This window comes from Saccharothrix xinjiangensis (genome assembly GCF_039527585.1).
GTDB classification, from domain to species: domain Bacteria; phylum Actinomycetota; class Actinomycetes; order Mycobacteriales; family Pseudonocardiaceae; genus Actinosynnema; species Actinosynnema xinjiangensis.
The window spans coordinates 173,014-227,989 of the sequence record NZ_BAAAKE010000013.1 but is presented as its reverse complement, the minus strand read 5'-3'; the positions used below and the strand labels follow the sequence as shown (position 1 = coordinate 227,989).

The window sequence follows — 54,976 nt, the reverse complement described above, 5'->3', positions numbered from 1 at the left end:
GTCCTGTTCGCCATGCTCCGCACCAAGACCCACTACCGACACCCCGACACCGCTCCCACGCCGGCTGCGGCTTGACAACCACATAGGGACACCCCCCACCACCACGGGCTCCCGCCGTTCGAAATTTCGTCAAATACTTCGAAACTTTTCGCTGGTCATGGAACGCCCGCAAGGACAGTCCGACACCACCGTGAAGATCGACAAAAGAGGGAGCTCAAGGGCTTCCAACTGCGGTTTTGTCATTTTCGAGCCGATCCCGTGCCGCAGGAGCACGCGGTCCTCGGCGGGCGAGGAGGAAGACCGCGTCGAGGGCAAGTCGCGAACTTCGGGCGCTTCCACGCTTGCCAGGCAGATCTGTTTCGGTTGATACTGCTGAAAGTTTCAGGCCGGACGCGGTCGGGCACCGCCCCCGACAGCTCCCCCTGCGCCGCGCTCCACGGCCGCCGACGCCGGCGGCCCGGACCACCAGGTCCGACCCCTGCCCGAATCAACAAGCGCTCCCCAGAAGGTGCCAAACATGAAGCTGACAGCGAAGTCAGTGTCACGAGCCGCGCTCGTGTCGACGCTCGTGGCCGCCTCCGCCGGCGCCGTGGTGCTGGCCGCGTCGCCCGCCAGCGGCGCCGCGGCCACGCTCGCCGCCGCGGCGCAGCAGAGCGGTCGTTATTTCGGTACGGCGGTGGCCGCGAACAAGTTGAGTGATTCGACCTATGTCGGGATCGTGAACCGCGAGTTCGACATGATCACGGCCGAGAACGAGATGAAGATCGACGCGACCGAGCCGCAGCAGGGCCGGTTCAGCTACACCAACGCCGATCGGATCGTCAACCATGCGATCCAGCAGGGCAAGAGGGTCCGGGGTCACACGCTGGCGTGGCACTCGCAGCAGCCGGAGTGGATGCGGGTCCTGGAAGGCACCGCGGTGCGCCAGGCGATGCTCAACCACGTCACCCAGGTCGCCACCTACTACCGCGGCAAGATCCACTCCTGGGACGTCGTCAACGAGGCCTTCGCCGACGGCTCCGGCGGCGGACGGCGCGACTCCAACCTCCAGCGCTCCGGCAACGACTGGATCGAGGCCGCGTTCCGGGCCGCTCGTGCGGCGGATCCGGGTGCGAAGCTGTGCTACAACGACTACAACACCGACGACTGGACCCACGCCAAGACCCAGGGCGTCTACCGCATGGTCCAGGACTTCAAGACCCGCGGCGTGCCCATCGACTGCGTCGGCCTCCAGTCGCACTTCAACTCGCAGAGCCCGGTGCCGTCGAACTACCAGACCACGTTGCAGAACTTCGCCAACCTCGGCGTCGACGTCCAGATCACCGAACTCGACATCGAAGGCTCCGGCAGCACCCAGGCCGACAACTTCCGCCGGGTCACCCAGGCCTGCCTGGCCGTGGCCCGCTGCACCGGCATCACGGTCTGGGGCGTGCGCGACACCGACTCCTGGCGCGCCTCGGGCACCCCGCTGCTCTTCGACGGCTCCGGCAACAAGAAGGCCGCCTACAACGCCACGCTGGACGCCCTGAACAGCGTCTCGCCGACGTCCGGCACCACGACGACCACGACCACGACCACGACGACCACCACCACGACGACGACTTCGGGTGGTGGGACGCCGGGCGGCTGCACCGCGTCGGCCTCCATCAACTCCTGGAACGGCGGCTTCGTCGCCACCATCCGCGTCACCGCCGGCTCCTCGGCGATCAGCGGCTGGACCGTGACCACCCCGCTGCCCTCCGGCGCCACCGTCACCAACTCCTGGAACGCCAACCGCACCGGCACCACCGGCACCGTCCAGTGGCGCAACGTCAGCTTCAACGGCAACGTCGGCGCCGGCCAGTCGACCGAGTTCGGCTTCCAGGGCACCGGCTCCGCCGCGGGCCTGGCGCCCACCTGCGCCGCCGGCTGACCCGGGGGCCCGGTGCGGGGTCGACCACCCCGTGATCCCCCGCGCCGGGCTCCTCACCAGCTCCACCACCACGAAGGCGACCCGTCACCGGGTCGCCTTCGTGCTGCGCGGGTCGTCGGGCCTCAGGCGTGGTCGCGCCGGTGGCCGCCGACGCCCTCGTCGTCCGCGCCGGACCAGAACGCCGGGTCGTACGGCGTGTCGGGCACGACCACCACCGAATGCGGGTTCACCTCGGGGGGCCGCACCGACCGGGCGAACTCGGCCAGGTCGATCTCCAGCCGCTCCACGCTGTTGACGACGCGGCGCGCGGCGGGGTCGTCCGCGCCGTCCGAGCGGAGGGAACCGACCCTCGTGCGCAGGCGCACGACGAGCCGCCGCAGCTCAGCCAACTCGTTCTCGGGCATTCATCTCCCCCTCGACGCGCATTCCACGTGATCCGGCCCGGTCAACGCTAAGAACCGGTCGGCGGGCCGACAACCCCTAGGGTCCGGTGACCCGGGGCGTCGCGAATAGGGGTTGTCGCGCGAGCGGCGCCCGACCGGGGTGGTCGGGCGCCGCTCGGGTCGCCGGTCAGCCGGGGTCCGTCACGGGACCGGGTACTCGGCGACGTACACCGGGGCGCCGGTCCTGGTCGTGTCGGCCGGGTCGCCGATGCCGTTGACCACGTGGTCGACGGTGCCCGCGCCCAGGTTGACGGTCATGATGTGGCGCAGCTTGACGCCCGGGGTCCTCGGCACCTCGAAGCCGTTCTCGGTGTGGATCTCCGGGTTGTTCTGGTTGAAGACGTAGACGCCGCCGCCGTGCAGGGTGTGCCTGCGCACGCGGTCGCCCACCTTGTAGCCCGCCCAGCCCTCGGTGGAGCCCTTCATCCAGTCCGCCTGCGTCGGCGGGTCGTAGGGCAGCTCGTTCTGGTACAGCACGGTGGTGCCGTCCTCGCCGTTCCACACGGTGTTGTGCCGCTGGAAGTGCTCGACGAACAGGCCCGTCGCGGTCACGCGGTCGCCGTTGATCACGACGCCCGTGCGGCCGGTGTTGGTGTGCCACCGCTGGGTGTCGGTGAAGCCCTCGACGCCGTGGTCGGCCCGCCACACCCAGGTGTGGTCGATGAGCACGTCGTCGCTGTTGACCTCCAGCGCGGTGTCGGTCTTGCCGACGTGCGGCCCGCCGACCCGGAAGTACACGTCGGACAGCGTGGTCGGGTTGTGCGGCGAGGACCGGTCGAGGCCGTGCTGCTTGCCGACCCGCAGCAGGACCGGCGAGAGCTTCGTCCCGGCGTCGATGGTGACGCCGGCGACGACGACGCCCGGCACGCCGGCGACGTCCAGCGGCACCGCGCCGTTCACCGCGGTGAGCGTGGCGTGCCCGATGCCGAGGACGACGGTGTCGGGGCGCCGGACCTCGATGCTGCGGGCGATGTCGTACACGCCCGGGGTCAGCAGCAGGTGCTTGCCGAGCAGCAGCGCGGTGTTGATCCTGCTGACGGAGTCGCCGGGCTTGGCCACGTAGAAGTCGCGCAGCGGGATCGTGCGGCCGGGCGTCAGGCCGTTCGCCCACGACACGCCGCTGGTGTTCCTGCGGGCGGCGGGGACGCGGACGTTGTAGTCGCCCTTGGCGTCCACGAACAGGTACGGCTTCTCGCGGCTCAGCGGGGTGGTGTCGAGCGTGGTGTAGGGCGGGTTCGGGAAGTCGGCGTCGTCGGGCGCGCCCACGACACCGGAGAACACCTGGTTCCACACGCCGTTGGACCAGCCGGCGACCTCGCTGTTGCGGGTCAGCCACTGCTGCTGCGAGCCGTTGGTGACGACCGGCAGCCGGGAGTCGGCGATGAACCCGCCGCTGGCGTACTGCGGGCCCGCCGTGCAGTAGTCCATCAGCGACAGCGAGCCGCCCGTGACGTTGAGCCTGCGCATCGACACGGCCTGGGAGACCGCCCAGAAGTTCGACGTGGAGCGGCAGCCGTCCTGGCCGGCGGCGTCGACGTTGATGGTCAGGTTGCCCAGGGTGCGCCAGAAGTTGACCAGGGCGAGGCAGTTGGCCGTGCCGCCCTCGGTCAGGCAGCGGTTGTAGACCTCGACCTTGCCGTTGATGACGACGTCGGTGGGCGACGCGCCCAGGCCGGCGATCTCGGTGTAGTAGCCGACCTTGATCTGGAGCGGCTGCTCGGCGGTGCCGTAGTGGCCGGGCTTGAACAGGTAGGCGTACCGCTCGGCGCCCATCTCGTTGTCGACCTGGGCGGTGTGCGTCTCGTCGAGCGCGGCCTGGATCTCGGCGACGGGCATGCCCGGGTCGAAGACCTTGACGTTCACGCCGAGGTCCTGGGTGCCGCGCCGCGGCTGGTCCGCGCTCGCGGCCGGGGCGGTCACTGCGGTGGCGGCGGCCGTCGCCAGGATGAGTCCTAGGGCGAACGACCTGCTAAAACGCGTGTGAGCGCTCTCACGTCTTGGGTGGCGCTGGATCGACATCGACCTGCCTCTGAGGGAGTGGGGACGCGGGCAGCCCACCGCGAGAGCGCTCTCTCAGCGGTTCGTCGAGGTCAGGCGGCGGGCGGCGTGGTTGGCTATTTCTACTCCGTCGAACGCTTCGACGCCATGCCCTCCCGTCCCGGTTCTTCTCGGGAGTTCGAGCACGCCCGCGGGCGTGCCCGCCGGGTGGCGCCGGCCCGGGTGGCGCCGACTCAGATGACGCCGGCCCGGATGGCGTGGGCGATCGCGTGCGACCGGTTGCGCAGGCCCGTCCGGTTCGTCATCTCGTAGACGGTGTTCTTGATCGTGCGCTCCGCGTACCCCAGCTCCGCCGCGATCCGCGCGGTGGTGAACCCCTCGGCGAGCAGCCGCAGCACGTCGACCTCCCGGGGCAGCAGGCGGACGGCCGCCGGTTCGACCGGCGCGGCGGCCTCGCGGCGCGCGCGGTGGAACCCGTCGAGCAGCGCGTGGGCGGTGACCACGGGCCTGGTCGCCGCGCGCAGCACGGCACGGGCCGCCCGCCCGCCGGCGAACGCCGACCTCGGCAGCACCTCGACCACGCCGGCGCGGGTCAGGTGACGCGCGTCGGGCAGGGACAGGCGGTTCGCCAGCAGCACCGCCGGCAGGCCCGCCAGGCGTTCCGCACCCACGTGCGCCACCGCGCCCGCGGGCGCCAGCAGCAGCACGTCGGCCCTGGCCCGCCCGCCCGCGGGGGCCGCGGAGAGGCCGGGCACGGCGTCGAGGGAGTCGATCAACGCGGCCAGCGAGAGCGGGTCGCCCGCCCGAACCGCCACGCGCACGCCCCGGAGGGCCGCGAGGTCGCCGGGGATGATCAGGGGTCCGCCGCTCATGGGCCGAACCTAGGGATCCCGGGGTGCGGGAGTCATTGCCGTGCGCTGGAAACCCGGTGGTGCAGCCTGCTGGATGGCCGAGCGGCGGGCGGGGTGGCGGCGGGCGGAGTTGGTGCGGCGCAACGGAACCGGGGCGGGGGACGACCAGGCGGGGCGGCAGGTCGGGCAGGGCGGCGGGCCAGGCAGGCGGGGCGGCAGGCAGGCCAGGCGGGGCGGTGCGGTGCGGTGCGGCAGGCCAGGCGGTGCGGGAGGCCAAGCGCAGGCGGTTACCGACCAGGACTGCGGCCAGGCGGTCAGCTGCCGATCGGGATCGCGGCGCGCAGCGTGGTCGGGCCGCCGACCGGGCTGTTCACCTCGGTGGCGCCGTCGAACGCGGCGACGCGGTGCCGGATGCCCAGCAGGCCCGTGCCGAGCGCGTCGTCGGCGCCGCCGCGGCCGTCGTCGGCGACCTCGACCCGGAGCACGCCGGCGTCGAGGCCCAGCCGCACGGTGATCCGCGTGGCCCCGCTGTGCTTGACCGCGTTGGTGAGCGCTTCCGCCACCACGAAGTAGGCCGCCGCCTCCACCGCGGCGGGCAGGCGCGGCACCGGTGACTCGTCGTAGGAGCACGGGATCGCGCAGTGCGCGACCAGGGACGCCACCGCGCCGGTCAGGCCGCGGTCGACCAGCACCGGCGGGTGGATGCCGCGCACCACGTCGCGCAGCTCGGCGAGCGCGTCGGAGGCCGCGTTCTGCGCGGTGAGCAGCATCGGCAGGGCCGCCGCGGGGTCGCGGCGCAGCACGCGTTCCGCCATGCCCAGGTGCATCACGACCGCGACCAGGCGGTTCTGCGTGCCGTCGTGCAGGCTGCGCTCGATGCGGCGCAGCTCGTTGCCGTGCGCTTCGAGCGCGTCCGCCCGCGTCGCCGTGACCTCGGCCAGGCGCTCCACGAGGGACTGCTCGGGCGGTGCGAGCCGCGCCGCCTCCAGCCTCGCCCACCAGGCCGCCGCGGGCGCCACGAGGAACCAGCCCAGCCCCCCGTAACCGAGGGCGGTGGCCAGCGCCAGGACCGCGTCGCCCCAGGACGCCACCGGCACGTCCAGGGTGGTCGTGATGCCGGGCGCGAGCGGCCAGACCGCCGCGATCACCGCGTTCTGCACGGCGCCGACGGGCGAGCCGACCGCGAGCGCGCCCAGCACCAGGCCCCCGGGCGCCTGGTGGAGCAGCCACAGGACGTCGCGGCGCGAGGTGGGGTCGGTCAGCGCGGTGGCGAGGTCCCACGCGGCCGGCTCCGGCGGCGCGGGGACCGGCGCGCCGAGGAAGCGGCCGACGCGGCGGCGCTCGAACGCCGCCAGGTCGCGGGCCAGCCGGGCGACCCGGGGCAGCAGCGGGAGCGTGACGACCAGCGCGACGGACAGGACCAGTCCGATGAGGACGGCCCACGACACCACCCCGACGACCGTGCCGACGGCGAGGAACCTCAGTCCCGGCCACCGGGAGCGCAACGCGAGAACCATCATCCCTGCCGCTTCCCGGGGGTTGTCGGAGCGCCACCGATGATGGCACAGGGGCGCCGCGCCGGGTCGTGCCCGTCGCCGCGCCGGGGGCTCCCGGCGCGCGCGGGCGGTCCGGCCGGCGCCCGTGGTGGGATGTGCCCATGCGAATAGTCATCGCCGAGGACGACGCCCTCCTGCGGGCGGGCCTCGAACTGCTGCTGCGCGCCGAGTCGCTCGACGTGGTGGCCGCCACCGCCGACGCGGAGGAGTTCCTGGCGGCGGTCGAGGAGCACCGGCCCGACGTGGCCATCGTGGACGTGCGGATGCCCCCGTCGCACACCGACGAGGGGATCCGGGCGGCCGTCGAGGCCCGGCGCGAGCAGCCGGGCCTGGCCGTGCTCGTGCTGTCCGCCTACGTCGAGCAGGCCTTCGCCACCGAGCTGCTCGCCCACGGCGCGGCCCGCCTCGGCTACCTGCTCAAGGAGCGGGTGGGGCGGGTGGAGGAGTTCCTGGACGCGCTGCACCGGGTCGCGGCCGGCGGCACCGCCATCGACCCGGACGTCGTCGCCCAGCTCTTCGCCCGCACCCGGCCCGACACCCGGCTGGAGCGGCTCACGCCGCGCGAGCGCGACGTGCTGGCGCTGATGGCCGAGGGGCTGGGCAACACCGCCATCGCCACGCGGCTCGTGGTCACCGAGGGCGCGGTGCACAAGCACATCCGCAGCATCTTCGCGAAGCTCGACATGACGCCGTCCGACGAGGTCGACCGGCGCGTCGCCGCGGTGCTGCACTACCTGGAGAACTCCTGACACGGGTCAGATCAGCCCGGCGCGCAGGGCGAACGCGACGGCGTGCACGCGGGTGGTCAGCCCGTGGCGGGCCATGAACGCCTGGAGCGCGTACTTGACCGTGCGCTCCGAGCAGCCCAGCGCCCCGGCGACCTCCCCGGTGTCGAGCCCCTCGGAGATCAGCCGCAGGACCCGGCGCTCGCGGTCGGCCACCCCGGTCGGCTCGTCCGGCCCGGGTTCCCGCCGGCGCAGGCGCTCCAGCAGCAGGCCCTGCAACCGCGGCGGCAGGTCGGCCACGCCGTCGCGCTCGGCCAGCGCGGCGGCCGCGACCCGGTCGCCGGTGGCCTCGCGCAGCGGGACGACCGCCACCACGCCGGCGTCGACCGCCCGCTCCAGCCCGCCGTCGCGGAACTCGTCGGCGACCACCACGCAGCGCGGCTCGGCTCCGCGCGCGGAGCCGACGCCCGCGCCGCGCAGCAGCCCGACCGACCGCTCGTCGAAGACCTCCTCCTCCACGAGCAGCAGCACGTCGGCCTCCACCGCGCGGCACGAGACCGCGATGTCGCGCCGGCGGCCGAGCACCGCGGCCGCGCCCGCCGGCAGCAGGGCGTCGGCGGCCCGCACCGCCACGGTGACCGCCGCGCCGGCCGGTTCGCCGACCGCGCGGCCGGACCGGGCCGGCGGTCGGCGGCAGGTCGCCGCGGGCGTCACCCGCGCACCCCGATGACGTCGACGGGGCGCGCCCGCAGGGCCAGGCGGGTGGGGATGCCGACGGCGGCGAAGCCCAGGAGTGCCGTGACGCCGACGATCGCCAGGTACGCCAGGGGCGGCACGGAGGGCAGCGGCGAACCGGTCAGGCCGATGCTCACCCCGATCAGGGCCGGTGTCGCGGCGGCCGTGCCGACCACCACCGCGATGCCGACCACGAGCAGCGCCTCGACGCGCGTCATCCGCACCACCTGCCGCCTGCCGGTGCCGACCAGGCGCAGCAGCGCGAACTCCCGCGACCGCTCGACCGTGGCCATGACGAGGGTGTTGACCACGGAGATGGCCAGGTAGCCCAGGACCACCAGCAGCGCGATCAGGCTGGTCCACGACTGCGCGTCGCGCCCGGCCTGCCCGGCGGCCTCGACCGCGGCGCGGTCCTGGACCGCGAGCCCGGGGAAGCGCTCGGCCAGCGCCGCCAGACCGGGACCGGCCGAGCCGTCGGTCAGCACCAGCACCGAGTGGTCGAGCCGGGTGGTGGTGTGCGCGGCGAGGACGTCGCGGGGCAGCGTCACGTCGCCGAACCCCAGGCCGCGGTCGTACAGCGCGACGACGGTCGGCCGCACCGCCGTGCCGTCGCCCAGCCGCAGGTCGACCCGGTCGCCGACGCCGACGCCGATCGTCGCGGCGGCCGCCGCGCCGGGCGCGGCCGCGTCGCCGCGCAGGGCGGTCAGGTCGCCCTCGCGCGGCCGCAGGTCGAGCGTGTCGCCGAAACCGCCGGCGGGCAGGCCCTGCGCCGCGTACGCGGTCACCTGCGGGTCGCCGAGCACGACCGCGGCGGCGAAGACCTGGCTGCGCACCACCGGGGTGGCCTGCCGCACGCCCGGCACGGCGCGGATCGCCTCGGTCACCTCCGGCGCGAGACCCGCCGGGCCGGAGACCACGAAGTCGGCGACCACCCCGTCGTCGGCCTGCGCGGCCGCCGCCGCGCTCACCGTGGTCTGGGTGAAGAGCTGCACCGACGCGGTGGCCACGGCGAGCACCATGGGGGTGACCACGGTAGCGAGCCGCCGCGCGTTGGCGGCGACGCCCTCCACCGCCAGGTGGCCGCCGACCGGGGACAGCGCCCGCAGCGGGCGGGCCAGCGACCGGGCCACCCGGCCGACCAGCAGCGGGCCGAGCAGCGCCGCGCCGATCACCAGCAGCAGCGCCGACGAGGCCGCGGCCGCCGCGCCCAGCTGCCCCGGCATGAACAGCGGTGTCGTCGCCACGCCCAGCCCCAGCGCCAGCGACGCCTGGCCGGAGACGACGCGGGCGCGGCCGAGGCCCGCCGGTTCGACCGACGCCTCGCGCAGCGCGTCCACGGGTGGGGCCGAGGCGGCGCGGCGGGCCGCGAACCACCCGGCGACCCGGGCCGTCGCGACCACGAGCAGGACCGCGGCCAGCGGCGGCAGCGGGCTCAGCTCCAGGGCGAAGTCGGCCGGCAGCAGGCCCGCGCCGGCGAACGCGTCGCGCATCAGGTGCGCCGCGGCGAAGCCGGGACCCGCGCCGAGCACCGCGGCCGCGCCCGCCGTGATCAGGACCTCCGCGCCGACGAGGCGGTGCACCTGGCCCGGTGTCGCGGCCACCGCCCGCAGCAGCGCCAGCTCCCGGGCGCGCTGCCGGATCGACAGGCCGAGCGTGCCCGCCACCACGAGCACCGCGACCAGCAGCGTGGTGCCCGCGAACGCCAGCGTCAGCACCACCAGCTCCGAGCGGACCCGGCCGACGTCGGTGAACTCCGCGTCACCGCGGGCCGCGCCCGTGCGGACCTCCGCGCCCAGGCCGGTCAGCGCGGCGCGCACCCGGTCGGCGAGGTCGTCCGGGTCGACGCCGGGCGCGGCCAGCACGCCGACGACGTCCACCTGGTCGGGTCGCCCGGACCGCGCGCGGGCCTGCTCGTCGGTGAGGAACAGGGCGGGCCGCCGCCCGGTGTCCACGCCGGTCGCCGCGGCGACACCGGTCACCACGTGCGGTTCGGGCGCGCCGCCGAACGCCAGCGGCGGCCGGTCGCCGACGCGGGCCCCGACCCGGTCGGCGAGCGCGGCGTCGAGCACCACCTCGCCCGGTCCGCGCGGCTCGACGCCGTCCCGGAGCGCCAGCGGGGTCAGCGACGCCGAGCTCCAGCCGAGCGCCACCGCGCCCGGCTCGCCCGGGACGACCACCGGGGCCGAGCTCTCCCCGACCGCGCGGGCCACCCCCGGGACCGCCGCGACCCGGGCCACCGCGTCGGCGGGCAGCGGGGCGCGCTCGCTCAGCGGCACGTCGAGGTCCTGGGCCGCGGGCAGCGACGACGGCCCCGAGACGACGACCGCCGCGCCCGCGTACCGCTGCGGGGCGACCCCGGCGCGCAACCCGGACTCGAACAGCACACCCAGCGCCGTCAGCAGCGCCGAGGCGCACAGGACCGCGACGAACACGCCCGCGAAGCCACCGAGCCGGTGGCGGATCGAGGCCAGTGCCAGCTTCCGCACCGTCACCACTCCCCCAGCTGCGTCATGCGCTCGGCGATCGCCTCCGGCGACGGGCCCGCCAGCGAGCCCGCGAGCCTGCCGTCCCGGAGGAACACCACCTGGTCGGCGTACGAGGCGGCCAGCGGGTCGTGGGTCACCATCAGCACGGTCTGCCCGGTGCCGTCGACGACGTCCCGCAGCAGCTCCAGCACCTGCCGGCCGGTGCGGCTGTCCAGCGCGCCGGTCGGCTCGTCGGCGAGGACCACGTCCGGCCGGGTGATCAGCGCGCGGGCGATCGCGACGCGCTGCTGCTGGCCGCCGGACAGCTGGGCGGGCCGGTGGCCGAGCCGGTCGGCCAGGCCGACGCGCTCCACCACGTGCCGCCGCCAGGCCGGGTCGGGCGCGCCCGCGCCGAGCAGCAGCGGCAGCTCGACGTTCTGCTCGACGGTCAGCGACGGGACCAGGTTGTAGGCCTGGAACACGAAGCCGATCCGCTCGCGGCGCACGGCCGTCAGCCGCTTCTCGTCGAGCGCGGACAGGTCGGTGCCGCCCAGCAGCACCGTTCCCGAGGTCGGCCGGTCCAGGCCGGCGGCGCAGTGCAGGAAGGTGCTCTTGCCGGACCCGGACGGGCCCATCACGGCGGTGAAACCGCCGCGCGGCAGGTCGACCGACACGCCGTCCAGGGCGGTCACCGCGCGGTCGCCGGACCCGTACACCTTCGACACGGAGGACATCCTGACGGCCGGCCGGCCGGTGGTGGCGCGCTCCGGCGCCTTCGTTTCGATCACGGGTACGACGCTAGGCAGGACGGGTCGTCGGGACGATCCACCGCGCTGCCGGGTTCGCGGTACAGCCTGCTGCACCCCCCGTCAGGGGACGGTGGCCAGCCACCCGTGGTCCGTGGGCTGGAACCTGCCGTCCACGAGGTTGACGATGCCCCAGCGGGCCTGCCCGCCCCGGTACTGCGTGGACCAGACCCCCGGGCCGTACGGCGTTTCGAGCGCGGCGTACCCGCACGCCCTCGCCGTGACCCCGTCCAGGGAGGGCGTCGGGTCGTCGCGCCACTCGTCGTGGACGAGGCTCACCCAGTCGAGGGTCGGTTCGAACTGCCCGGTGACCGGGCTGTAGTAGCCCGGACGGGCCCGGCCGCCGGACCGCTGCGTGCACTGGGCCAGGGGTCCGTACGCGGTGGACAGGTAGGGCATCGGGCAGTGGATCGCGGGCTCGCCCGGCAGGGTGATCGTCCGGCTCGCGGTCGCGACGGGCGTCGTCGTCCTCCCGGTGGACGGGGCGGGCCGCGGGGGTGGAGCGGGCTGCGGGGTCGGCTGGCCCGTCGGTCGCGGCGCGCGGTCGACCTGCTCCCGGGGCGCGGGGACCGGTGGGGCGGGGAGCGCCGCGGTCGCGGTCACGACGACCGGCGGCGGCTCGTCGGCGGCGGGTGCGCCGGTGGCGGACCACGACGTGGGCGGGGCCGGCGGGTCCTGCGCCGCGCTGGACGGTGCCGGCGAGCCCTGGTCGGGATCGCCCTGGGCCTCGCCCCGGCCCGGGGGTTCGAGCAGGTAGGCCGCCGCGACGACCACCACGGCGAAGAACGCGACCACGACCCCCGTGTGCACGCGCCGGCGGTCGCGCGCGCCGTTCTGCGCGGGTGTGCCGTTCGGCGTGGGCACGCCGTTCGGCGCGGGTGCTCCCGGGTGGGGCACGAGCCCCGACACCGGCCCGGACAGGACCCCTGACACGACGCCGGACAGCACCCCCGACACCATGCCGGGCGCGACGCCGGGCGAGGCGTCCGAGGGCGCCGAGGCGATGCGGCGGCGGGCGGCCAGCCAGCGCGCGGTCTCGCCGTCGTCGCACCCGCACGCCCGGACGAACGCCTCGACCAGGTCTTCGCGGGGCAGCGCGTCGCGGGACAGGGCGACGGTCAGGGTGCTGCGCGGCAGCGCGTGGCCGGCGGCGTTGGCGCGCTTCTCCAGCTGCCGGTAGCCGCGCCCGGTCCACCGCTTCAGGCGTCGCAGCGCCTCGACGAACTCGGCCGGGGTGCGCGCCGGGGCCGGATCGGGCCTGCCCGCGTCGGCTAAGTCGTCGGGGTCCTCGGGTGAGCCGGGGTCGTCAGCCATCGTCGGCCCTCCTGGCAACGGCGCGGGCGCCCAGCGTACCCAGCGGAGGACCTTCGCCGAGGGCGTTTCGCGCACCCGGTCCGAGCCCGTTCGGATCCGGTTCGAACCCGGTCCGACCCGGCCCGGGACCGTCCCGGACCGCCTGGCCGGCTTACCGCGCCGCCGCCGCCGGGCTTGGCTGGCCGCCGTCCCGATCGCCGCGATCCGCTGGAGGAAGACGTGCCCGAGGGCCGCGAACAGATGATCTTCCGGGTGCTGGGCTCGGTGGCCGCCGTCGGCCGCGACGGCGCCGAGCTGCCGCTGCGCGCCGCCAAGGTGCGGACCCTGCTCGGCGTCCTGCTCGCGCACGCCGACGCGCGGGTGCCGGCGGACGTGCTGCGCGCGGCGCTGTGGCCGGACCGGCCGCCCCGCTCGGCGACCGCCAACCTCCAGACCTACGTGTCGGAGTTGCGCCGGGTCCTGCCGCCGGTGGCGCGGCGGCCCAGGCTCGTGCTGGACCGGTCCGGGTACCGGCTGGCCGTGCGGCCGGGCGAGCTGGACCACCACTCGTTCGAGGCGCTGGCCGGCGAGGGCCGCCGGGAGCTGGCCGCGGGCAGGCCGGCGCGGGCCGTCGAGGCGCTGCGCCGGGCGTGCGGGCTGTGGCGCGGCGAGCCGTTCGAGGACGTGCCGCACGTCGCGGACGAGGCGCTGGCGCACCGGTTGCGCGAGCAGCACTGGGTGGTGCGGGAGAGCCTGGTCGAGACGCGGCTGGCGCTGGGCGACCGCGCCGGCCTGGTCGCCGAGCTGGACGCCATGATCGCGGCCGCGCCGCTGCGGGAGGGCCTGTGGCTGCTCCAGATGCGGGTCCTGTCGGACGGCGGCCGCCGGGCCGAGGCGCTGGCCCGCTACCGGCGGCTGCACCGCCTGCTCGACACCGAGCTGGGCATCGGGCCCGGCGTCGAGCTGCGGCGGCTGCACCAGCGGATCCTCACCGGTCAGACCTGGTGAACGCCGGGACCGGCCGTGCGTTCCCCGGGGGAACGCACGGCCGGGAGGTGAACTCAGACCGTGTACTCGTAGAGGTACACGTTCGCGCCGGAGCCCGGCTCCGTCCAGCCGAAGCTCTGCCGCTCGCCCTTCGGGCACGCGGGCTCGCTGTACTTCCAGTTCTGGCTGTTGTGGAACTGCGCCTTGACCCGTGCGCACTGGCCGTCGGACGCGGTGTCCTCCACCCAGCCCGACACGGTGACGTTCCCGCCGACGCAGCTGAGCTGCCAGTAGGCCTTCGCGCCGGAGGTTTCGTGGGTGCGCGCGTAGCCGCAGGACGCCATGGGCGCCACCACGCCGTCGGCCACCACGCCGTCCACGACCACGCTCTCCACCGCCGCGCTGCCCGCCGGCGGGGCGCCGGCGGCCTGGGCGGGGCCGGCGACCGCGCCACCGGTCACCGCCAGGGCGGCGAGCGTGCCGCCCACGACCGCGCGACGACGCGTGCTCTGCGCTTGGATGTTCACGGTTCTCTCCTGTCTCTCACCCGACACGGGTCTTCTCCGCCGCCTTGAGCAGGTGCCTGCCCACGGCGGACGTGCGCGCGGACGCCCAGGACTCGCGGGTGACCGCGAGGAAGAGGACGTCCCAGTAGCGGTCGGCCAGGAACACGAATTCGGTGAGCCTGGCCTCGGGGACGAGGAACCCGCGTTCGACCGCCGAGGCGAACTGCGGGAGGTTGAACTCGGGGGTCTCCAGGTACAGCTTGCGGAACGGCCAGCCGCCGAACAGGTAGTCGAAGAACAGCGCCAGCCCGGCCAGGAACGAGGTGTCCATCGACCCGTCGAGGGCGAGGCGGGCGCCGGCCACCCGGCAGTGCCCGTTGCGCTGGTCCGCCTGGTAGGCGGACAGGACCCCGATCGGCTCCGCGTCGCCGACCCGCTCGACCACGAACATCACCAGCAGCCCGGCCCACAGCTGGTCGACGAAGTCGTGCGGGCTCGGGTGGCCGCCGCGCAGCCGCCAGCGGAAGGCCAGCAGCTCGTCCGTCTCGGCCGCCCGCAACCAGTCCAGGTCTGCCAGGCCGAGCGCGCGGAGGCGGACGTGACCGTTGCTCAACGCCGGTGTGCCGGCGGATTCCCTCGTGCCGTTGTCGGCCATCGCGCTCTCCTCCTCGGTTCTGGGCAAAACCTAAGGAGGGGCCCCACAGCCGCACCACACCGTCACCACAGCGGCGGCTTTCCCTTGAACGGCAACAAGAATTCGACGGGCGCCGGCCCGGTCCGTCCACTGTGGGGTGACAGCGGGCTCACATCCCGTGAAAATGCCTGGTCCAGGTCGATACGCTGGTCCGGCGGCACCGTCCGCAGGATCAGCAGGGAGGCCCCCGTTGCCCGCGCAGTCGCCCTACGAACCGCTCCCGCCGCACGTGGACCTGCCCGGCGTCGACCGGGAGGTGCTGGACCTGTGGCGGGAGCGGGACGTCTTCGCCCGCAGCGTCGAGCGGACGACCGGCGGCCCGGAGTGGGTGTTCTACGAGGGTCCCCCGACCGCGAACGGGAGGCCGGGAGCGCACCACGTCGAGGCCCGCGTGTTCAAGGACGTCTTCCCGCGGTTCAAGACGATGAAGGGCTTCCACGTGCCCCGCCGGGCCGGGTGGGACTGCCACGGCCTCCCGGTGGAGATCGCGGTGGAGAAGGAACTCGGGCTGTCGGGCAAGCAGGACATCGAGCGGGTGGGCGTCGAGGCGTTCAACGCCCGGTGCCGCGAGTCGGTCCGGCGCCACGTCGGCGAGTTCGAGGCCATGACCGAGCGGCTCGGCTACTGGGTCGACCTGTCGGACCCGTACTGGACGATGTCGCCCGAGTACGTCGACAGCGTGTGGTGGGCGCTGAAGCGGATCAGCGACGAGGGGCTGCTCGTCCAGGACCACCGGGTCGCGCCGTACTGCCCCCGCTGCGGCACGGGCCTGTCCGACCACGAGGTGGCCCAGGGGTACGAGGCGGTCGTCGACCCCTCGGCGCACGTCCGGCTGCCGGTCGTCGGCGAGGTGGCCGGGCTGGCGGGGGTCGACCTGCTGGTCTGGACGACGACGCCGTGGACGCTGGTGTCCAACACCGCGGTCGCCGCGCACCCGGAGGTCGCCTACGTCGTGGCCCGCACGCCGCGCGGCACGTTCGTGGTGGCGGAACCGCTGGTCGCCGCCGTGCTCGGCGAGGGGGCCGAGGTCCTGGCCGCGCTGTCGGGCGCGGACCTGGCGGGCACCCGCTACCGGCCGCCGTTCGACCTGGTCGACGTCCCCGACGCGCACCTCGTCATCACCGCGGACCACGTGACGACCGACGACGGCACGGGCCTGGTGCACCTGGCGCCCGCGTTCGGCGCGGAGGACCTCGCCGCGTGCCGCGCCCACGGCCTGCCCGTGGTCAACCCGATCGGGCCGGACGGGCGCTTCCTGGACGACGTCGGCCTGGTCGGGGGCGTGTTCTTCAAGGACGCGGACGCGGTGCTGACCGCCGACCTGGCGGCGCGCGGCCTGCTGTTCCGGTCGCAGGGGCACGAGCACCAGTACCCGCACTGCTGGCGCTGCCACACGCCGCTCATGCACTACGCGCAGCTGTCCTGGTACGTCCGGACCACGGCCAGGCGCGCCGAGCTGCGCCGCGAGAACGAGCGCACCCACTGGCAGCCCGAGCACGTCAAGCACGGCCGCTTCGGCGGCTGGCTGGACGACAACGTCGACTGGGCGCTGTCGCGCAACCGCTACTGGGGCACGCCGCTGCCGGTGTGGCGGTGCCCCGACGGGCACACCACGTGCGTCGGCTCCCGCGCGGAGCTGGGCGGGCTGGCCGGGCGGGACCTGTCCGGGCTCGACCCGCACCGCCCCCACGTGGACGAGGTGACCTTCCCCTGCCCGGACTGCGGCGCGCGGGCGACCAGGGCGCCCGAGGTCGTCGACGCGTGGTTCGACTCCGGCTCGATGCCCTTCGCCGGGCTCGGCTACCCCTACGTCGAGGGCAGCGTCGAGCGGTTCGGGAAGGGCTACCCGGCCCAGTTCATCTGCGAGGCGATCGACCAGACGCGGGGCTGGTTCTACACCCTGATGGCCATCGGCACCCTGGTGTTCGACCGCTCGGCGTACGAGAACGTGGTGTGCCTCGGGCACATCGTGGCCGAGGACGGCCGGAAGATGAGCAAGCACCTGGGCAACGTCATCGAGCCCGTGCCGCTGATGGACCGGCACGGCGCGGACGCCCTGCGGTGGTTCATGCTGTGCTCCGGCTCGCCGTGGTCGCCGCGGCGCGTGGGCGACGCGCCCCTGGAGGAGATCGTCCGCAAGGTCCTGCTGACCTACTGGAACACCGCCTCCTTCTTCACCCTCTACGCCGGTGTCGGCGGGTGGACCCCCGGCACGCCCGCGGCCGCCGACCCGCCGGTGGTCGACCGGTGGGTCCTCGCCGAGCTGGACCACCTGGTCGCGGGCGTGGACGACGCGCTGGAGTCCTTCGACACCGCCGGCGCGGGACGCCTGCTCGCCCGGTTCGTCGACGACCTGTCGAACTGGTACGTGCGCCGCTGCCGCGCGCGGTTCCGGAAGGGCGACCCCGGCGCGCTGTCCACCCTGCACCGGTGCCTGCACGTCCTGACCAGGCTGCTCGCGCCCTTCGTCCCCTTCATCACGGAGCACGTGTGGCAGCGGGCGATCCGGCCCGGCGACGCGGGCGCGCCGGAGTCGGTGCACCTGGCGACCTGGCCGGAGCGGGACGCGTCGCGGGCCGACGACCGGCTCCGCGCCGACATGGCGCTCACCCGCCGGCTGGTGGAGGCCGGGAGGGCGGCGCGCAAGGCGGCCGGGGTCCGCAACCGGCAGCCGTTGCGGCGGGCCTTGATCGGGGTGCCCGGGAGCGGGGGTGGGTTCGGTGGCGGGGCCGGTGGCGGGCCGCTGCCGGCCGAGCTGGTCGCCGAGATCGCCGACGAGCTGAACGTCCGGGAGGTGACGCCGCTGGCGCGGGCGGGCGAGGTGGTCGAGGTGACCGTCAAACCCGACTTCCGCGCGCTCGGCAAGCGGTTCGGGCCGCGCACCCAGCGGGTCGCCCGCGCGATCGCCGCCGACGACGCCGCGCCGGCCTCCGCGCTGAGGGCCGGGGGCCGGGCCACCGTCCGGGTGGACGACGAGGACGTCACCGTCCTCCCGGGCGACGTGCTCCTCGACGAGGTGCCCCGCAGCGGCTGGGCGGTGGCCGGCAGGCAGGACGTGACGGTGGCCCTGGACACCACGATCACGCCGGAACTGCGCCGGGCCGGCCTGGTGCGGGAGGTCGTCCGGCTCGTGCAGGCGGCGCGCAAGGAGGCGGGGCTGGAGGTGGCGGACCGCATCCTGCTGTCCTGGGCGGCGGAGGGCGAGACCGCCGAGGCGCTGCGCGAGCACGAGCGCGACCTCGCCGAGGCGGTGCTCGCGGTCGCGGTCACCGGGTGCGCGCTCGACGGGGCGCCCGACGAGCCCGTCGCGGGGTGGGCTGGGGTGCGGGAGGACGAGGACCTCGGCGTGCGGCTGTGGCTGGCCAAGGCGGACGCCGGCGGGCCGTGACGGGGCGGGTGCCGGGCGGGCCAAGCCGGGCGGGCGGGGCCGGTCGGGCGGGGCCGGGTGGCCGGGCAGGGCCCGCAGCACGTGCTCGTCGGCGTCGAACGTCGTCAGGACGACCACCTCGGGCCGTCGTGGTGGTGGCCGCCGGGCGGGTCGAACCGGGTTAGGACAGTTCCTTGCCGAACAGCAGCTTCCAGGGCATCAGCGCGGATTCGAGCTGCACCGCGAAACTCATCTTGGAGCTGCCGACGACGCGCTCCTCGAACCTGATCGGGACCTCGACGATGCGCATGCCGTGCTTCACCGTGCGGTGGTTCATCTCGACCTGGAACGCGTACCCGTTGCTCCGCACCGAAGCGAAATCGATCTTCCGCAGGGTGGCCGCGTGCCACGCCTTGAAACCGGCGGTGGCGTCCTTGACGCGCAACCGCAGGATCGCGTTGACGTAGAAGTTCGCCCACGCGGACAACAGCTTGCGGTGCCACGGCCACTCGCCGGCGACCGAGCCGCCCGCCACGTAGCGGGAGCCGATCACGACCGCCGCGTCGGAGTCGGACAGCGCCCGCACCATCGCGGGCAGGGCGCTCGCCGGGTGCGAGAGGTCGGCGTCCATCTGGACGACCACGTCGGCGCCGCCGTCCAGGGCCTTCCCGATGCCCGCGACGTAGGCGCGGCCCAGGCCGTCCTTCTCCGTGCGGTGCAGCACCTCGACCGGGACCGGCCCGTCGGCCGCGAGCCCGTCCGCGACCTCGCCCGTGCCGTCGGGGGAGTTGTCGTCGACGACCAGGACGCGCAGATCGGGCAGCCCGAGACCGGCGAGCGAGTCGACCAGCTTCGGCAGGTTCTCCCGCTCGTTGTACGTCGGCACCACGACCGTGATCCTGGGCGAGCTCACTTCCACCGTCATTCCCCAACCGTGTCCGCGCATTCGACGACCGTGCGATCTGGCCCTTCGCCGGCGGTCGATCGTATCGGCACTGGGGGGTCGCGCGGTCGCCGCCTGTCCGACGGGGGAAGCGGCGACCGCGGTGACGTGGTGGGGAACACCGTCCAGGAGGTCGGGTGGCGGGCGGACCGGTCGGCGCCGCGGCCCCGCGACGCCCGCCCTCGCCGTTCAGCGCTCGCCGAGCTGCCACTCCGGCCGCACGTAGTGGCAGGTGTAGCCGTTCGGGTAGCGCTCCAGGTAGTCCTGGTGCTCCGGCTCCGCCTCCCAGAAGTCACCGGCCTGGGTGACCTCGGTGACGACCGCGCCCGGCCACCTGCCGGACGCGTTCACGTCGGCGATGGTGGCCTCGGCCACCCGCTTCTGCTCGTCGCTCTCGTAGAAGATCGCCGAGCGGTAGCTGGAGCCGACGTCGTTGCCCTGGCGGTCGCGCGTCGTCGGGTCGTGGACCTGGAAGAAGAACTCCAGGACCTGCCGGTAGCTCAGCAGCGCCGGGTCGAAGACGACCTCGATGGCCTCGGCGTGGCCGCCGTGGTCGCGGTAGGTCGCGTTGGGCACGTCGCCGCCCGTGTAGCCCACGCGGGTGGAGACGACGCCCGGGTGGCGCCGGAACAGGTCCTGCATGCCCCAGAAGCACCCGCCCGCGAGAACAGCCTTCTCGGTCACCGTCGCCATGTGGTCGCTCCGCTCCTGAAGAGTCCGATGGGTGTCCACCAGTCCGAACGCGCCCGCGACCCCGGGTCATCCCGCTGCGGCTGTGATCCACGTCCGGTCGGGTGGTTTCCCGCGATCGAGGCAACAAGATCACCTGTTGGGGGCGTATTCACGGCGAGGTGCACCGTGCCACTCACGGTAAGAGGACCACCCGGTGAGAGCAAGGCTGATCGGGCCGGTCGTGGCGGCGCCGGTGCTCGCGGCGATCCCGGCGCACGCGGCCGGGCCGGGTCCCCGAGGGCTTCGGGGACCCGTACTACCCGGGAGCGGGCGGCGGCGGGCACGACGTGGGGCACTACGACCTGCGCCTGGCCCACGACCCCGCCACCGACGTCCTGACCGGGACGGCGACGCTCCGGCCGACCACGACCGGGCGCCTGTCCTCGGTCGGCTTCGACTCCGCCCTGCCCGCGCGGTCGGCCGAGGTGGACGGGCGGCCACCGCGACGGCGGCCGAGCCGGCGGCGTTCCGGCAGGTCCACCGCCGCTCCGGGACCCGCCTCACCACTCGGCGGTGAACCGGCCCAGGAGCTGGAGCGTGTCCGCCGCGCCCTGGTCCGCGCCCGTGGTCATCACCACCAGCGACTGGTCGGGCGAGTGGGAGAGCAGCAGGCCCTGCTGGGTGACGGTCAGCTCGCCGACCAGCGGGTGGCGCAGCCGGTGGGTGTCGCCACCGCAGGGCCCGACCCGGTGGTTGCCCCACAGGGCGGCGAACTCGGGGCACTTCACGGACAGCTCGCCGACCAGGGCGGCCAGCAGGGCGTCCTCCGGGTGCCTGCCCGCGGCGAGGCGCAGGTTCGCCACCACCCCGCGCGCCTTGCGCTCCCGGTCCGCGTACAGCTCGCGGGTGTGCGGGTCGAGGAACACCATCCGGACCAGGTTCGGCCGGTCGGCGGGGCGGTCGGGGGCCGTCGGGTCGACGTGGCCCGCCAGCAGGGCGTGCCCGAGGGGGTTCCACGCCAGCACGTCGGAACGCCGGCCCGCGACCAGCGCCGGCACGCCCGCCAGCGAGCGCAGCAGGTCGCGCGTCAGCGGGTGGACGCGCTCCACCGGCGGGCGGCGGGCGCGGGGTCGTCGACCGGAGAGGTGGCGCAGGTGCGCGCGCTCGTGCTCGTCCAGTCGCAGGGCCCCGGCGAGCGCGTCCAGCACGGCGCCCGAAGCGTTGGCCGTCTGCCCCTGCTCCAGCCGCGTGTAGTACGAGACGCTGACGCCCGCCAGGTGCGCCAGCTCCTCGCGGCGCAGCCCCGCCACGCGCCGCCGGCCCGGCAGCGCGGCCAGGCCGACGTCCTCGGGTCGCAGGCGCGACCGCCGCGCCCGCAGGAACTCCCCCAGCTGCCCGGAAACCGTCACGGGCCCACTATGCCCCGACCCGCCCGCCGCGAGCCTGCCACTGCCGGTGGTACGCAGGACCGGGGCTGGTCGGGCCGGGCCGGGCGCGACCACGCTGGGTCGTGAACCCCCACCGGACACACCCTGGAGCGGCCGTGCAGGACATCGTGCTGGGCGACGTGACGATCACCCGGGTCGTCGAGTACCACGGGCACGTCGGGCTGTCGCCCGGCGCCTTCTTCCCCGACGCCTCGCCGGAGACCTGGCGGGAGCACGAGCCCTGGCTCGCGCCGGACTTCGTCGACCCCGCCGCGGACGAGTACGTCGCCGCGGTCCAGACCTGGCTGCTGCGCAGCGGCGGCCGGACGATCCTGGTGGACACCGGCGTCGGCAACCACAAGGACCGGCCGGGCTCACCGGTGTGGCACCACCTGGACACGGACTTCCTCGGCGAGCTGGCGAAGGCGGGCGTCCGGCCCGAGGACGTCGACCTCGTGGTCAACACGCACCTGCACGTCGACCACGTCGGCTGGAACACCCGGCTCGACGGCGACGACTGGGCGCCGACCTTCCCCAACGCCACCTACCTGGTGTCGCGCGCCGACTTCGACTTCTGGAACCCGGCCAACGGCCACCGGCCGCGCCTGGGCGACGGCAACCGGAACGTGTTCGAGGACAGCGTGGCGCCGGTGCGCGAGGCGGGTCAGGTGCTGCTGTGGGAGGACCGCCACGTCATCGACCGCGACCTGCGCCTGGAACTCGCGCCGGGCCACACGCCGGGCTCGGCGGTGCTGGCGCTGGAGTCGGGGACCGACCGGGCGCTGTTCGTCGGCGACCTGCTGCACACCCCGTTCCAGATCGTCGAGCCCGACACCAACACCTGCTTCTGCGAGGACCCCGCCGAGGCCGCGGCCACCCGCCACCGGCTGCTCGGGCGCGCCGGCGACACGGGAGCCCTCGTGGTGCCCGCCCACCTCGCCGGTCACGGCGGCGCGGAGGTCGTGCGGGACGGCGGGAAGTTCGCCATCAAGGCGTGGGCCCCGTTCGCCCGGCTCTGACGATCAGGAGGAACCCGTGCCCGATCCCATCGTGACCACCGGCGGGGGCGCGGTCCGCGGCCGCGCGGACCGCGGCGCCCGGCGCTTCCTCGGCGTCCCGTACGCCGCGCCGCCGCGGGGCGCGGGCCGGTTCGCCCCGCCCGCGCCGCACCGGCCCTGGACGGGCGTGCGCGACGCCGGCCGGCCGGGGCCGACCGCGCCGCAACCCCGCCGGGACGCGTTCGGCGCGCTCGACATGTCGCCGTTCTTCGGCCCCGGCTGGGAACGCGGCGAGGACTACCTCGCGGTCGACGTCTGGGCGCCGGAGCACGCCGAGGGCTGCCCCGTGCTGGTGTTCGCGCACGGCGGCGGTTTCGTGGCGGGCTCGATCGCGGCGCCGCTGTACGACGGCGCCGCGTTCGCCCGCGACGGCGTGGTGCTGGTGGCGGTCGGCCACCGGCTCGGCGTCGCCGGGTTCCTCGACCTGCCCGGCGCGCCGCGCAACCGGGGGCTGCTCGACGTCGTGGCCGCGCTGCGCTGGGTGCGGCGCGAGATCGGGGCCTTCGGCGGCGACCCCGGCAACGTCACCCTGTTCGGGCAGTCCGCCGGCGCGACGATCGTCGCGGGCGTCCTCGCCACGCCCGGGGCGGGCGGGCTGTTCCGGCGGGCGATCACGCAGAGCGGCAACGGGTTGGGCGCGTTCTCCCCCGAGCAGGCCGCCGTGGTGACCCGCGCGGCGGCGGCCCGGCTCGGCGTCGAACCGACCGCCGCCGGTTTCGCCGCCGTCCCCGACGACCGGCTCGTCGGGGTCGTGCCCGCGCTCGCCGGGCTGGACCTGCGCGCCCCCGGCGCGTTCGACCCGCTCCTCGGGCTCAGCCCGTTCGGCCTCGTGCTGGACGAGCAGCCCGCGGAGAGCCGGATCGCGGACGTCGACCTGCTCGTCGGCACGAACGCCGAGGAGGGCAACCTCTACCTGGCGCCGCAAGGGGAACTGGCCACCTCGACCGCCGAAGACGTGCGCGCGACGGCGGCGCGGGCGCACCGCGACCCGGACGCGCTCGTGGCGGCGTACCGGGCGCGGCGGCCGCACGCCTCCCCCGGCGAGCTGCGGTCGGCGATCCTCGGTGACGCGCTGTTCGGCGTCGGCAGCCGCAGGCTGGCCGAGGCGCACGGCCGCGCGCACGTCTACGAGTTCGCCTGGCGCTCGTCCGCTGTGGACGGTCGGCTGGGCGCGGCGCACGCGGTGGAGCTGCCCTTCGTGTTCGACCGCCTCGACCTGCCGGCGCTGCGCGGGCCGCGGGGCCTGCTCGGGCCCGACGAGCCGCCCGCGTCGCTCGCGGCGGAGGTGCGCGCGGCGTGGGTGTCCTTCGCCCGCACCGGCGACCCCGGCTGGCCCCGGTTCGGGCGGGACGGGGTGGTCCGCCGGTTCGACGCGGTCTCCACGACCACCCGGGCGCGCGACCTGCCCGGGTGGTGAGGCGCCGGTCAGGCGGGGACGAGGTCCTCGACGGCCCGGCGCAGGGCCTCGCGGACCACCGCGGGGTCGTCCAGCTCGCCGCCGTGCAGGGCGCCGTCGCGCAGCAGCACCAGCACGCGGGCGGCGTGGTCCGGGTCGGGGTGCCCGAGGTCGGCGACCAGGTCGCGCAGGACGCCCAGGAACCAGGTCCGGTGGTCGTCGATCGCCACGCGCACCGGGTGGTCCGGGTCCGGGTACTCGGCGGCGGCGTTGAGGAACTGGCAGCCCCGGAAGTCCTCCGCGCGCGTCGCGTCGCCGACCACGGCCATGGTGGCGTGCAGGGCCTCGCGCGGCGGTTCGCCCTCGCGGGCGCGGGCCACGGCCTCGCGGATGGCCTCGCCGGTCGCCCTCAGGTAGGCGACGACGAGGTCGTCCTTGCCGGGGAAGTGCCGGTAGAACGTCGCCCTGGTCACCGAGGCCTCGCTGACCAGGCGGTCCACCCCCACGGCGTGGATGCCCTCGGCGTAGAACAGGCGTGACGCCGTGCGCAGCAGCCGTTCCCTGGGGTGCGGCTCTCGGGTGGTCTCCACGCCCGCATCCTAGAGAAAGACCAGTCGTTCTGCTTTGTGGGACCCGTCACCTTGCGTTCGACGGGAGAACGAATAGTCTCTCTACCAGAAAGACCGATCGTTCTCCCAGGAACTCCCAGTGAGGCGGACCCCATGAGCAAGAACCCGACCGTCGTCCTCGTCCACGGCGCCTTCGCCGACTCGTCCAGCTGGAACGACGTGGTGACCCGCCTCCACGACCGCGGCCACGCGACCATCGCGGTGGCCAACCCGCTGCGCGGCCTGGAGGGCGACGCGGCCTACGTCGCCTCCGTCGCCGCGTCCGTGGACGGCCCGGTCGTCCTGGTCGGCCACTCCTACGGCGGCGTGCTGATCAGCCGGGCCGCGCGGGAGCTGTCGAACGTGAGCGCGCTGGTCTACGTCGCCGCGTTCCAGCCCGACACCGGCGAGAGCGCGCTGGAGCTGGCGACCCGCTTCCCCGGCGCGAAGCTGGGGCCGGGCACCACGTCGGTGCTCGTGCACGACGGCGAGCCCGAGCTGCGGATCAGGCCCGAGGACTTCCGCGAGGTCTTCGCCGGCGACCTGCCCGCCGACACCACCGCCACCATGGCGGTCACCCAGCGACCGGTCGCCGAGAAGGCCCTCACCACCGGCCTGCCCGGTGAGCCGGCGTGGCGCGGGCTGCCGTCCTGGGCGCTGGTGGCCGCGCAGGACAACGCGATCCCGGCGCGGGCGCAGGAGTTCATGGCCGAGCGCGCCGGGTCGCGGACCGTCCGCGTCGACGCCTCCCACGCCGTCGCGGTCTCCCGCCCCGACGCGGTGGCGGACCTGGTCCTCCAGGCCGTCGAGGCCGTCACGACCGGCGCCTGACCGGCGCCACGCCGCGGGGCGCCGACACCGGCGCCCTGCGGCGCCCGGCTGCCCGACCCGCCCGGCTGCCCGACCCGCCCGCCGACCCACTCGCTCCGCCCCAATCCCGTCCGGTCCCCCGACCCCGCTTCGCCGCCCGACCACCCCGCCACCCAGCCCCGCCCGGTCACCCGACGCCCGCCCCGCCCCTGCCCGGTCCCCGACCCCGCACCGCCGCCTGACCGCCTCCCGCCGCGGGACGGCAACCCCGGCCCCCGCAATCCCAGCCCCCGCCGTTTTCTGGACTTGCCGGTCCATTTTTCCGTCGGCACGGTGGAGCGGTCGGCACATCCCCCACCGAAGGCGGAACGCAGTGGACCTCCAGTTGACCGGTAAGCGCGCCCTCGTCACCGGTTCCAGCTCGGGCCTGGGCGAGGCCGTCGCCCACGCCCTCGCCGCCGAAGGGGCCGAGGTCGTCGTGCACGGCCGGGACGAGGCCCGGACCACCGCGGTCGCCGAGGCGGTCCGCGCGGCGGGCGGCGAGGCGGACGTGGCGATCGGCGACCTGGGCACGGACGGCGGGGCCGACGCCGTGGCCGAGGCGGCGGGGCGGGTCGACGTCCTGGTGAACAACGTGGGCGTGTTCGACATGTCCCTGGACTGGTGGAGCGCGACGCCCCAGCACTGGCTCGACATCTACAACACGAACGTGGTGTCCAGCGTGCGCACCGTGCAGCGGTTCGTGCCCGCCATGCGCGAGCGCCGCTGGGGCCGCGTCATCCAGGTCGGCAGCATCACCGGCACCGTGCCCATCGCGCCCCAGCCCCACTACGGCGCCACCGCCGCCGCCCGCGACAACCTCGCCCGCACGCTGGCCCGCGAACTGCGCGAGACCGGCGTGACGTCGAACGCGATCGCGCCCGGCGGCATCCTCACCGCCACCGGGCGGCAGCGGATCGCCGAGTACGCGGCCGAGCACGGCCTCACCGGGCCGTGGGAGGAGGTCGAGTCCCGGTACGTGCGCGCCGCCGCGCCCAACGACACCGGCCGCCTCGCCCGACCCGCCGAGATCGCCGCGGCCGTGGCCTACCTGGCCAGCCCCGTGGCCGACTTCCTGACCGGTGTCACGCTCCGGTTCGACGGCCACTGGCGCGCGTGACCGCCGCCGCGCGCAGCTGCGCGAGGTGGAAGTCCAGCGCCGCGCCCAGGTGCTCGTCCGACCCGGTGGACAGCAGGATCGAGACCCCGCCCTGCACCGCCGCGAGCAGGGCGGGCGCGGCGCGGTCGACGTCGAAGGCGGGGTCGAGGAGCCCGTTGTCCTGGAGCGCCACCATCCCCGCCGCCAGCCGGGCCTGCCACCGCGACATCAGCCCGCGCGCGATCGCCCGCGCGCCCGGGGTGCCGCGGCCCACCTGGAGGAACAGCGTCCCGAGCGGGCAGGTGTCGCCCATCTCCCGGTAGCGCCGCAGCACGGTGTCCCGCCAGGCCTCCCACGACTCCCACGTCGACAGGTCGTCCAGGTGCGGCCGCTGGTCGTCCAGCACCCGGTCCGCCTCGTGCTCGGCGACGGCCAGCAGCAACTGGTCCTTGCCGTCCGGGAAGTAGTGGAACAGCTGGCCCTTGCTGGTGCCCGTGGCGGCCAGGACGTCGTCGAGGGTGGTCTCGACGACGTTGCGCTCGCGCAGCAACCGGGCCGCGCCCTCGACGATCCGAGCCCGCGTGGCCAACCCCTTGGGCGTCAACGCCCTCGTCACCGGTCGCACCCGGCGACGGTACCCCTGGGCAGCGCCGGGCGGCGCGTCAGCGGCGGCGCTTCTTCAGGTACGCGGCCAGCTCGTCGTAAGCGCCGTTCTCGTTGCCGTACAAGGCGTAGTTGCGGGCGGTCCCCAGCCACTCGCCGATGCTGGGCGACACGGATCTCACCGCGTCCTGGAGGTGCCGCTGGGTGATGGGGTGGACCCGGCCGGACGCCATCGACTCCTCCATGGCCGTCTCCGTGGCCTGCTCGCAGACCAGCGCGAGGTCCGCGCCGGACATGCCGTCCGCGGCCTTGGCGATCCGGGCGAGGTCCAGCCGCTCGGTCGGCCTGCCGCGCAGGTGCAGCCGCAGGATCGCCTCGCGGGCCTCGACGTCCGGCGGCAGCACCAGCACGGTCCGGTCGAACCGGCCCGGCCGCAGCAGCGCCGGGTCCACGTCCCACGGGTGGTTGCTGGCGGCCAGCACGAACACGCCCTCGTTGTCCGTGCTCGCGCCGTCCAGCTCGGCCAGCATCTGGTTGACCACGCCGCGCAGGGCCGACCCGCCGCCGCGCAGCTGCGACCGCTTCTGGCCCAGCGCGTCGATCTCGTCGAAGAACAGCAGGCACGGGCGGTTGCGGCGGGCGGTGTCGAAGATGTCGCGCAGGTTGCGCTCGCTGCTGCCGAGCCACATGTCCAGCACGTCGCTCAGGCCGATCTCGTAGAAGCTCGCGCCCAGCTCGCCCGCCAGCGCGCGGGCGATGAGCGTCTTGCCGCAGCCGGGCGGCCCCCACAGCAGCAGCCCGCCGCGCAGGGACTTGCCGAACGCCAGGCGCAGCTCCGGGTTGCGCAGCGGGGTGAGGAACGACATGTCCAGGCGCTTCTTCACGTCGGCCAGGCCGCCGATGTCCGCCAGCGTGACGCCCGCCTTGCCCATCGTGCCGATGCCGGGTTCGGCGACGGGCTCGCTGTCGTCCCACCGCCGCAGGATCTCGTCGGCGGTGTCCGGCACGGCCGACGCGACCGGACCGGATCCCGGCGCCGGTGCGGGCGAGGGCGAGGGAGGTGGCGGGTCGAGCGCGTCCGCGAGCCGCCCGTAGGAGGCGGCCCTGGTCTCGTCGCCGACCGCCCGCGCGGCGCCGGCCGCCGCGCGCAGCGCCGCCACGTCGTCCGGCACGGCGGCCAGCACGGTCGTGGCGTGCGCGAGCGCCTCGGCCGGGTGGCCCGCGTCCAGCAGCAGCCGCGCCACGTGGGCCCGCACCGGGTGGTTGCCGGGGTCCGCGGCCAGCGCCCCGAGCAGCGCCTCGATCACCGGATCATGCGTCACGTTCGGTCGCCCTGAAGTCCCGCAACCCGCTCTACGGCGCGCTGCTGCGGTTCAACTCCTGGCTCGGCTCGGTGCCGACGGGCGTGCGCGTGGCGGTGCTGCTGGTGCCGTTCCTGCTGACCCGCTTCCTGCGGCCGTTCGACGACCAGGCGTGGGCGCGGGTGCTGATCATCGCGGTCGTGGGGCTCGTCGTGCTGAGCTGGACCCTGGAACCGCTGATGAACTGCGTCCTGCTGCTCAGCCGCGACCGCCACCTGGTGAGCCGCCCCGCGCGCCGCGCCACGTTCCTCTTCCTCGGCTTCGCCGTCGCGGCGGCCACCGTCGCGGTCCTCGCGAGGACCGGCGACCTGCCCGGCCTGCTGCTCCTGGCCTTCGGCCTCGGGCTGTGGGCGATGGCCTCCGGCTCGACCCACAACGTCCACGGGGGCCGGCGCAAGGTGCTGCTCGTCGGCACGGCGGCGGCGGCCTCCCTGGGTGCGCTGGCGGTGGCGGCGACCCTGGCCGGGGCGCCCGGCGCGTCGTCGGCCGTGACCCTCGTGCTGATCAGCGGCGTCGTGGCCACCTGGATCTCCGTGTTCTCCTGACCAGGGTCCCGCACCGCTGAACCCCGCCCGTGAGGCCGGGAACCCGACCACGAACGGACCTCAGGCGGATCCCCGTCGCGTGCCCGTCGACCTGTCGGCCGCGCGACGGGACCGGGCCAGGGCCAGTCCGCCGAGGACCGCGCCCACCAAGCCCACCACCGCGGCCACCACCCCTCCGCCCACCCCGTTGCCGGTGCCGGGACCACCCTCCGCGGTGACCACGACCACCACGCCGAGGAACCCGCCGACCACCCCCGCCACGAGCGCCACGACAGCCCGGCCCCGCCCGGAACCGGGACGGGCCGCCGCGAGCCCGCCGACGACCGCGCCGACCAACCCCGACAACCCGGCCACGAGGGACACGGCCCTCCCCGCGCCCATGCCGCGCGACTGGGCCGCGAGGTGCCCGAGCCCCTCGAACGAAGCGGTCACGGCCAAGAAGTCACTGATCACCACGGCGTTCCTCCTGCGGTTGAGCGGAAACCGAGCATGGCCGCCGACCCCGCCGCCCGTCGTCGTGCGGGCGCGGGCGATCCGCGCTGCCGCCCGTGCCGCAGCCGACTACCGCGGGCGCGGCAGGACGCCCGGGACTACCGCGTGCGCGGTAGCCGGCCGGTCATGCCCGAGGAGGACTCGCCCGCCCGGACGCCCGACTAGGGTTCACCCATGAGCCGGGGGCGGATCGCGGTCGCGGACTGGGCGATCGCCGCCGGGGTGGCAGCCACCCAGCTGATCGCCGGGTCGTCCGGGCAGCACGCCGCGACGGGGCCGAACCCGCTGGGGCACGTCCTGCTGGTGGTGGGCGGCCTGGCGCTGGCCGGGCGACGCCGGGCGCCGGTGACCGTGCTGGCCGTGACCGGGTCGTCCGCGCTGGGCCACCAGGCCCTCGGCTTCGACGTGCCCGTCGTCGCCTACTTGTTCGCGGTGTACGCCGCCGTGCGGGCCGGTCACCGGGTCGTCGCGGTGGCGGGTTCGGTGGTCATGCTCGCCGCCGTGCCGCTCGCGATTCTGGTGTCGCCCCACGGCTGGCTCCTCGGCGAGGCGTTCACGCGGTCCAGGGACGTCCTCCAACTGGCGTGGCTGGTCGCCGCCGGCGCGGCGGGCGAGGCGCTGCGGCAGGCCGAGCGCCGGGCGGACGAGGCCGAGCGCACCCGCGAGGAGACCGCGCGCCGCCGCGCCGACGAGGAGCGGCTGCACATCGCGCGGGAGCTGCACGACTCGCTCACCCACCAGATCTCCGTCATCAAGGTGCAGGCCGAAGTCGCCGTCCACCTGGCGCACAAGCGCGGCGAGCAGGTGCCGGAGGCCCTGCTCGCGATCCGGGAGGCCGGCCGCGAGGCGGCGCGGGAGCTGCGGGCGACCCTGGAGGTGCTGCGCGACGACACCCCGCCGCACGGGCTCGACCAGGTGCCGGAACTGGTGCGGCGGGCGCGGGCGATCGGCCTGGACGCGGAGCTGACGGTCGAGGGCGCCCGGGGCGGCGTGCCCGCCGCGGTGGACCGGACCGCCTACCGGGTCGTCCAGGAGTCGCTGACCAACATCGCCAGGCACGCCAATGCCACCACCGCGTCGGTCCGCATCGACCACCGCCCCGACGCCCTGGTCATCAGGGCCGACGACGACGGCAGGGCCACGCCGGACGTGGTGCCCGTGCCCGGGGTGGGGCTGCTCGGGATGCGCGAGCGGGTCACCGCCCTCGGCGGCAGGCTGCGCGCGGCGCCGCGCGGTGGTGGCGGCTTCACCGTCCACGCCGAACTTCCCGTGGACCGGGCGCCGTGATCCGCGTCCTGCTGGTCGACGACCAACCGCTCATCCGCAGCGGGTTCCGCGCGCTGCTCGACGTCGAGGACGACATCGAGGTGGTGGCCGAGGCCGCCGACGGCGCCGAGGCCGTGGCGCTGGCCAGGTCGCACCTGCCCGACATCGCGGTCGTCGACATCCGGATGCCCGTCGTCGACGGCGTCGAGGCGACCCGGCGCATCGCCGCGGACCCCGCCCTGGCCGCGGTGCGCGTCGTCATCCTCACCAACTACGGCTTCGACGAGCACGTCTTCGACGCCCTGCGCGCCGGTGCGACCGGCTTCCTCGTCAAGGACGTCGAGCCGGAGGACTTCCTGCACGCCGTGCGCGTCGCCGCGCGCGGTGACGCCCTGCTCGCGCCGTCGATCACCCGCAGGCTCATCGACCGGTTCGTCGCCCAACCGCTCGGCACCGGCGTCGGCCGGGGGTTGGAGGAGCTGACCAACCGGGAGCGCGAGGCCGTCGCCCTGGTCGCGCGCGGCCTGTCCAACGACGAGGTCGCCGACCGCATGGCGATCAGCCCGCTGACCGCGAAGACCCACGTCAACCGGGCCATGGTCAAGCTCCGCGCCCGCGACCGCGCGCAACTGGTGGTGTTCGCGTACGAGGCGGGCCTGGTCACCCCGCGCGGCTTCTGAGGTCCTGGGGGGCCGAGGTGGGTCGAGGGGCCGGTCTCGCCGCGGCGGCGTCGCACGGCCGGCCGTGCGACGGCACGGCCACGCCGACGTCGCACCGTCGCCGGCCGCCGAAGGGCGCCGGGTGGTCGTGCCGCTCCTCCGGGGCGGCGGCACGATCGCCTGACGGTGCCTGCCACGCCCGCGGCCGCCACCGGCCCCCACAGCGAGACCGCCACCGGCTGCGCCCAACCCCGGGCGCCGTCAGCCGAACACCACCTCGACGACCAGCCCGCCGCCCTCCCTCGGCGCCGCCGTGACCCGCGCCCCGTGCGCCGTCGCGATCGCGCGCACGATCGAGAGCCCCAACCCCAGCCCGTGACCGGTCCTGGCGCGCCCGAGCCGCTGGAACGGCTGGAAGATCCGCCCGACCTCGTCCGCCGGCACGACCGGGCCGGTGTTGGCCACGGTCAGCGCGCCGGAGCCGCACCGCACCTCGACCCAGCCGCCGGGCGCGTTGTGCCGGATCGCGTTGTCCACCAGGTTCACCACCAGCCGCTCGGCGAGCGCGCGGTGCCCGGACACCGGGCACGGCCCGATCGCCGTGCGCAGCGCGACGTCCGGCGTCCGGCGCGCCTCGACCACACCGGTCACCACCTCGCCCAGGTCGAACGGGTGGCGGACGTCGATGCCGGCGTGGCCGCGGACCAGGGTGAGCATGGCCTCGATCAGCCGTTCCTGCTGCTCCCCCGCCGCGAGGACCCGTTCGTGCGCCGCGCGCAGGGACGCCACCGTGGCGTCCGGGTCGTCGAGCGCCACCTGCCCGATCGCGCGCTGGCGGGCGAGCGGGGTGCGCAGCTCGTGGGAGGCGTTGGCGACGAACCGGCGCTGGGCCTCGAACGACGCCTCCAGCCGGCCGAGGAGCTCGTCGAACGTGTCGCCCAGCTCCTTCAGCTCGTCGTCCGGCCCGGCCAGGGCCAGGCGCCGGTGCAGGTTGGTCGCCGAGATCTCCCGCGCGGTCGCGGTGATCGTGCTCAGCCTGCGCAGGACGCGGCCCGCCACCCACCAGCTCAGGGCGAGCACGAGCACCACCAGCATGGCCAGCGCGGTCCCGGACTGGACCACCAGCTGGCGCAGCACGTCCCGCCGCTGCTCGGCCAGCGCCGCCTCCGCCCTGGCCACCACCTGCTCCGCGCCCACGTCGAACGGGAGCGCCGGGCCGCCGGGCAGGCCGCGGTCACCCGGCGCGCGGAGCAGCGTCACGTCGCCCTCCGGCGCCACCGAGTGCCGGACCAGGACGTACGTGACCGCCAGCGCCCCCGCGCCGCAGAGCAGGAACAGCGCGCCGTACAGCAGGGTCAGCCGCAGCCGCACGGTCCGCCGCGGCAGGCGGCGCCGGGGCCGGGCGAACCGGGAAAGCCGGGAAGACCGGGCGAGCCGGGCGAGCGGGCCCCTCACACCCGGTACCCGCTCCTGGCCACGGTCTCGACGACCGGCGGATCGCCCAGCTTGGCCCGCAGCCTGCTGACCGTGACCTTCACCGCGTTGGTGAACGGGTCGGCCGCCTCGTCCCACACCCGTTCCAGCAGCTCCTCCGCCGACACGACCCGGCCCTCCGCCGCCAGCAGCAGCTCCAGCACGCCGAACTCCTTCGGCGAGAGCTCCAACGGCCGGTCGCCCCGGGTCGCCCTCCGCCGGGCGGTGTCGACGACCAGGTCGCCGCGGCGCAGCACCGGGGGCGCGGCCGGGTGGGCCCGCCGCGCCAGCGCGCCGACCCGCGCCACGAGCGCCCGGAAGTCGAACGGCTTGGCCAGGTAGTCGTCCGCGCCGAGGCCGAGCCCGTCGACCAGGTCCTCCGTGGTGGCCGCCGCGGTCAGCATCAGCACCCGGCCCCGGCACCCGGCCGCGATCAGCTCCGCGCACACGTCGTCGCCGTGCGTGCCGGGCAGGTCCCGGTCCAGCACCACCACGTCGTAGTCGGTGCTCAGCGCGCGTTCCAGCCCGCTGGTCCCGTCCAGCGCCACGTCGACGGCCATGCGCGCCCGGCGCAGCCCGGTCGCCACCGCCCGCGCCATCTCCTCGTCGTCCTCCACCACCAGCACCCGCACCCGCGCAGTATCGCCGGCCACCGGTTTCGCAGGGGTTTCGCCGCGCGGCGAAACCGCCGTGAAACCGGTGGCCCCGTAGAACTCGCCCTCGTCCGATACCCACCACCCCAAGGAGATCCTCGTGGCACGCAGATGGCGTCCGCTCACCATCGCCGCGGTGCTCGCCGTGACGGCCTCGCTCGTCGGCGCGGCGGACGGCACCGCCGACCCCGTCCCGGCCGGCGCGGGCAGGCCACCGGCCTGCGTCAAGCCCACCCCCGTGCCGGGGCAGCCGCCGCCGACGCCGACGCCGCCCACCGCCACCACGGTCGGGCAGGCCTACCACTGCATCTTCGACAACTACTACAGCGGGCCGGTGCTCGACAGCCGCACGCTGCTCGTGCCGGCGTTCGCCGCGATGACCCAGGAGCTGCAACGCCGGGGCCTCGACCGGCCCGACGCCACCCTGCCGGCGCTCACCGGCCGCAGGGACGCCGACTGGGCCGCGTTCGGCGGGGTCTACCGGCGGATCGCGAACGCGCTGCCGGACGACGGCGCGCGCGCCGCCCTCGCCACCGCCGCCATCAGGGCCATGGTGGACGAACTCGACGACAACCACGCGCGGTGGCTCAGCGGGTTCACCCCGAACCCCTACGGCTTCGACCTGTCCGTCACCTCCGGTCCCGGCGACGTCGACCCGGTGGCGACCGAGCCCGCCCACGTCACCGGCGTCGCGGCGGGCAGCCCGGCCGCGGTCGCCGGCCTCGCGCCCGGCGACGAGGTCCTGGAGGTCGACGGCGTGCCGCTGTTCGTCAACGGCGTCCTCACCAGGGGCGCGCTGTCGCCGACCGGCACCGCGCCGGGCTCCGTGCTCCGGCTCACCGTGCGCCGCCCGGCGACCGGCGGGACGTCCACCCTCACCCTGACCGCCGCCCCGTACCAGCCGCGACCCCGGGACGTGGAATCCCGGTTGGTGGACGGGGACGTCGCCTACGTCAGCCTGCCCAACTTCGCGCCGGAACTGGCCGACCGCGCCCTGGCCGCCATCGCCGACCTGCGCGCGCGGGCGGACCTGCGCGGGGTGGTCCTGGACCTGCGGGGCAACGGCGGCGGCAGCCCCGACGCCGTCCGCAAGCTCCTCGGCGCCCTCGCCCACGGCAGGACGACCAGCTACTGGTGCGACGTCAGGGACCGCTGCACCCCCAACCGCACCGACGACTCGGTCGACCTGCTGGACCTGCCGTTCGTCGCCCTCACCGACCGCCGCTGCGCGTCCGCGTGCGACTCGTTCGCCGGCACCGTCAAGGACCTCCGCCTCGGCACGCTGGTGGGCACCCGCACCGCCGGCGCCGTGTCCGGCCCCGGCCTGCCCCACCTGCTGGACAACGGGAGCATCCTCGCCCTGCCGAAGCACCACGAGGTCGCCGCGAACGGGGAGATCGTGAACACCATCGGCGTGGCGCCGGACCACCACGCCCCGACGACCGCGGCGGACCTGTCGGCGGGGCGCGACCCGGGGCTGGACAGGGCCGTGTCGCTGCTGTGACCGGCGGGCGCGCGGGGTAGGCGGACCGCGGGCGGCGGGAGCCGGGCGATTCGGGCCGGTCCGGTTCAGGCCGGCCCGGTTCGGCCCGGCCCGGCCCGGTCCGGGGTGCGGCCGGAGCGCTCCGGGCCGGTCGTCACCCCGGCCCGTCGAGCGCGAGCCACGCCTCCCGGCGCTCCCGCTGCCGAACCGGGTCCGCGACCGGCGCGGCCGCCAGCAGCCGCCGCGTGTACGGGTGCAGCGGCGCGGTCAGCACCTCGTCGGCGGGCCCGGTCTCGACGACCCGGCCGCCGTGCAGCACGGCCACCCGGTCGGCCAGCCGCTCGACCACCGCGAGGTCGTGGCTGATGAACAGGCAGGCGAAGCGCAGCTCGGCCTGGAGCGCGCGGAACAGGTCGAGCACGCGGGCCTGGACGGACACGTCGAGCGCGCTGGTCGGCTCGTCCGCGATCAGCAGGTCCGGGTCCAGGGCGATGGCGCGGGCGATGCCGACCCGCTGCCGCTGCCCGCCGGACAGCTCGTGCGGGTACCGGTCGCGCAGCGACGGCGACAGCCGCACCGCGTCCAGCAGCCCGTCGACGCGGCGGTCCAGCTCGGCGCCGCGCAGCGGGGTGTGCAGCAGGAACGGCGAGGCGATGCTGCGGGCGACGGTGGCCCGGGGGTTCAGCGACGACGCCGGGTCCTGGAACACCACGCCGACGCGGCCCCGCGCCCGCTTCGCCGCCCGGCCGCGCAGCCGGGACAGCTCCTGGCCGGCCAGCTCGACCACCCCGGCGGCGGGCGTGACGAGCCCGGTGACCGCGCCCGCGATGCTGCTCTTGCCGGACCCGGACTCCCCGACCAGGCCGAGGACCTCGCCCCGCCCGACGTGCAGCCCGACCCCGTCGACCGCCCGGAACCGGCCGTAGGCGACGGTGAGCCCGGACAGCGCGAGCACCGGGTCGTCGCCGGGCCGGTCGGGCGCGGACAGCGAGGGCGAGGTCACGGCCACGTGCGCGCCGCGCGCCACGACGCCCGGCGACACCTCCACGGCGGCGGGCGGTTCGGCGGGCGGCGGTCCGCTCAGCGAGATCACGGAGTCCAGCAGGGACCGCGTGTACTCGTGGCGCGGCGCGGCGAACACCTCCGCCACCGGACCCTGCTCGACCACCCGGCCGTCGCGCATCACCACGACCCGGTCGGCCAGGTCCGCGACCACGCCCATGTCGTGCGTGATCAGCAGGATCGCCGCGTCGAGCCGGCCGCGCAGGTCGCGCAGCAGCTCCAGGACCTCCGCCTGGACGGTCACGTCGAGCGCGGTCGTGGGCTCGTCGGCGATCAGCAGCGCCGGGTCGTTGGCCACGGCCATGGCGATCACCACCCGCTGGAGCTGCCCGCCGGACAGCTCGTGCGGGTACTTCCGCCGCGCCCCCGGGGGCAGCCCGACCAGCGCCAGCAGCTCGTCCACGCGCCGCCGGGCCTGCGCCGCGGTGCGGCCGCCGTGCGCCCGGACGACCTCGGCGAGCTGGTCGCCGACCCGGAACACCGGGTTGAGCGCGGTCATCGGCTCCTGGAACACCATGCCGATGCCGTTGCCGCGCACCGCCCGCAGCTCCTCGGCGGACAGCGCGAACAGGTCCCGGCCGGCGAACAGGGCGCGCCCGGTGACCGTGGCGGCGCCGGGCAGCAGCCCCAGCAGCGACAGCGCGGTCACCGTCTTGCCGGAGCCCGACTCGCCGACGACGGCCAGCACCTCCCCCGCCGCCAACGAGTAGTCGACCTCCTCGGCGGCGGGGGCGTCGAACGCCACGGAGACGCCCTCCAGGCGCAGCAGCGGCGGTGTCACTTGGCGATGCCCGCCTGGAGGTAGTTCGGGTAGGCGGGGAAGTCGGCGATGTAGAAGTTCGCGACCTCGGAACCGCGCAGGAACGAGTTGCGCGTGTAGATCAGCGGCACCACGGGCGAGTCGGCGAGGATCTTCTTGTCCAGCTCGACCCACCTGCGGTTGGCGGCGACCGGGTCGACCTCGCTCTGCGCGGCCTCGATCAGCGCGTCGACCTCGGGGTTGCGGTAGCGGGAGAGGTTGTACCCGCCGCCGCCGATCTCCGAGGAGGCGAACAGCGGCTGGATGTTGGCGTTGGCGCTGGGGAAGTCCGGCTGCCACGAGCTGAGGGTCAGGTCGTAGGTGGGGTTCGCGGCCTGGCTGGTCTCGGCCGTGTACGCGTCGGTGTCGAGCACCCGGATGTTCACCGCGATGCCGGCCTTGGCCAGCGCGGCCTGGAGCGCCTGCGCCTTCGCCGGGTAGTCGTTGCTCTTGGGCACCACGAAGTCGAGGTCCTTGAGGCCGTCGGGGAAACCGGCCTCGGCGAGCAGCCGCTTGGCCTTCTCGGGCTCCCCGGCCGGCTGCGCCGGGTACAGGTCGAACTGCTCGCGGCCCGCGATGCCCTGGGTGATCAGGGTGGTGGCGGTGTCGCCGGCGAGCTGCGCGGCGCCCGCGGACGCGATCTGGTAGGACGTCTTGTCGACCGCGTACTGGAACGCCTGGCGCACCTTCGGATCGGTCAGCTTCTCGGTGTTGAGGGCGAGGTAGGCCAGCGCGCCGGTCTTCGAGGTGACGAGCCGCTGCTTGGCGGAGGCGTTGCCCTGGAGCTGCGCGAGCTGCGCGGGCGAGGCGAAGGAGGAGCCGAACGCCTGCCGGTCCTCACCGCTGTCGGCGACGAGCCGCTGGGAGACCACGGAGGCCTCCTGGCCGAGCTGGAACTGGACCTCGTCGGGCAGGCCGCCGCGGATCTGGTCGGAGGCGCGGTCCCAGTGGGGGTTGCGGACCAGCCGGGCCCGCACGCCGCGCTGGTACTCGGCGAGCTGGTAGGGGCCGGAGGCGACGGGGTGCTCGCCGTAGTCCGGCTCGGCGCCCTTGCCCTCCGGCACCGGCGCGAAGGCCGGGGTGCTGGTGATCCACGGCCAGTCGCCGTACGGGCGGGTCAGGCGGAAGACGATCGTCCTGTCGTCCGGGGTCTCGATGGAGGCCAGGCGCTCGCCCTCGAACGGGCCGCGGTAGTCGCCGCCGCCGACCAGCAGCTGCTTGTGGTAGCCGAGCCCGCCGGAGAACGCCGGCGCGAAGGTCCGCTCGACGCCCCACTTGACGTCGTGGGACCGGATGGGGCTGCCGTCGCCGAACTTCAGCCCCTCCTTGAGGGTGAACGTCCAGGTCTTGCCGCCGTCGGAGGCCTTGCCGGTGTCGCCGAGGTCCGGCGCCACCGCGGCCTGCTCGCCCTCGGCGTTGACCCAGCCGGTGAGCCTGCGGTGCACGAAGCCCAGCGAGGTGATGGGCAGGCTGCTGCTCTTGGCCGGGTCGTAGTTGACCGTCTGCCCCTCGCTCAGGATCCGCAGCGTGCCGCCCTGCGCCGCCTCGGCGGCCGACGACGCGCCGGTGTTCCCCGGGTCGTTCGCGTTGCACGCGGCGAGCAGGGTCGCCGCCGCCGCGACCGCGACGAGCTTCCGGACTTGCCTGGACACCATCTCTTCTCCCCCTGGGACATCAGGTGAGGCGGGCTCGCGGGTCGAGCGCGCCGTAGCAGAGGTCGACCACGGCGTTGGCCAGGACGACCAGGAAGGCGGCGAACAGCGTGCAGCCCAGCAGCAGGGGCAGGTCGCGCTGGTTCACCGCGTCGATCAGCAGCCCGCCGAGGCCCGGCAGGCTGAACACCCGTTCGGTGATCACCGCGCCGCCGAGCAGCGAGCCGAGGTCGATGCCGAACACCGTGACGACGGGCAGCAGGACGTTGCGCAGCGCGTGCCTGCCGATCACCGAGGACTCGCGCAGGCCGTTGGCGCGGGCCGTGCGGATGTAGTCCTCGCCCAGCACCTCCAGCATCTGCGCCCGGGTCAGCCGGAGGTAGACGGCGGCGTGCGCGAACGCCAGGACCAGCCACGGCAGCACGAGGTGCCACGCCCAGTCGACGGGGCTCTCGGTGAACGGCACGTACCCGCCGACCGGCACCACGTCGAGGGTGAAGCCGAGGACGAGGATGCCCAGCAGCCCCACCAGGTACACGGGGGCGGACACGCCGGCGACCGAGCCCGCGAGGGTGATCCGGTCCCACGCCGTGCCGCGGCGCAGCGCGGCGAGCACACCGGCGCCCACGCCGGCGACCAGCCACAGCACCGCCGCGCCGACCGCGAGCGAGAACGTCACCGGCAGGCGTTCGGCGATGAGCACGGCGACGTCGGTGTTCTGCTGGAACGAGTAGCCGAAGCACGGCGCGGCGCAGTGGATGGAGGTCGCGCCGACGCCGAACGTGCGCCCGGTGACGACACCGCCGAGGTAGTCGAGGAACTGCCGCCACCACGGGTCGTCCAACCCCATGAACTCCCGGGCCAGCGCCAGGTTCTGCTCGGTGCACGGCCGGCCGCACGCCAGCTGCGCCGGGTCGGACGGCACGAGGTAGAACACCACGTAGGTGATGAACACGACGACGAGCAGCACCAGCAGGGTGCTCGCGATCCGGTTCGCGGTGAACCTGAGGGCCCGCATCAGCGTCGCACGTCCGTCTTGGGGTCGAGGGCGTCGCGCAGGCCGTCGCCGAACACGGTGAACGCCCAGGTGGCCAGGAACAGGGCGACGCCGGGGAAGAACAGGAACATCGGTTCGGTCGACACCCAGTCGACCGCCGTGCTGATGGTCCGGCCCCAGCTCGGCGTCGGCGGCGGGATGCCGACGCCGAGGAACGACAGCGCCGCCTCCAGGCCGATCTTGCCGGGCACGGACAGCGTAGCCACCACGATGATCGGCGCCCACAGGTTGGGCAGCAGCTCGGCCCGGAACACCTGCCACGGGCTCGCGCCGAGGATGCGCGCGGCGGCGACGAAGTTCCGCTCCTTCAGCGTCAGCACCTGCGCCCGCACGATCCGGGCGATGGAGGGCCAGCCGAAGAACCCGATCACCAGGATCAGCAGCAGCGGCCGGGACACGTGGCTCGGCACCACGGCGCCCAGCGCGATCATGAAGATCAGGTAGGGGAAGCCGAGGAACACGTCGGCGGCCCAGGTGACGATCCGGTCCGGCCAGCCGCCGAGGTAGCCGGCGGCCGCGCCGACGAGCGTCCCGAACACCACCGAGACCAGCGTCGCCGCCAGGCCGATCAGGAACGACGTGCGCGCGCCGTGGACGACGATCGCGAACAGGTCCCTGCCGGTCAGCGGCTCGACGCCGAACCAGTGGTCGCCGCTCACCCCGCCGAGCACGCCCGCCGGGCCGCCGGTCCCCGGGTCGAGCGCCTCGGTCCGGTAGCTGTACGGGTCCTGCCCCTCGATGGCGGTGAGCAGGTCGGCGGCCACGGCGGCGAGCCCGAGGACCGCGATCGTGACGGCGCCCGCGAGCGCCCAGCGGTCCCGGCGCAGCATCGCCGTGACGGCCTTGCCGACCGACCTGGCCGGCGCCGGGACGTGTGGTGACGACAAGGGACCTACCTCTGGTGGGGTGAACGACCGGAGACGATAGGGAAAATCGCCGTGCCGGTGTCCCGATCCCACGATGTGGAAACGCTTTCCCCCCAATGGGCGATCGTGTTGCGGAACACCGCAGCCGCGCCCGTCAACCCGCGCGACCCCGCCGCGCGCCGGCGTCCCGTGCCGCCAGGACGTCGCCCCACCAGCGCTCGGCGACCTCGGGGTGCGACCGGAGCCACCCCAGCAGGGCGTTCTCGCCGTAGGCGGCGAGCAGCGGGTTGTCGGCGTCCTGGTCGACCCCGCGCGCGGCGGCGGCCAACTCGGCGGGCAGCTCCAGCGGTTCGACCACGGCGTCCAGCCGGGGCCCGAGGAAGAACGGCACGGAGAACCGCTCGACGCCCGCCGGCGGGCTGAGGACGCGGTGCCGGGTCGCGGTCAGGTACCCGTTCGTCGCGATCTCCAGCATCTCGCCGATGTTGAGCACGAAGCTGCCCGGCAGCGGCGTCACGTCGATCCAGGACCCGTCGGCGGCCCGCACCTGGAGGCCGCCGACGTCGTCCTGCTGGAGCAGCGCCAGGTAGCCGTAGTCCTTGTGGGCGCCCACGCCCTGCTCGACGTCCGGCGCGGGCCGCCCGGGGTAGCGGACGATCTTGAGGTGCGTGTGCGCCTCGTCGTCGAACCACGGGTCGAAGTGGCCCTCGTCCTGACCGAGCGCCGCGGCCAGCGCGCGCAGCACCTCACGGGCGACCCGCGTGGCCTCGTCCTGCCAGGCGAGGGTCGTCTCCCGCAGCTCGGGCAGGTCGGTGGGCCACTGGTTCGGGCCGACCAGCCCTCGCCACGCGGGGTCGCCGGGTCCGACCGCGACCGCGTCCCGCTCCGGCCCGACGTCGATCTGCTCGCGCCAGTCGGGCGCGCCGCCGGTGCGCTCCCGCCCGGCGCGCGTGTAGCCGCGGAACTGGGGCGAGCGGACGTTCTCGATCGCGAGCCGCCGCTCCAGGGGCAGCGCGAAGAACCGCTTCGCCACCTCGAAGATCCCGGTGGTCAACGCCGGGTGGACGCCGTGCCCGACGACGTAGAAGAAGCCGACCTCGTGCGCGGCGTGACGCAGCGTGCGCAGGAACTCCTCCCGGTCGACACCCGGATCGCGGAACGCGGAGATGTCGATGACCGGCAGTGCCGGGGATCCCGTTGAAGTGCCCACCTGGCCGAGCGTAGGGCCGGCGGGCACCCCCAAGATCCCTTCCCACTTGGTGGACAATGCTTGCCGCGCCCGAAAAGCCCCGCGTCAGGCGTGCAGCACCCACCAGGCGGCGAGCACCCCGCCGCAGTTGGTCGCCAGGTGCACCAGCACCGGGGCGAGCACACCCCGCCCGACGTGCCGGCACCAGTGCAGCCCGACCCCGGCCACCGCCGACGCCACCACCGCCGACGCCACGGTGACCAGGACCGGCGCGTCGCCGAGCAGGGCGTCGACGGCGGCGTTCTCGCGCAGGGCCAGGGAGGGCAGGATGTGCCACAGCCCGAACAGCGCCGAAGCGCCCAGCACCGGCCCCCAGCGCCACCGCTCCCCCGCCCCGAGCAGGGCGGGCAGGACACCGCGGAAGGCGACCTCCTCCAGCAGCACGGTCCCCAGCGGGATCCGCACCAGCACGACCCACAGCAGCGCCCCGACCCCGTCGACCACCACCCGCCCGTCGTGGAACACCTCGCGCCAGGCCGGCACGAGCAGGGCGGCCCCGAACACCGCGCCGACCACCACCACCCCGACCGCCCCGACCAGGGCGGCCCGCCGGGCGAACCGACGGTCCAACCCGACCTCCGCGAGCCCGAGGCCGGCCCACCGGGCCACCCCGAGCAGGCAGGCGGTGGCGACCAGGCCGTTGAGCGGGTAGGCCCACCCGGGCAGGAAGCGGTTGGCCAGGACGGTGGCCAGGACGAGCAGCACGACAGCGGCGGCAAGAGCGGCGCCCCGACGGCGACCGATGGTGTGCATGGCTCCCCCAGTGTGCATCGGCCGTCAGGCGCGCCCCGCGTTTCCTGATCATCCCATCCGGGCGGTTTGGGCACATGTGGAGCGCGGGGGCCGACCGCTCGCCCGGCGGCGTCGGCTGCCGGGGAGCACTCTCGGGAGCACCCGCTCGGCGACGCGGTCCCCGACGCGCCGATGCCCGCGGACTCCCGGCGGAACAAGATGGTCAACCACGCGTTCCGGTCCGGGGTCGGCTTCCGGCTCCGCGCACCGGGAGGCCGACGCGGTGGCGACCGGCGTTCGCGACGCCCACCCGCACGGCCGACGGTTTCGAACTCCGGCTCGGGACCGACCACCTACGGAATCGCGTTCCCGCCAGTCCTCCCGAAGACGTCGCGCCAGCAATTGTGAGAGCGGCTCGCGACATGCCGCCCGAACCACTCGATGGGATGACATTCGGCGTGCGACGCGGTTCTCCGGCGCGGCGGCTCCCTCCCGCACTTTTGCGGCGCTCCTGCCGCACCCCCGCATACCGCAGGGCGACCAAGGCCACCGCGTCGGAGCAGCGAAGTCCTCCCCACGCCACATCTTCCGGCCTTCCTTCCCCTTCGCCGAACAATCCGCGGCAAAAAGCGACTCCAACACCATTTCACGGTTTCCCGAAGAAGCTGAGCGCAGCACGCCCCGCGCAATTCCCCTTCGGCTGGAACACGGGAGTTCTGAGTCGTATTACCCAGTTCTCCCCGCGGTGTGACCCCATACTGCGTGCGTACCGCGGGGACAGCAGCGGTCGCCACCATTCCGGTCGGGGTTCGGAGAGGAGGAACCTTGCCGTTCCACCCAGAAGCGCAACACCACTCCATAGTGTCGGTGGACATCGCGGGCTCCAGCGCCGCGGGCAAGCACGTCGGGCACCGGCTGCACGCGGTCCACTCCCTGCGCCAGGTCGTGGAGCACGCCTTCGGCGAGGCGGGCATCGGGCTGGAGCACTGCGACTTCCGGGATCGCGGCGACGGCTACCAGATCCTGGTGAACGCGGCGGTGCCCAAGGCCCGCCTGGCGCGCAAGTTCGTCAGCGAACTCGTGGACGGCGTCCTGGAGCACAACGAGAGTGCCAACGAGCAGAGCAGCCTGCGGATCAGGGTGGTGCTGCACTACGGCGAGGTCACCCCGGTGGAGACCACCGAGGTCTCCAAGGCCATGGAGCACGCCACGCGCATCCAGGACGCGCGGCACGTCAAGGAGCGGCTCCGGGAGTCGGGCGCCGTGCTGGCCCTCGTGGTGTCCGAGGACTTCTACACCAACATCGTCGACGAGGTCGCGGCGGTGCGCGAGCGGTACGGCTTCACCCTGTTCACCGAGGTCTTCCGGGGCGTTCCCCTGAACGCCTGGCTGTGCCTGTTCGGCGGCCGGGCGCCCGAGGTGCCCGAACCGCACGGCGGGACCGCGCGGGGCGCCGGGCCCGCCCTGCCCTCGGTGCCCCGCGACCGGTCGGACCCGGTGTTCGACATCGTCCGGTCGATCATCGTGTTCGGCGCGCCGGGCGCGACCGAGCGGCAGGACCGGACCACCGCCCCCGTGCTGTTCGGGCCACCGGGCTCGGGCCGGACGCGGACGGAGCAGTGGCTGTGCGACGACCTGCGGCGGCGCGGCCAGCGGTGGGTGCTGCTCGGCGCGGCCCACGGGCACCGGAGCAGGCCGGTGCCCGACCTGCTGCTGGAGGCCGCGGTCAGGCTGGTCGCGCAGGACGGCCCCTGGAGCTTCTCCCGGCTGCTGAGCCACCTCGTCGCGAGGTCGATCCGGCGCGCGGGCGGCGTCGCCGTCGACGACCTGCTGGAGCGGCTGCGCTCGAAGGAGGCGCTGGCGAGCGCGCTGCGCCGGCTGTGCGACGAGGCGGGGCTCTACGACCAGGCGCACCCGGTGATCCGCTCCCTGACCGCCCGGCTGCTCCGGCGCACCTGGTCCCGGCCGGGGGGCGAGTACGACTGGCACCGCCGGGCCGCCGCGCTGGACGAGTTCGCCGACCTGTGCGAACGCGGCGACCGCGACTCCCGGGACCGCGTGGACCACGTCCTGGTGACGGCCTTCCTGGAGGACCTGGCGGCGGCCGGGACCGGCGGGTCGCGCCGCGTGGACCCGGTGGTCGTGCTCAGCAGCGACATCGACGCCGCGCCGCTGCTGCGGGCCTGGGGCGCCGCGGTCGCCGCGGGGACGCGGGCCAGGGCGACCTTCATCGCGGCGGGCGACCGCGCGCTGGTGGGCAAGCTCGGGCTGCCGGGCGACCAGGTGATCCCGGCCGACCGCAAGGAGGTGGAGCGGCTGAGGTGGGGCACCGCCTCCTCACCCGGGCCCTGCACCCCGCTGCCGCTGTCCGGGCTCACCACGGCCCAGGTCAAGGCCATGGCCGCCGAGGCCGGCGTGCCGGAGGAGCACCGGGAGGCGCTCGCGTTCTCCGTGATCCGGCTGAGCGCGGGCCACCCCGAGGCGGGCGCGGAACTGGTGCGCGCGGCGCGCCTGCTCCCCGTCACCGGGTGGGCGCCCCGGCTCCTGCTGGGCGTCGAGGCCCACGACCGGTCCGGCCCGCTGCGCCACTACCTGCTGAAGCGGCTGCTGGCGGAGCGGACCGGCGACCTGGCCGACGCCGTGACCCGCTCCGCCGCCAGGAACCAGGCCGAGGCCGCCCTCCTGATGACGGACAAGCAGCAGACGTGGCTGAAGGAGTCGGTGCTCGCGACCGAGTGGGCGTGCCTGGGGCCCAAGGGCATCCCGGTGATGCACCCGCTGCTGCGCCTGCTGCTGGTCGAGCGGCTGGCCGAGCGGCCACCCGACGCGCCGGACTCGTGGGGCGCGGTGTTCACCCGGCTCGCGGAGTGCGCGAAGCGGCGCGGCGACGAGGAGGGCGAGCTGCACCACCGGTTCGCCGCGGGTGACGTCAACGGCGTGCAGGACGCGCTGGAGAAGCTGCTCGTCACCGGGGAGGGGCGGCGCTGGCTGGACGTCGTGGAGGTGGTCGTGTCCTGCCCGGCCCACCCCGGCCTGCTGCCGCCCAGGGCGTTCCGCTCCCCGATCGAGGGCGTGCTGCTGTCGTGGCACGCCACCGGCAACGTCCACCTGATCGACGAGTGGGCCGACCACCACATCAGGACCGCCACGTACCTCAGGCAGGTGGTGGGACTGGCCTACAGCGACCAGATGGAGATCCTCGCCATGGCCGACTGGCACGAGGAACAGGGGCGCCACCTGCCGCGCCGTCGAGGTCTGCCCCGTCAGGACGAGGAGGAAGAGCAGTGAGCCCAGTGGACATCCCCGACGCACGCCCCCGGTGGAGCAGGCGGCAGGTCGTGGCGCTGTGCTCCGCCGCGGTCGTGCTGGCGGGCGCGGTCGCGGCGGTGTCCTGGGCGGTGCGCGAACCGGTCTGCGACGACCAGGAGGGGCTGGTGCGGATCGAGGGCCAGTGCATCGGCGTCGCCGACCCGAACCGGGCGTTCGACTTCGGGCAGGACCGGCTCGGCGGCGTCATGGAGCGCATCCGGCGGCAGAACGAGGAGGCGACCGCGGACCCCCACCACGTCAGCATCGCGGTGCTGCTGAACCTGACGCCACCGGCGGAGCACGCGATCGAGCCGGTGACGCAGGTCGGGCACCAGCTGGAGGGCGCCCTGCGCGCGCAGGCCCTGCACAACGCGGACAACACGCCCAAGGTGGCGCTGCTGCCCGCCAACGCGGGTGACGGCTTCACCCACTGGGAACCCGCGGTGGGCGAACTGCTCCGCAGGCGCCAGGCCCCGGACCGGCTGGTCGCGGTCACCGGCTTCGGCCAGAGCCTCACCACCACGAAGGACGCGATCAGGAGGCTGTCCGAGAACCAGGTGCCGATGGTCGCCTCGACCATGACCTCCGACGCGCTGCGCGGCATCAACGGGCTGCTCCGCCCGGCGCCCACCAACTCCCGGCAGGCCGAGGTGGCCGCGGCGAGGGCCAGGGAGGTCCTGCTCGCCGACGCCGGCGGCGATCTCGGGGGTAGGCGGCCCGGGGTCGTGGTGATCACCGACCGGAACACCGACGACGACTACTCGTCCGACCTCGCCGGCAAGTTCAAGGAGAAGGCCGAGGCGTCGGACATCGAGGTCCTCAAGACCATGACGTACGACAGCAGGTTGAAGGACGTCAAGGGCACGTTCCGGGCGGACCAGCCCAACATCTGCTACGCCAGCACCCGCGTCTTCTACTTCGCCGGTCGGGGCGTCCACCTCAGCGCCCTGGTCGAGGCGCTGGGCGACAGGCCGTGCGAGAAGGGGAAGGAACTGGTGATCCTGACCGGCGACGACGGCCCCACCGACGAGCAGGCGGACACGGACGAGTTCCGGGCGGGCCTGGTCGGGGTCACGATCGTGCAGACCGACCTGGCGGCTCCCGACCTCATGGCCGGCTACGAGAAGCTGATGGAGAAGGGCGGGCAGGACGGCGAGCGGATGAGCCTGAAGGCCATCACGGACTTCGCCGGGCGGAAACTGCCGGACTACGCGCTGGACGACGCGGCGCGACGCGACGACGGCACGGTCCTGTCCCACGACGCCGTGCTGACCGCGCTCAGCATGGTCATGATGGCCGTGGACCCCACGCGGCAGACCCCGTTGGACCACCGGGAAGTGCTCAAGGTCGTCTACTCCGTGAGCGGGAAGAACGCCGTGCCGGGGGCCAGCGGGAGGCTGTCCTACACCAGCGAGGGCGACGCCGAGGGCAAGGTGGTGCCGTTGACCGAGAGGACGGTGGCGGGCACGGTGCTGGTGGACGTGCGCTAGCCGGGGTCCCGGCCGGGGGCTGCCGGCGGGCGGGCGGCGGCGGCCGGTGCGGGTGGCGGTGCCAGGGGCGGTGTCGGCGGCGGCCGTGTCAGCGCGGCGGCGGTGTCAGGGGCGGTGTCAGCGCGGTGGCCGCCCGGTGTCAGGACGGCGGGCGATCGTGGTCCTCGTGATCAGTTCACCGATCACACCCACCACGGGCGCCCCACCGATCCGGGGGCCCGGACGAACCCCGGGAGAACACGATGCAGACCTTCGCCACCGCCGCCCCGATCTCCGCCGTCCTGGACGTCCCCGCCGGGCTCGTCCGGTTCATCGCCGCCGACCGGACCGACACCACCGTCGAGGTCCTGCCCGCCGACGCCGCCAAGCGCCGCGACGTCAAGGCCGCCGAGCGGACCGCGGTCGACTACCGCGACGGCGTCCTGCGCATCCAGGCCCCGACCGGGAGCCAGGCCTTCGGCCCCTCCGGGTTCATCGAGGTCACGGTCCAGCTGCCCGCCGGGTCCCGCGTCCAGGCCAAGGCCGCCAGCGCGGACCTCCGGGGCGTCGGGCGACTCGGCGAGGTCACCCTGGAGGGCTCGCACGGCGCGGTCGAGCTGGAGGAGGCCGGGAGCCTCCGCGTGACCACCCACGCCGGCGACGTCGCGATCGGCCGCCTCACGGGCCCCGCCGAGATCAGCACCGGCAAGGGCGACATCCGGATCGCCGAGGCCGTGCGCGGCAGGGTCGTGCTGCGCACCGGGTCCGGCGACGTGACGATCGCCGCCGGCGTCTCCGCCTCGCTGGACGCCGGCACCACCCTCGGCCGCATCCACAACACCCTCAAGAACACCGGCGCCACCGAACTGGACATCCACGCCACCACCGACCACGGCGACATCACCGCCCGCGGCCTCTGAGGGGCCTCGGCCGACCGCCCCGGCGCCCGAGTCCCGCTCGGCGGGGCCGGGGCTCCCGGGTGGCGGTGCGACCCCCACTTCGACATCGCCGCAGGTCATCGCACCTGCGTCACCCGATCCAGAAAATCTGTGATCGCTGGAGTAGACATGACCACCCCGGTGCGTGTAGTGTTCTTCCCATCAGAGAGAAGAGAAAGTCCTATCGACGCGGGAGATGACGAACTACCCGCGAGTTGGGAGCAGTACGGCCCCCTGATCGGGCCCGGCAGTGGAGGGCTGGTCAGCGGTGGGCCGAGGACTGTCGGCACAAGCAGTACCGGGAGCACAACCGAAATAAGCACGACGAGAAAGGCAAGGTCCGGGAGCCGGCAGTCGCACGCAGCAGTGGCAGGACCGGTCAGGCGCGTCGGAGCCGATCAGTGGAAGGGGTTCCGACACGGTGGCCGCAGGCGGTCGGTGAGGTGAGCCGGAGTGCGCAGGAGATCCGGCGCCGACCACCTGAGCAGTACCGAGGTTGTGAAGGGGCCGGTCCTCGTGACCGGCTGGTGCAAGTGAACCCATACCCTGGGGCCCGGTGCCGTTACGGCACCGGGCCCCTCGTGACGTGGAGGTGCAGTGCCCCCAGAAAGAGACGAGCCGCGCGCCGCGGCTGACAAGTTCGACGACGACCACTACCCCGCTTACACCATGGGCAGGGCCGCGGAGATGCTCGGCGCCACGCCGGGGTTCCTGCGCAGCCTGGACGAGGCGAAGCTGATCGAGCCCCAGCGCTCACGCGGCGGTCACCGCCGCTACTCCCGCCACCAGCTGCGCATCGCCGCCCGCGTCCGGGAACTCGTCGACCAGGGCACCGGCCTCGACGCCGCGTGCCGCATCGTGACCCTGGAGGACCAGCTCCAGGAAGCGCGAGACCTCAACAGGACCCTCTCCCCACCACTCGACCAGGAGTACCCGCCGCTCCGGGGCGTGTGACCCGACAGGACCGGGGACGTCGGCCCGATGGTCGAGCAACATCCGGCGAGGCACAGGCAGGCCGTCCGCGCCGAGCTGTCCCGTCGACGTCCCGAACCCCGGTACCCCGAACCCCGACGTGCCGAACCCCCGGTACGCCGCACCTCGACGTCCCGGCCCCGTGCCACCCGGCGAGGGGCGCCCCCACCACTGCTCGACCCGCGCCCTCACCCGGCCGGACGGCGGCGGTTCAGCGCGCGGTAAGCGGGTGACAAGCGCGAGCCGACACGGTGGTGTCATGAAACGAGCCTCATTCGCGCTCCTGGCGTGCGCCGTGGCGGTGGGCACCGCGACCCCGGCTTCGGCGGCGGTCGGCGCGCCGCTGGACATCACCGGGGTCGTCGCCGGCGACGACGACGGCAACGTCCCGGCCAACACCCTCGACGGCGACCTGACCACCCGCTGGTCGGCCGAGGGCGACGGGGCGTGGATCCGCTACGACCTCGGCTCGTCCCGGACCGTCGGCTCGGTGTCGATCGCCTGGCACCAGGGCGACACCCGCAGGCAGACCTTCGACGTCCAGCTCTCCGACGACGGGTCGTCGTGGCGGGACGCGCTGCGCGGCCGGGTCAGCAGCGGCGCCACGAGGCAGCCGGAGGTCCACGACTTCGCCGACGGTTCGGCGCGGTACCTCCGCGTCGTCGGCCACGGCAACACCTACAACGACTGGACCAGCATCACCGAGACGACCGTCCACGGGGCGGACGGCAACGGCGGTGGTGGCGGCGGCGGCTGCACGTACCCGGCCGACGTGCTCGACCTGTCGAACTGGTACATCGGGCTGCCGATCGGCGAGGACGAGCGCCCGACCAACGTCGAGCAGCCGGAGCTGGACACCTTCTCGGTCGACCCGTGGTTCACCGCGACCGAGGACTGCGCCGCGGTCCGGTTCCGGGCCGCCGTCGACGGCGTCACCACCAGCGGGTCGAACTACCCGCGCTCGGAGCTGCGCGAGATGTCCGGGTCGGACAAGGCGAGCTGGTCGTCCACGTCGGGGACGCACACGATGGTGATCGACCAGGCCATCACGGCGCTGCCCGAGGAGCGGCCGTACGTCGTGGCCGGGCAGATCCACGACGGCAGCGACGACGTCTCGGTGTTCCGGTTGGAGGGCACCAGGCTCTACATCACCAACGGCGACACGTCGCGCCACAAGCTCGTCACCGACGACTACGCGCTGGGCACGAGGTTCGAGGCCAAGTTCGTGGTCGGCGGCGGGAAGATCAGGGCCTACTACAACGGCGTGCTGCAAACCACGCTCTCGAAGAGCTTCTCCGGCGGCTACTTCAAGGCGGGCGCCTACACGCAGGCCAACTGCGGCAACTCCGCGCCGTGCGACGACGGCAACTACGGCGAGGTGGAGATCCACGGCCTGAGCGTCACCCACGACGACTGACGGCATGAGGTAGCCACCCACGGAGAAGACCGGTGACGACGTCCTCGTCACCGGTCTTCTCCGTCTCTTGTGGACGGTCAGCGGACGGCAAGCGGTCGGCAAGGGACCACCGGCCATCCTGGACCCACCGCAGAGGGAGGAGGGCGCGTGAAGTTCGACATGGGTAGGACGACCCTGTCCACGCTGGCCCAGCAGAGCCAGGGTTCCAGCGACGACCTGGCGTCGTTGATCCAGTCCCTGATCGCGGCGGCGGCGCCGCTGGAGGGCAGGTTCAACGGCGCGGGCCGGGCGATGTTCGACAACTTCAAGGCCCGCTCGGACCAGGTCACCGCCGACCTCAACTCGGCGCTGGGCTCGATCGTCACCGGCCAGGTCGGCATGGACACCTCGTTCGTCCAGGGCGACCAGGAGATGGCCGACAACGCCTCGGCCGGCGAGGGCGCGGCCAACTTCGACGCCGCCCGCTTCGGGGCGCACCGCTCGGGCGTCTGACCAAGGGGGGAACGAACGCGATGTCGATGGACCGCACGAGTTTCGACACCGGCGCGTCGGCGCAGGTGCAAGGTGACCTGATGGGCATCATCGGCCGGCTGGAGGCGCTGATCGGCCGGCGGGACGGCCAGGTCGCCCAGGCGATGGCCGACTTCCAGGCCGACGGCGTGTCCGAGGAGTACCAGGTCGTGGAGACGCGCTGGAACCGCGCGGCCACGGAGGTGCGGCAGATCATCGACCTGGTCAAGCAGACGATGACCCGCAACGACGAGTCGGCGACCACGGCCCTCTCCCGCGCCGCGTCCGCCGTCCAGGGCATCGGCTGACCGCCGTGCCGGCGTGGGACGTGAAGCCGCCGGGCGTGCAGGGCGTGGTCACCAGGACCGAGGGCGCGCTCCAGGACCTGCTGGCCGAGGGCGCCGCCATCCAGGACGCGGCGACGGCGGCCGAGACCGCCGCGGCGTCACCCGCCGTGGGCGGTGCGATCGGCGGGTTCCGCGACGCGCGGGTGGTGCCCGCGGTCGCCTACTCGGTGGAGCGCGGCGCGGCGTGCGCGACCGCCGCGGTCCAGGCCACCGAGGCGTACGTGCAGGGCCAGTTCGAGATGGCCGCGAACGCGCAGGCCGCCGCGGCGGCCGCACCCGACCCCCGCGCCACCATGCCCGGGTTCGGAGGTGGCCGATGAGCTTCCTGGACGCCCTGCTGGAACCGCTGCTGCGGGTCGACGCGGGCGGGGTGGAGGCCGCGGCGGGCACGCTGACCACGAGCGGTCCCGCCTACGCCGCGAGCGGGGCCGCCGTGCACCAGGAGTGGCAGGGCCTGGCGCCGGTCTACACCGCGCCGGAGGCGCCGACGCTGTTCGCCGCCACGCTGCCGATCCAGGACACGGCGGCGGTGCTCGGTCAGGACGTCGCCACCGCGGGCGCCGCGCTCACCGCGTTCGCCCGGGAGGTCCTCCTGCTCCAGGAGGAGGCCAGGCGGCTCATGGCCGAGGCCGCCGCCGTGGAGCAGGAGGCCAAGAGCCCGGCCGTGGCGCTCAGCGCCGGCATGGACCCCACGGGCGGCGCCACGGACCCGCTGGCCGCCGAGCGCGACCGGTTGCTGAAGGCCGCCGCCGAGCTGATGGCGCGGTTCAACCAGGCGGAGATCACGTGCGCCAACGCGATCCGCGCGCTGGTCGGAGCCATCCCGCTGGTGGCCAACAACGGCGACGGCGCCCTGGCCGACAACGAGTACGGCCTCACCGCGGACCAGTGGGTCGACGCCTGGGGCGGCACGTCGCTGGACCGCTCGGTGGCAGGTGGCATCGCCACCGCGTTCATGGGCGACCTGGAAGGCGTGGGCGCCCTGCTCTCCGGTGACGAGGAGGCGTGGCTGGGCCTGTGGCGGACGGCCGCCGGCCTGGGCATGGCGGCCACCGGGACGCTGGCGGTCGGCGACCTGGTCGACCTGCCGGGCCTGCCCAGGGGCAGCGCCCGGCAGGCGCTGGTCGACGCGGGCAAGGGGATGCTGGCCTGGGACGAGTGGTCGAAGAACCCGGCGAACGCGTTCGGCCAGGTCCTCTACAACTTCGGCACCCTCGGTCTCGCGGCGACCAAGGTCGGCACGGGCGCGAGGCTGGCCGGGGCCGCGGGGCGGGGGCTGAACGCCCTCGCGGACGCGACCACGGTGCGCGTCCCGGAGATCGCGCGGGCGGCGGGCGCGTCGCTGGCCGACGTGAGGGTGCCCGCGCTGCGCATCGACCCACCGACGGCCCTCGCGGGCGCGGGCCGGGCGGGGTTGCCGAACGTCGGCGTGGGCAGCACCCGCCTGGGTGACACCGGGGTGGGCAGGCTCGTCCTGCCGAACGTCACCGATCCGCCCCCGGGCTCCCGGGGCCGCGGTTGGGCGCCGCCCGACGCCCCGACCGGTCGGTCCGGTGGTGGCAACACCCCGGAGGCGAACGCGCCGGAGACCGATGCCCCGGCGAACCGACCCGACGCACCGGTTGAGGCGAAGCCCGTCGACCGGGAGGAGGCAAGGCCCGTCGACCGGGCGCTGATCGAGGAAGCCCGGCGCGGCGGTGTCAAGATGAAAGCGGACGAGGTCGTCCAGATCGGCAGGGACCCCAACCAGAGGATCGTGTTCCTGGAGGAGGGCGGCGTGAACCCCCGAACTCGCAAGGAGGCCGGCCTGGTGCACGTGATGACCCACAAGAACCAGTTCGTCGCGGCGGGCATCCCGGCGGATCGGATCGGCGAGGTGGTCCACCGGGCCGCCACCGAGGGGCGGTACACGGGGTACTGCCAGGGCACGCCACCGGGACGGCCGATCTTCGAGGTCGAGTACGGTGGGCGAACGCACTACATCTCGGTGTCGGTGGGGAGCAACGGTTACATCGTCGGGGCGAACCACCGCGGCTTCTCGAACCCGTTCGACGACGCGCGACGGGACCCGCGCGCGGACGTCGACACGAACTACCGGGGATGGTGATGATGGTGGAACTGGTTTCGGTGCGCCTGGCGGCCGAGTGGACCACCGACCCCCTGTGGGTCAGCAAGGGCGATGACCCGATCCCGGCCAACTACTCGGCCCAACGACTGCGCTCCGACTTCGGCGTGCCCGCTGAACTGGCCTCGGCCATCGACGCCTGGGACGCCGAATTCCAGTCCGTCTACAACCGGGACGACCCGGCCGAATCCGGGTTCACGGACGAGTCGGTCGCCGATGCCTGGGACGAGCGCGGACAGCGGCTGGCCGAGGCCCTCGCCGGAGCGCTGGGGGTACGCGTCGAGTTCCACACCGCAGCGGGAGACCGGGTTTTCGGCGGCTGAGCACGACGCGGTGGTCCGGTCATCTCCAAGAGCGACCGGACCACCGCCGGGCGAATCTCCGTCATCCGGCGAGAGCCCGGCCCGGCAGCCGGGTGGCGAGCGCCAGCCTCAGGTCGTAGCGGTCGCCCAACCCGGTGAACAGCGGCTCGATGTCGACCGGTGACACCACACCGACGCGCACGTGCTCCAGCACGCCGCCGGTGACGCGGACCGCGGTCAGCGCGCCCTGCGCCCGGTTCACCTCCGTGCCGCCGACGACCACCACCTTGGTCGGGCGCGGTGCGCGTTCCCGGCAGAAGCCGGTCAGGCCCGTCCTGCTCCAGCGCTGGGTGACCGGTTCCGCGGCGCCCCACCCGGCGACCTCGCCGCCGGTCAGGGCCGCCACGCACTCCTCCAGCACGCCGCCCAGCCCGGTCGCCTCCGCCGCCGGGTGGCGGACCGCCACGTCCAGCACGAACAGGCCCGTGGCGGCGGGCGGTGGCACGGGGCCGTCCGGCACGAACTCCGCGCCGTCCCAGCGCATCCGGCGGCCGGTGTGGCCGTCGAAGTGCTCCTCTCCCGACCTCACCACCCAGTCCGCGTCGGCGCAGCGGAGCAGGTCCGCGGCGGGCAGGGTGAGGCGGGTGCCGGCGGGGGTGAGCAGTTGCAGCCGCCCGCCCGAGCGCGCCGCGTCGATCAACCGCGTGCTCAGGCCGACCACGGGGCGGTCCTGGACGATCAACGGCACGGCCACACCACTCCCCCGGTCCGCGCGGCGAGTTCGGTGGCGAAGCGGCGCGCGGCGCCCGCCGCGCGCTCACCGCCCCACTCCGCCCGCGCCTCCACCCACCACACCGGCGCGGGCAACCCGGCCAGCTCGGGGCCGAGCAACCGGGCGGGTTCGCCCGGCACCTGCACCAGCAGCGGTCCCTCCACGACCACCAGGGGGCGGTCGTCCTCGGCGAGGATGCGCAGCAGCGCCCCGTGCGCCGCCCGGTCGACGCCGAACCCCGGACCCGCGGCCAGCAGCGCCGTGGCGGTGTCCCGCGGTTCCGGGCGCCGCCCGCACAGCGCGATGAAGTCGGTCACCGCGCCTCCCGGTGCGCCGTCTGCACCGTGCGGACCGGTTCGCCGTGCCGGATGAGCACGCCGCGGCCCGCGGGCAGCACCGACGGCCGCACGCCGGGGAACAGCTGCCCCTCCGCGCGGTCGCCGGACATCACCAGCACCGCGGCGCCGGACTCG

The 54,976-nt window shown here is 74.7% G+C and carries 51 protein-coding genes (1 of these 51 cut by a window edge); 23 read left to right on the top strand and 28 right to left on the bottom strand.

From position 1 onward, the window contains the following. Window positions 1-517 precede the first annotated feature (517 nt). Window positions 518-1,912, top strand: a complete 1,395-nt coding sequence (locus ABD223_RS25235) for a glycoside hydrolase family 10 protein (protein ID WP_344038955.1) — start codon at window positions 518-520, stop codon at window positions 1,910-1,912. A gap of 122 nt (window positions 1,913-2,034) precedes the next feature. Here the strand turns inward: ABD223_RS25235 and ABD223_RS25230 are convergent, their stop codons facing one another. From ABD223_RS25230 to ABD223_RS25215, 4 genes are all read right to left on the bottom strand, one after another. Beyond that, window positions 2,035-2,316 carry a hypothetical protein gene (locus tag ABD223_RS25230; RefSeq protein WP_344038954.1) on the bottom strand — a complete coding sequence of 94 codons (282 nt, stop codon included), beginning with the start codon at window positions 2,314-2,316 and terminating at the stop codon, window positions 2,035-2,037. Window positions 2,317-2,496: 180 nt separating this feature from the next. After that, window positions 2,497-4,275 (bottom strand): hypothetical protein, encoded by a 1,779-nt coding sequence (locus ABD223_RS25225; protein WP_344038953.1) that lies wholly within the window; start codon window positions 4,273-4,275, stop codon window positions 2,497-2,499. 311 nt (window positions 4,276-4,586) lie between these two features. Next, the gene (locus ABD223_RS25220; protein ID WP_344038952.1) at window positions 4,587-5,225 is read right to left on the bottom strand and encodes a helix-turn-helix transcriptional regulator; all 639 of its coding nucleotides are present in this window, start codon (window positions 5,223-5,225) and stop codon (window positions 4,587-4,589) included. Window positions 5,226-5,518: 293 nt separating this feature from the next. Then, window positions 5,519-6,724: a sensor histidine kinase gene (locus tag ABD223_RS25215; protein WP_344038951.1), complete on the bottom strand. Its 1,206-nt coding sequence runs from the start codon at window positions 6,722-6,724 to the stop codon at window positions 5,519-5,521. A gap of 137 nt (window positions 6,725-6,861) precedes the next feature. On the opposite strand from ABD223_RS25215, the gene ABD223_RS25210 reads away from it, so the two are divergent. Then, the gene (locus ABD223_RS25210; protein ID WP_344038950.1) at window positions 6,862-7,509 is read left to right on the top strand and encodes a response regulator transcription factor; all 648 of its coding nucleotides are present in this window, start codon (window positions 6,862-6,864) and stop codon (window positions 7,507-7,509) included. Window positions 7,510-7,515: 6 nt separating this feature from the next. On the opposite strand, the gene ABD223_RS25205 is transcribed toward ABD223_RS25210, so the two are convergent. The 4 genes from ABD223_RS25205 to ABD223_RS25190 form a co-directional block, all read right to left on the bottom strand. Then, a complete protein-coding gene (locus ABD223_RS25205; protein ID WP_344038949.1) occupies window positions 7,516-8,199 on the bottom strand; it encodes a helix-turn-helix transcriptional regulator in 684 nt (227 codons plus the stop codon). Next, the gene (locus tag ABD223_RS25200; protein WP_344038947.1) at window positions 8,196-10,706 is read right to left on the bottom strand and encodes an FtsX-like permease family protein; all 2,511 of its coding nucleotides are present in this window, start codon (window positions 10,704-10,706) and stop codon (window positions 8,196-8,198) included. The genes ABD223_RS25205 and ABD223_RS25200 overlap by 4 nt, the downstream gene beginning before the upstream one ends. A 2-nt stretch (window positions 10,707-10,708) precedes the next feature. Beyond that, window positions 10,709-11,419 carry an ABC transporter ATP-binding protein gene (locus ABD223_RS25195; RefSeq protein WP_344038960.1) on the bottom strand — a complete coding sequence of 237 codons (711 nt, stop codon included), beginning with the start codon at window positions 11,417-11,419 and terminating at the stop codon, window positions 10,709-10,711. Between the two features lie 135 nt (window positions 11,420-11,554). Beyond that, window positions 11,555-12,805 (bottom strand): hypothetical protein, encoded by a 1,251-nt coding sequence (locus ABD223_RS25190; RefSeq protein WP_344038946.1) that lies wholly within the window; start codon window positions 12,803-12,805, stop codon window positions 11,555-11,557. A 219-nt stretch (window positions 12,806-13,024) separates the two neighbouring features. Here ABD223_RS25190 and ABD223_RS25185 point away from each other — a divergent pair, with 219 nt between their 5' ends. Continuing rightward, entirely contained in the window at window positions 13,025-13,792 is a 768-nt protein-coding gene (locus ABD223_RS25185; protein ID WP_344038945.1) for an AfsR/SARP family transcriptional regulator, read from the top strand. A gap of 53 nt (window positions 13,793-13,845) precedes the next feature. On the opposite strand, the gene ABD223_RS25180 is transcribed toward ABD223_RS25185, so the two are convergent. Continuing rightward, window positions 13,846-14,298 (bottom strand): hypothetical protein, encoded by a 453-nt coding sequence (locus ABD223_RS25180; RefSeq protein WP_344038944.1) that lies wholly within the window; start codon window positions 14,296-14,298, stop codon window positions 13,846-13,848. A gap of 16 nt (window positions 14,299-14,314) precedes the next feature. Beyond that, on the bottom strand, window positions 14,315-14,932 hold the full coding sequence (locus ABD223_RS25175) for a GNAT family N-acetyltransferase (RefSeq protein WP_344038943.1): 618 nt from the start codon (window positions 14,930-14,932) through the stop codon (window positions 14,315-14,317). Window positions 14,933-15,161: 229 nt separating this feature from the next. On the opposite strand from ABD223_RS25175, the gene ileS reads away from it, so the two are divergent. Continuing rightward, entirely contained in the window at window positions 15,162-18,359 is a 3,198-nt protein-coding gene (gene ileS / locus ABD223_RS25170; protein WP_344038942.1) for an isoleucine--tRNA ligase, read from the top strand. A gap of 160 nt (window positions 18,360-18,519) precedes the next feature. Here ileS and ABD223_RS25165 read toward each other — a convergent pair whose 3' ends face one another. From ABD223_RS25165 to ABD223_RS25155, 3 genes are all read right to left on the bottom strand, one after another. Further along, window positions 18,520-19,263 carry a polyprenol monophosphomannose synthase gene (locus ABD223_RS25165; RefSeq protein ID WP_344038941.1) on the bottom strand — a complete coding sequence of 248 codons (744 nt, stop codon included), beginning with the start codon at window positions 19,261-19,263 and terminating at the stop codon, window positions 18,520-18,522. A gap of 207 nt (window positions 19,264-19,470) precedes the next feature. After that, window positions 19,471-19,974, bottom strand: coding sequence for a peptide-methionine (S)-S-oxide reductase MsrA (gene msrA, locus ABD223_RS25160; protein WP_344038940.1), 504 nt, complete (start codon window positions 19,972-19,974; stop codon window positions 19,471-19,473). A gap of 539 nt (window positions 19,975-20,513) precedes the next feature. Beyond that, a complete protein-coding gene (locus tag ABD223_RS25155; RefSeq protein ID WP_344038939.1) occupies window positions 20,514-21,362 on the bottom strand; it encodes a helix-turn-helix transcriptional regulator in 849 nt (282 codons plus the stop codon). A gap of 134 nt (window positions 21,363-21,496) precedes the next feature. Between ABD223_RS25155 and ABD223_RS25150 the strand changes: the two genes are divergently transcribed. Beyond that, window positions 21,497-22,399, top strand: coding sequence for an MBL fold metallo-hydrolase (locus ABD223_RS25150; RefSeq protein WP_344038938.1), 903 nt, complete (start codon window positions 21,497-21,499; stop codon window positions 22,397-22,399). Window positions 22,400-22,415: 16 nt separating this feature from the next. After that, complete coding sequence (locus ABD223_RS25145; RefSeq protein ID WP_344038937.1) at window positions 22,416-23,855, top strand: carboxylesterase/lipase family protein; 1,440 nt, start codon at window positions 22,416-22,418, stop codon at window positions 23,853-23,855. Between the two features lie 8 nt (window positions 23,856-23,863). On the opposite strand, the gene ABD223_RS25140 is transcribed toward ABD223_RS25145, so the two are convergent. Next, window positions 23,864-24,424 (bottom strand): TetR/AcrR family transcriptional regulator, encoded by a 561-nt coding sequence (locus tag ABD223_RS25140; RefSeq protein WP_344038936.1) that lies wholly within the window; start codon window positions 24,422-24,424, stop codon window positions 23,864-23,866. A 132-nt stretch (window positions 24,425-24,556) separates the two neighbouring features. Here ABD223_RS25140 and ABD223_RS25135 point away from each other — a divergent pair, with 132 nt between their 5' ends. Together ABD223_RS25135 and ABD223_RS25130 are read left to right on the top strand one after the other, a co-directional pair. Then, window positions 24,557-25,273, top strand: a complete 717-nt coding sequence (locus ABD223_RS25135; protein WP_344038935.1) for an alpha/beta fold hydrolase — start codon at window positions 24,557-24,559, stop codon at window positions 25,271-25,273. A 364-nt stretch (window positions 25,274-25,637) separates the two neighbouring features. After that, window positions 25,638-26,411 carry an SDR family NAD(P)-dependent oxidoreductase gene (locus ABD223_RS25130; RefSeq protein WP_344038934.1) on the top strand — a complete coding sequence of 258 codons (774 nt, stop codon included), beginning with the start codon at window positions 25,638-25,640 and terminating at the stop codon, window positions 26,409-26,411. On the opposite strand, the gene ABD223_RS25125 is transcribed toward ABD223_RS25130, so the two are convergent. Together ABD223_RS25125 and ABD223_RS25120 are read right to left on the bottom strand one after the other, a co-directional pair. Next, on the bottom strand, window positions 26,377-27,015 hold the full coding sequence (locus ABD223_RS25125) for a TetR/AcrR family transcriptional regulator (RefSeq protein ID WP_344038933.1): 639 nt from the start codon (window positions 27,013-27,015) through the stop codon (window positions 26,377-26,379). The two genes, ABD223_RS25130 and ABD223_RS25125, sit on opposite strands and share 35 nt — an antisense overlap. 37 nt (window positions 27,016-27,052) lie before the next feature. After that, window positions 27,053-28,315 (bottom strand): ATP-binding protein, encoded by a 1,263-nt coding sequence (locus tag ABD223_RS25120; RefSeq protein ID WP_344038932.1) that lies wholly within the window; start codon window positions 28,313-28,315, stop codon window positions 27,053-27,055. A 71-nt stretch (window positions 28,316-28,386) separates the two neighbouring features. On the opposite strand from ABD223_RS25120, the gene ABD223_RS25115 reads away from it, so the two are divergent. After that, a complete protein-coding gene (locus ABD223_RS25115) occupies window positions 28,387-28,899 on the top strand; it encodes a hypothetical protein (RefSeq protein WP_344038931.1) in 513 nt (170 codons plus the stop codon). 60 nt (window positions 28,900-28,959) lie between these two features. On the opposite strand, the gene ABD223_RS25110 is transcribed toward ABD223_RS25115, so the two are convergent. Next, entirely contained in the window at window positions 28,960-29,352 is a 393-nt protein-coding gene (locus ABD223_RS25110) for a DUF6223 family protein (protein WP_344038930.1), read from the bottom strand. 36 nt (window positions 29,353-29,388) lie between these two features. Here ABD223_RS25110 and ABD223_RS25105 point away from each other — a divergent pair, with 36 nt between their 5' ends. Genes ABD223_RS25105 through ABD223_RS25095 form a run of 3 tightly spaced genes read left to right on the top strand, consistent with a single transcriptional unit; the run spans window position 29,389 to window position 31,337 of the window. Next, on the top strand, window positions 29,389-29,556 hold the full coding sequence (locus ABD223_RS25105) for a hypothetical protein (protein WP_344038929.1): 168 nt from the start codon (window positions 29,389-29,391) through the stop codon (window positions 29,554-29,556). A gap of 9 nt (window positions 29,557-29,565) precedes the next feature. After that, on the top strand, window positions 29,566-30,678 hold the full coding sequence (locus tag ABD223_RS25100; RefSeq protein ID WP_344038928.1) for a sensor histidine kinase: 1,113 nt from the start codon (window positions 29,566-29,568) through the stop codon (window positions 30,676-30,678). Beyond that, window positions 30,675-31,337, top strand: coding sequence for a response regulator (locus ABD223_RS25095; protein ID WP_344038927.1), 663 nt, complete (start codon window positions 30,675-30,677; stop codon window positions 31,335-31,337). Before ABD223_RS25100 ends, ABD223_RS25095 begins: the two co-directional genes overlap by 4 nt. 240 nt (window positions 31,338-31,577) lie before the next feature. On the opposite strand, the gene ABD223_RS25090 is transcribed toward ABD223_RS25095, so the two are convergent. Beyond that, window positions 31,578-32,771 carry a sensor histidine kinase gene (locus tag ABD223_RS25090; protein ID WP_344038926.1) on the bottom strand — a complete coding sequence of 398 codons (1,194 nt, stop codon included), beginning with the start codon at window positions 32,769-32,771 and terminating at the stop codon, window positions 31,578-31,580. Further along, window positions 32,768-33,421, bottom strand: a complete 654-nt coding sequence (locus ABD223_RS25085; protein WP_344038925.1) for a response regulator transcription factor — start codon at window positions 33,419-33,421, stop codon at window positions 32,768-32,770. The genes ABD223_RS25090 and ABD223_RS25085 overlap by 4 nt, the downstream gene beginning before the upstream one ends. A 121-nt stretch (window positions 33,422-33,542) precedes the next feature. Here ABD223_RS25085 and ABD223_RS25080 point away from each other — a divergent pair, with 121 nt between their 5' ends. Beyond that, window positions 33,543-34,946 carry a S41 family peptidase gene (locus ABD223_RS25080; protein WP_344038924.1) on the top strand — a complete coding sequence of 468 codons (1,404 nt, stop codon included), beginning with the start codon at window positions 33,543-33,545 and terminating at the stop codon, window positions 34,944-34,946. A 133-nt stretch (window positions 34,947-35,079) separates the two neighbouring features. Here ABD223_RS25080 and ABD223_RS25075 read toward each other — a convergent pair whose 3' ends face one another. The 6 genes from ABD223_RS25075 to ABD223_RS25050 form a co-directional block, all read right to left on the bottom strand. Next, window positions 35,080-36,768, bottom strand: a complete 1,689-nt coding sequence (locus ABD223_RS25075) for a dipeptide ABC transporter ATP-binding protein (RefSeq protein WP_344038923.1) — start codon at window positions 36,766-36,768, stop codon at window positions 35,080-35,082. Beyond that, window positions 36,765-38,441 (bottom strand): ABC transporter substrate-binding protein, encoded by a 1,677-nt coding sequence (locus tag ABD223_RS25070; protein WP_344038922.1) that lies wholly within the window; start codon window positions 38,439-38,441, stop codon window positions 36,765-36,767. Before ABD223_RS25070 ends, ABD223_RS25075 begins: the two co-directional genes overlap by 4 nt. Before the next feature lie 19 nt (window positions 38,442-38,460). Further along, window positions 38,461-39,456 carry an ABC transporter permease gene (locus ABD223_RS25065; RefSeq protein WP_344038921.1) on the bottom strand — a complete coding sequence of 332 codons (996 nt, stop codon included), beginning with the start codon at window positions 39,454-39,456 and terminating at the stop codon, window positions 38,461-38,463. Further along, on the bottom strand, window positions 39,456-40,325 hold the full coding sequence (locus ABD223_RS25060) for an ABC transporter permease (protein WP_344038959.1): 870 nt from the start codon (window positions 40,323-40,325) through the stop codon (window positions 39,456-39,458). Before ABD223_RS25060 ends, ABD223_RS25065 begins: the two co-directional genes overlap by 1 nt. Window positions 40,326-40,515: 190 nt before the next feature. Beyond that, entirely contained in the window at window positions 40,516-41,571 is a 1,056-nt protein-coding gene (locus ABD223_RS25055; protein WP_344038920.1) for an isopenicillin N synthase family dioxygenase, read from the bottom strand. Window positions 41,572-41,655: 84 nt separating this feature from the next. Further along, entirely contained in the window at window positions 41,656-42,363 is a 708-nt protein-coding gene (locus ABD223_RS25050) for a CPBP family intramembrane glutamic endopeptidase (RefSeq protein ID WP_344038919.1), read from the bottom strand. 804 nt (window positions 42,364-43,167) lie between these two features. Here ABD223_RS25050 and ABD223_RS25045 point away from each other — a divergent pair. The 10 genes from ABD223_RS25045 to ABD223_RS25000 all read left to right on the top strand — a co-directional run bounded on the left by ABD223_RS25045 (window position 43,168) and on the right by ABD223_RS25000 (window position 53,752). Continuing rightward, window positions 43,168-45,630, top strand: a complete 2,463-nt coding sequence (locus tag ABD223_RS25045) for a hypothetical protein (protein WP_344038918.1) — start codon at window positions 43,168-43,170, stop codon at window positions 45,628-45,630. Continuing rightward, the gene (locus ABD223_RS25040) at window positions 45,627-47,141 is read left to right on the top strand and encodes an ABC transporter substrate-binding protein (protein ID WP_344038917.1); all 1,515 of its coding nucleotides are present in this window, start codon (window positions 45,627-45,629) and stop codon (window positions 47,139-47,141) included. Before ABD223_RS25045 ends, ABD223_RS25040 begins: the two co-directional genes overlap by 4 nt. A gap of 242 nt (window positions 47,142-47,383) precedes the next feature. Further along, window positions 47,384-48,040 carry a DUF4097 family beta strand repeat-containing protein gene (locus ABD223_RS25035; protein WP_344038916.1) on the top strand — a complete coding sequence of 219 codons (657 nt, stop codon included), beginning with the start codon at window positions 47,384-47,386 and terminating at the stop codon, window positions 48,038-48,040. A gap of 615 nt (window positions 48,041-48,655) precedes the next feature. After that, a complete protein-coding gene (locus ABD223_RS25030) occupies window positions 48,656-49,012 on the top strand; it encodes a helix-turn-helix domain-containing protein (RefSeq protein ID WP_344038915.1) in 357 nt (118 codons plus the stop codon). Between the two features lie 277 nt (window positions 49,013-49,289). Continuing rightward, window positions 49,290-50,447 carry a polysaccharide lyase family 7 protein gene (locus ABD223_RS25025; protein ID WP_344038914.1) on the top strand — a complete coding sequence of 386 codons (1,158 nt, stop codon included), beginning with the start codon at window positions 49,290-49,292 and terminating at the stop codon, window positions 50,445-50,447. 147 nt (window positions 50,448-50,594) lie between these two features. Next, window positions 50,595-50,939, top strand: a complete 345-nt coding sequence (locus ABD223_RS25020) for a hypothetical protein (protein WP_344038912.1) — start codon at window positions 50,595-50,597, stop codon at window positions 50,937-50,939. A gap of 26 nt (window positions 50,940-50,965) precedes the next feature. Further along, the gene (locus ABD223_RS25015) at window positions 50,966-51,265 is read left to right on the top strand and encodes a pore-forming ESAT-6 family protein (RefSeq protein ID WP_344038911.1); all 300 of its coding nucleotides are present in this window, start codon (window positions 50,966-50,968) and stop codon (window positions 51,263-51,265) included. A gap of 5 nt (window positions 51,266-51,270) precedes the next feature. Next, the gene (locus ABD223_RS25010) at window positions 51,271-51,624 is read left to right on the top strand and encodes a DUF6507 family protein (protein ID WP_344038910.1); all 354 of its coding nucleotides are present in this window, start codon (window positions 51,271-51,273) and stop codon (window positions 51,622-51,624) included. Beyond that, the gene (locus tag ABD223_RS25005; RefSeq protein WP_344038909.1) at window positions 51,621-53,411 is read left to right on the top strand and encodes a hypothetical protein; all 1,791 of its coding nucleotides are present in this window, start codon (window positions 51,621-51,623) and stop codon (window positions 53,409-53,411) included. Before ABD223_RS25010 ends, ABD223_RS25005 begins: the two co-directional genes overlap by 4 nt. Before the next feature lie 2 nt (window positions 53,412-53,413). Beyond that, on the top strand, window positions 53,414-53,752 hold the full coding sequence (locus ABD223_RS25000; protein ID WP_344038908.1) for a hypothetical protein: 339 nt from the start codon (window positions 53,414-53,416) through the stop codon (window positions 53,750-53,752). Between the two features lie 61 nt (window positions 53,753-53,813). Here ABD223_RS25000 and ABD223_RS24995 read toward each other — a convergent pair whose 3' ends face one another. The 3 genes in view from ABD223_RS24995 to eccCa are tightly spaced (each overlapping or abutting the next) and all read right to left on the bottom strand, a layout consistent with a single transcriptional unit that may run on beyond the window. Next, complete coding sequence (locus ABD223_RS24995) at window positions 53,814-54,479, bottom strand: DUF6177 family protein (protein WP_344038907.1); 666 nt, start codon at window positions 54,477-54,479, stop codon at window positions 53,814-53,816. Then, entirely contained in the window at window positions 54,470-54,820 is a 351-nt protein-coding gene (locus tag ABD223_RS24990; RefSeq protein ID WP_344038906.1) for a hypothetical protein, read from the bottom strand. Before ABD223_RS24990 ends, ABD223_RS24995 begins: the two co-directional genes overlap by 10 nt. Next, window positions 54,817-54,976: the final stretch of a type VII secretion protein EccCa gene (eccCa, locus tag ABD223_RS24985; RefSeq protein WP_344038905.1), read on the bottom strand. Its footprint extends 3,773 nt past the window's final position; the window shows 160 of its 3,933 coding nt (coding positions 3,774-3,933); its start codon lies off the right edge, out of view — the gene reads right to left on this strand; it ends in the stop codon at window positions 54,817-54,819. The genes ABD223_RS24990 and eccCa overlap by 4 nt, the downstream gene beginning before the upstream one ends.

Coding starts and splice junctions, on each gene's coding strand:
- ABD223_RS25105 (WP_344038929.1), top strand. CDS start 29,389: ATGGCCGCCGACCCCGCCGCCCGTCGTCGTGCGGGCGCGGGCGATCCG.
- ABD223_RS25220 (WP_344038952.1), bottom strand. CDS start 5,225: ATGAGCGGCGGACCCCTGATCATCCCCGGCGACCTCGCGGCCCTCCGG.
- ABD223_RS25175 (WP_344038943.1), bottom strand. CDS start 14,932: ATGGCCGACAACGGCACGAGGGAATCCGCCGGCACACCGGCGTTGAGC.
- ABD223_RS25025 (WP_344038914.1), top strand. CDS start 49,290: ATGAAACGAGCCTCATTCGCGCTCCTGGCGTGCGCCGTGGCGGTGGGC.
- ABD223_RS25190 (WP_344038946.1), bottom strand. CDS start 12,805: ATGGCTGACGACCCCGGCTCACCCGAGGACCCCGACGACTTAGCCGAC.
- ABD223_RS25000 (WP_344038908.1), top strand. CDS start 53,414: ATGGTGGAACTGGTTTCGGTGCGCCTGGCGGCCGAGTGGACCACCGAC.
- ABD223_RS25015 (WP_344038911.1), top strand. CDS start 50,966: ATGGACCGCACGAGTTTCGACACCGGCGCGTCGGCGCAGGTGCAAGGT.
- ABD223_RS25035 (WP_344038916.1), top strand. CDS start 47,384: ATGCAGACCTTCGCCACCGCCGCCCCGATCTCCGCCGTCCTGGACGTC.
- ABD223_RS25050 (WP_344038919.1), bottom strand. CDS start 42,363: ATGCACACCATCGGTCGCCGTCGGGGCGCCGCTCTTGCCGCCGCTGTC.
- ABD223_RS25100 (WP_344038928.1), top strand. CDS start 29,566: ATGAGCCGGGGGCGGATCGCGGTCGCGGACTGGGCGATCGCCGCCGGG.
- ABD223_RS25165 (WP_344038941.1), bottom strand. CDS start 19,263: ATGACGGTGGAAGTGAGCTCGCCCAGGATCACGGTCGTGGTGCCGACG.
- ABD223_RS25135 (WP_344038935.1), top strand. CDS start 24,557: ATGAGCAAGAACCCGACCGTCGTCCTCGTCCACGGCGCCTTCGCCGAC.
- ABD223_RS25215 (WP_344038951.1), bottom strand. CDS start 6,724: ATGATGGTTCTCGCGTTGCGCTCCCGGTGGCCGGGACTGAGGTTCCTC.
- ABD223_RS25230 (WP_344038954.1), bottom strand. CDS start 2,316: ATGCCCGAGAACGAGTTGGCTGAGCTGCGGCGGCTCGTCGTGCGCCTG.
- ABD223_RS25070 (WP_344038922.1), bottom strand. CDS start 38,441: ATGGTGTCCAGGCAAGTCCGGAAGCTCGTCGCGGTCGCGGCGGCGGCG.
- ABD223_RS25060 (WP_344038959.1), bottom strand. CDS start 40,325: ATGCTGCGCCGGGACCGCTGGGCGCTCGCGGGCGCCGTCACGATCGCG.
- ABD223_RS25235 (WP_344038955.1), top strand. CDS start 518: ATGAAGCTGACAGCGAAGTCAGTGTCACGAGCCGCGCTCGTGTCGACG.
- ABD223_RS25195 (WP_344038960.1), bottom strand. CDS start 11,419: ATGTCCTCCGTGTCGAAGGTGTACGGGTCCGGCGACCGCGCGGTGACC.
- ABD223_RS25210 (WP_344038950.1), top strand. CDS start 6,862: ATGCGAATAGTCATCGCCGAGGACGACGCCCTCCTGCGGGCGGGCCTC.
- msrA (WP_344038940.1), bottom strand. CDS start 19,974: ATGGCGACGGTGACCGAGAAGGCTGTTCTCGCGGGCGGGTGCTTCTGG.
- ABD223_RS25065 (WP_344038921.1), bottom strand. CDS start 39,456: ATGCGGGCCCTCAGGTTCACCGCGAACCGGATCGCGAGCACCCTGCTG.
- ABD223_RS25005 (WP_344038909.1), top strand. CDS start 51,621: ATGAGCTTCCTGGACGCCCTGCTGGAACCGCTGCTGCGGGTCGACGCG.